43 protein-coding genes and 1 pseudogene (1 of these 44 running past the window's edge) are annotated in these 57,671 nt (G+C 71.3%); 14 read left to right on the forward strand and 30 right to left on the reverse strand.

The annotated features are described in order from the left end of the window. Positions 1 to 188: hypothetical protein (locus ACWDY5_RS17595; protein WP_449723232.1), on the forward strand; the 188-nt coding region annotated here is incomplete at its 5' end. Positions 189 to 425: 237 nt separating this feature from the next. On the opposite strand, the gene ACWDY5_RS17600 is transcribed toward ACWDY5_RS17595, so the two are convergent. Continuing rightward, positions 426 to 1,079, reverse strand: coding sequence for a fasciclin domain-containing protein (locus tag ACWDY5_RS17600; protein ID WP_449723233.1), 654 nt, complete (start codon positions 1,077 to 1,079; stop codon positions 426 to 428). A gap of 175 nt (positions 1,080 to 1,254) precedes the next feature. Then, on the reverse strand, positions 1,255 to 1,683 hold the full coding sequence (locus ACWDY5_RS17605) for an Ohr family peroxiredoxin (protein ID WP_449723234.1): 429 nt from the start codon (positions 1,681 to 1,683) through the stop codon (positions 1,255 to 1,257). Positions 1,684 to 1,783: 100 nt separating this feature from the next. Here ACWDY5_RS17605 and ACWDY5_RS17610 point away from each other — a divergent pair, with 100 nt between their 5' ends. Further along, positions 1,784 to 3,697 carry a BTAD domain-containing putative transcriptional regulator gene (locus tag ACWDY5_RS17610; protein WP_449723235.1) on the forward strand — a complete coding sequence of 638 codons (1,914 nt, stop codon included), beginning with the start codon at positions 1,784 to 1,786 and terminating at the stop codon, positions 3,695 to 3,697. Here the strand turns inward: ACWDY5_RS17610 and ACWDY5_RS17615 are convergent. Further along, on the reverse strand, positions 3,694 to 4,044 hold the full coding sequence (locus tag ACWDY5_RS17615) for a hypothetical protein (protein ID WP_449723236.1): 351 nt from the start codon (positions 4,042 to 4,044) through the stop codon (positions 3,694 to 3,696). The two genes, ACWDY5_RS17610 and ACWDY5_RS17615, sit on opposite strands and share 4 nt — an antisense overlap. A 28-nt stretch (positions 4,045 to 4,072) precedes the next feature. After that, positions 4,073 to 4,549 carry a hypothetical protein gene (locus tag ACWDY5_RS17620; RefSeq protein ID WP_449723237.1) on the reverse strand — a complete coding sequence of 159 codons (477 nt, stop codon included), beginning with the start codon at positions 4,547 to 4,549 and terminating at the stop codon, positions 4,073 to 4,075. 142 nt (positions 4,550 to 4,691) lie between these two features. On the opposite strand from ACWDY5_RS17620, the gene ACWDY5_RS17625 reads away from it, so the two are divergent. Then, complete coding sequence (locus ACWDY5_RS17625; RefSeq protein ID WP_449723238.1) at positions 4,692 to 5,720, forward strand: DUF3466 family protein; 1,029 nt, start codon at positions 4,692 to 4,694, stop codon at positions 5,718 to 5,720. A 21-nt stretch (positions 5,721 to 5,741) separates the two neighbouring features. Here the strand turns inward: ACWDY5_RS17625 and ACWDY5_RS17630 are convergent, their stop codons facing one another. From ACWDY5_RS17630 to ACWDY5_RS17670, 9 genes are all read right to left on the reverse strand, one after another. Continuing rightward, a complete protein-coding gene (locus ACWDY5_RS17630) occupies positions 5,742 to 6,839 on the reverse strand; it encodes an SGNH/GDSL hydrolase family protein (protein WP_449723239.1) in 1,098 nt (365 codons plus the stop codon). A gap of 92 nt (positions 6,840 to 6,931) precedes the next feature. Next, entirely contained in the window at positions 6,932 to 8,653 is a 1,722-nt protein-coding gene (locus ACWDY5_RS17635; RefSeq protein WP_449723240.1) for a cellulase family glycosylhydrolase, read from the reverse strand. Positions 8,654 to 8,687: 34 nt separating this feature from the next. Continuing rightward, positions 8,688 to 10,175, reverse strand: a complete 1,488-nt coding sequence (locus ACWDY5_RS17640; protein WP_449723241.1) for a glycoside hydrolase family 43 protein — start codon at positions 10,173 to 10,175, stop codon at positions 8,688 to 8,690. Beyond that, a complete protein-coding gene (locus tag ACWDY5_RS17645; protein ID WP_449723242.1) occupies positions 10,172 to 12,166 on the reverse strand; it encodes a beta-galactosidase in 1,995 nt (664 codons plus the stop codon). Before ACWDY5_RS17645 ends, ACWDY5_RS17640 begins: the two co-directional genes overlap by 4 nt. Continuing rightward, the gene (locus tag ACWDY5_RS17650; RefSeq protein WP_449723243.1) at positions 12,163 to 14,247 is read right to left on the reverse strand and encodes a glycoside hydrolase family 31 protein; all 2,085 of its coding nucleotides are present in this window, start codon (positions 14,245 to 14,247) and stop codon (positions 12,163 to 12,165) included. Before ACWDY5_RS17650 ends, ACWDY5_RS17645 begins: the two co-directional genes overlap by 4 nt. Further along, positions 14,244 to 15,281 carry a LacI family DNA-binding transcriptional regulator gene (locus ACWDY5_RS17655; protein WP_449723244.1) on the reverse strand — a complete coding sequence of 346 codons (1,038 nt, stop codon included), beginning with the start codon at positions 15,279 to 15,281 and terminating at the stop codon, positions 14,244 to 14,246. Before ACWDY5_RS17655 ends, ACWDY5_RS17650 begins: the two co-directional genes overlap by 4 nt. 25 nt (positions 15,282 to 15,306) lie before the next feature. Then, positions 15,307 to 16,281 carry a carbohydrate ABC transporter permease gene (locus tag ACWDY5_RS17660; protein ID WP_449723245.1) on the reverse strand — a complete coding sequence of 325 codons (975 nt, stop codon included), beginning with the start codon at positions 16,279 to 16,281 and terminating at the stop codon, positions 15,307 to 15,309. Further along, a complete protein-coding gene (locus ACWDY5_RS17665; RefSeq protein ID WP_449723246.1) occupies positions 16,278 to 17,138 on the reverse strand; it encodes an ABC transporter permease in 861 nt (286 codons plus the stop codon). The genes ACWDY5_RS17660 and ACWDY5_RS17665 overlap by 4 nt, the downstream gene beginning before the upstream one ends. A gap of 80 nt (positions 17,139 to 17,218) precedes the next feature. Further along, complete coding sequence (locus ACWDY5_RS17670) at positions 17,219 to 18,901, reverse strand: ABC transporter substrate-binding protein (RefSeq protein ID WP_449723247.1); 1,683 nt, start codon at positions 18,899 to 18,901, stop codon at positions 17,219 to 17,221. Positions 18,902 to 19,060: 159 nt separating this feature from the next. Between ACWDY5_RS17670 and ACWDY5_RS17675 the strand changes: the two genes are divergently transcribed. From ACWDY5_RS17675 to ACWDY5_RS17685, 3 genes are read left to right on the forward strand one after another with little or no spacing between them, the layout of a single operon-like run. Further along, positions 19,061 to 21,913, forward strand: a complete 2,853-nt coding sequence (locus tag ACWDY5_RS17675; RefSeq protein ID WP_449723248.1) for a glycoside hydrolase family 3 C-terminal domain-containing protein — start codon at positions 19,061 to 19,063, stop codon at positions 21,911 to 21,913. Positions 21,914 to 21,926: 13 nt separating this feature from the next. Beyond that, positions 21,927 to 22,910: an acetylxylan esterase gene (locus tag ACWDY5_RS17680; protein WP_449723249.1), complete on the forward strand. Its 984-nt coding sequence runs from the start codon at positions 21,927 to 21,929 to the stop codon at positions 22,908 to 22,910. A 15-nt stretch (positions 22,911 to 22,925) separates the two neighbouring features. Continuing rightward, complete coding sequence (locus ACWDY5_RS17685; RefSeq protein ID WP_449723250.1) at positions 22,926 to 25,034, forward strand: beta-galactosidase; 2,109 nt, start codon at positions 22,926 to 22,928, stop codon at positions 25,032 to 25,034. 17 nt (positions 25,035 to 25,051) lie between these two features. Here the strand turns inward: ACWDY5_RS17685 and ACWDY5_RS17690 are convergent, their stop codons facing one another. The 7 genes from ACWDY5_RS17690 to ACWDY5_RS17720 form a co-directional block, all read right to left on the reverse strand. Beyond that, a complete protein-coding gene (locus tag ACWDY5_RS17690; RefSeq protein ID WP_449723251.1) occupies positions 25,052 to 25,984 on the reverse strand; it encodes an alpha/beta hydrolase family esterase in 933 nt (310 codons plus the stop codon). 21 nt (positions 25,985 to 26,005) lie between these two features. Then, positions 26,006 to 27,856 carry a glycoside hydrolase family 95 protein gene (locus tag ACWDY5_RS17695; protein ID WP_449723252.1) on the reverse strand — a complete coding sequence of 617 codons (1,851 nt, stop codon included), beginning with the start codon at positions 27,854 to 27,856 and terminating at the stop codon, positions 26,006 to 26,008. Between the two features lie 58 nt (positions 27,857 to 27,914). Next, positions 27,915 to 28,994, reverse strand: coding sequence for a non-reducing end alpha-L-arabinofuranosidase family hydrolase (locus ACWDY5_RS17700; RefSeq protein ID WP_449723253.1), 1,080 nt, complete (start codon positions 28,992 to 28,994; stop codon positions 27,915 to 27,917). A 92-nt stretch (positions 28,995 to 29,086) separates the two neighbouring features. After that, on the reverse strand, positions 29,087 to 30,055 hold the full coding sequence (locus tag ACWDY5_RS17705) for an endo-1,4-beta-xylanase (protein ID WP_449723254.1): 969 nt from the start codon (positions 30,053 to 30,055) through the stop codon (positions 29,087 to 29,089). A gap of 79 nt (positions 30,056 to 30,134) precedes the next feature. After that, positions 30,135 to 31,442, reverse strand: a complete 1,308-nt coding sequence (locus ACWDY5_RS17710; RefSeq protein WP_449723255.1) for a glycoside hydrolase family 43 protein — start codon at positions 31,440 to 31,442, stop codon at positions 30,135 to 30,137. Between the two features lie 78 nt (positions 31,443 to 31,520). After that, a complete protein-coding gene (locus tag ACWDY5_RS17715; protein ID WP_449723256.1) occupies positions 31,521 to 33,125 on the reverse strand; it encodes a glycoside hydrolase family 43 protein in 1,605 nt (534 codons plus the stop codon). 19 nt (positions 33,126 to 33,144) lie between these two features. Further along, on the reverse strand, positions 33,145 to 35,394 hold the full coding sequence (locus tag ACWDY5_RS17720; RefSeq protein WP_449723257.1) for a ricin-type beta-trefoil lectin domain protein: 2,250 nt from the start codon (positions 35,392 to 35,394) through the stop codon (positions 33,145 to 33,147). 486 nt (positions 35,395 to 35,880) lie between these two features. Between ACWDY5_RS17720 and ACWDY5_RS17725 the strand changes: the two genes are divergently transcribed. Both ACWDY5_RS17725 and ACWDY5_RS17730 read left to right on the forward strand, forming a co-directional pair. Then, on the forward strand, positions 35,881 to 36,588 hold the full coding sequence (locus ACWDY5_RS17725; protein ID WP_449723258.1) for a FadR/GntR family transcriptional regulator: 708 nt from the start codon (positions 35,881 to 35,883) through the stop codon (positions 36,586 to 36,588). A 66-nt stretch (positions 36,589 to 36,654) separates the two neighbouring features. Next, positions 36,655 to 37,533: pseudogene (locus tag ACWDY5_RS17730) on the forward strand (alpha/beta hydrolase family esterase); the annotation flags it as partial. A gap of 72 nt (positions 37,534 to 37,605) precedes the next feature. On the opposite strand, the gene ACWDY5_RS17735 reads toward ACWDY5_RS17730, so the two are convergent. From ACWDY5_RS17735 to ACWDY5_RS17755, 5 genes are read right to left on the reverse strand one after another with little or no spacing between them, the layout of a single operon-like run. Then, positions 37,606 to 39,981 carry a ricin-type beta-trefoil lectin domain protein gene (locus ACWDY5_RS17735; protein ID WP_449723259.1) on the reverse strand — a complete coding sequence of 792 codons (2,376 nt, stop codon included), beginning with the start codon at positions 39,979 to 39,981 and terminating at the stop codon, positions 37,606 to 37,608. Between the two features lie 40 nt (positions 39,982 to 40,021). Next, positions 40,022 to 41,935, reverse strand: a complete 1,914-nt coding sequence (locus ACWDY5_RS17740) for a hypothetical protein (RefSeq protein ID WP_449723260.1) — start codon at positions 41,933 to 41,935, stop codon at positions 40,022 to 40,024. A gap of 8 nt (positions 41,936 to 41,943) precedes the next feature. Further along, positions 41,944 to 42,810 (reverse strand): carbohydrate ABC transporter permease, encoded by an 867-nt coding sequence (locus ACWDY5_RS17745; RefSeq protein ID WP_449723261.1) that lies wholly within the window; start codon positions 42,808 to 42,810, stop codon positions 41,944 to 41,946. Next, positions 42,800 to 43,669 (reverse strand): carbohydrate ABC transporter permease, encoded by an 870-nt coding sequence (locus ACWDY5_RS17750; protein ID WP_449723262.1) that lies wholly within the window; start codon positions 43,667 to 43,669, stop codon positions 42,800 to 42,802. Before ACWDY5_RS17750 ends, ACWDY5_RS17745 begins: the two co-directional genes overlap by 11 nt. Continuing rightward, positions 43,666 to 44,952, reverse strand: coding sequence for an ABC transporter substrate-binding protein (locus tag ACWDY5_RS17755; RefSeq protein ID WP_449723263.1), 1,287 nt, complete (start codon positions 44,950 to 44,952; stop codon positions 43,666 to 43,668). Before ACWDY5_RS17755 ends, ACWDY5_RS17750 begins: the two co-directional genes overlap by 4 nt. 187 nt (positions 44,953 to 45,139) lie before the next feature. Here ACWDY5_RS17755 and ACWDY5_RS17760 point away from each other — a divergent pair, with 187 nt between their 5' ends. Together ACWDY5_RS17760 and ACWDY5_RS17765 are read left to right on the forward strand one after the other, a co-directional pair. Next, complete coding sequence (locus tag ACWDY5_RS17760) at positions 45,140 to 45,883, forward strand: FadR/GntR family transcriptional regulator (RefSeq protein ID WP_449723264.1); 744 nt, start codon at positions 45,140 to 45,142, stop codon at positions 45,881 to 45,883. Between the two features lie 59 nt (positions 45,884 to 45,942). Continuing rightward, positions 45,943 to 46,947 (forward strand): LacI family DNA-binding transcriptional regulator, encoded by a 1,005-nt coding sequence (locus tag ACWDY5_RS17765; protein ID WP_449723265.1) that lies wholly within the window; start codon positions 45,943 to 45,945, stop codon positions 46,945 to 46,947. Here the strand turns inward: ACWDY5_RS17765 and ACWDY5_RS17770 are convergent. The 3 genes from ACWDY5_RS17770 to ACWDY5_RS17780 form a co-directional block, all read right to left on the reverse strand. Continuing rightward, positions 46,940 to 49,177 carry a glycoside hydrolase family 95 protein gene (locus ACWDY5_RS17770; RefSeq protein ID WP_449723266.1) on the reverse strand — a complete coding sequence of 746 codons (2,238 nt, stop codon included), beginning with the start codon at positions 49,175 to 49,177 and terminating at the stop codon, positions 46,940 to 46,942. The two genes, ACWDY5_RS17765 and ACWDY5_RS17770, sit on opposite strands and share 8 nt — an antisense overlap. Positions 49,178 to 49,272: 95 nt before the next feature. Continuing rightward, a complete protein-coding gene (locus ACWDY5_RS17775; RefSeq protein ID WP_449723267.1) occupies positions 49,273 to 50,322 on the reverse strand; it encodes a flavin-containing monooxygenase in 1,050 nt (349 codons plus the stop codon). Then, the gene (locus tag ACWDY5_RS17780; RefSeq protein ID WP_449723268.1) at positions 50,319 to 50,765 is read right to left on the reverse strand and encodes a MarR family winged helix-turn-helix transcriptional regulator; all 447 of its coding nucleotides are present in this window, start codon (positions 50,763 to 50,765) and stop codon (positions 50,319 to 50,321) included. The genes ACWDY5_RS17775 and ACWDY5_RS17780 overlap by 4 nt, the downstream gene beginning before the upstream one ends. A gap of 47 nt (positions 50,766 to 50,812) precedes the next feature. Here ACWDY5_RS17780 and ACWDY5_RS17785 point away from each other — a divergent pair, with 47 nt between their 5' ends. The 4 genes from ACWDY5_RS17785 to ACWDY5_RS17800 all read left to right on the forward strand — a co-directional run bounded on the left by ACWDY5_RS17785 (position 50,813) and on the right by ACWDY5_RS17800 (position 55,537). Next, complete coding sequence (locus ACWDY5_RS17785; RefSeq protein WP_449723269.1) at positions 50,813 to 51,430, forward strand: class I SAM-dependent methyltransferase; 618 nt, start codon at positions 50,813 to 50,815, stop codon at positions 51,428 to 51,430. Positions 51,431 to 51,604: 174 nt separating this feature from the next. Further along, positions 51,605 to 52,948, forward strand: a complete 1,344-nt coding sequence (locus ACWDY5_RS17790) for a helix-turn-helix domain-containing protein (protein ID WP_449723270.1) — start codon at positions 51,605 to 51,607, stop codon at positions 52,946 to 52,948. A 56-nt stretch (positions 52,949 to 53,004) separates the two neighbouring features. After that, complete coding sequence (locus ACWDY5_RS17795; protein ID WP_449723271.1) at positions 53,005 to 54,432, forward strand: glycoside hydrolase family 30 protein; 1,428 nt, start codon at positions 53,005 to 53,007, stop codon at positions 54,430 to 54,432. A 22-nt stretch (positions 54,433 to 54,454) separates the two neighbouring features. After that, on the forward strand, positions 54,455 to 55,537 hold the full coding sequence (locus tag ACWDY5_RS17800; RefSeq protein WP_449723272.1) for a non-reducing end alpha-L-arabinofuranosidase family hydrolase: 1,083 nt from the start codon (positions 54,455 to 54,457) through the stop codon (positions 55,535 to 55,537). Positions 55,538 to 56,574: 1,037 nt separating this feature from the next. On the opposite strand, the gene ACWDY5_RS17805 is transcribed toward ACWDY5_RS17800, so the two are convergent. After that, positions 56,575 to 57,402, reverse strand: coding sequence for a glycoside hydrolase family 16 protein (locus ACWDY5_RS17805; protein ID WP_449723273.1), 828 nt, complete (start codon positions 57,400 to 57,402; stop codon positions 56,575 to 56,577). Between the two features lie 126 nt (positions 57,403 to 57,528). Further along, positions 57,529 to 57,671, reverse strand: the end of a protein-coding gene (locus ACWDY5_RS17810; protein ID WP_449723274.1) for a LacI family DNA-binding transcriptional regulator. It continues 1,111 nt past the right edge of the window; only the last 143 of its 1,254 coding nucleotides appear in the window; the start codon falls outside the window, past its right edge; it ends in the stop codon at positions 57,529 to 57,531.

The raw sequence follows: 57,671 nt of genomic DNA on the forward strand, positions 1-57,671 counted from the left end.
CCGCACCCGACTTCACGATCACCGAGATCGGGTTGTCGTCGGGGAAGTTGTCCTCCATGACCTGGGCGATCTCGTTCGTCGCCTGGGTCCAGATCCGTCGGCGGCCAGTGTGCTTGCAACTGGCGACCGGTGTGCCAGCGACCGGCGTGCCCGTGACCGGCGTCCAGCGGCCGTGGCTGCTGGGTTAGCGACCGCGCGTTGCCGCCCCTGACGGGGTCCGCCGCCGCCACCGTTCCTCTGCGGAACGCTCGAACCCCGGTTTTGGTTGCCTTTCGTTTTGGATCACTGCGCTCGATCGGGTGAACCGGGGCGAGGTGGCGGTGGTGGGATCAGCATAACCGCTGGTCTGGGGTGGGGCGGGAGGGGGCCGCGGGGCCGGCCGCCGGAGGGTTTGGTGCGGGCTCTGGCGGCCGGGGGGCGGGGGGTTACTTGGGCATGAGGACTGAGTCGATGAGGTAGACGGTGGCGTTGGCGGTGTGCACGCCGCCGCAGATGACGTTGGCGTCGTTGGCCTTGAGGGTGTTGCCTGCGCCGGTCACCTTCACCACGCCGGTCTGCACCGTCTTCTGGTCGCCGGCGATCTTGTCGGGGGTGATCTGGCCGGGGAGCACGTGGTAGGTGAGGATCTTGGTCAGCAGGGCGTCGTCGGTCTTGAGCTTTTCGATGGTGGCCGCGTCGATCTTGGCGAAGGCCGCGTCGACGGGGGCGAAGACGGTGAACTCGCCGCCGTTGAGGGTGGAGACCAGGTTGACCTTGGGGTTGAGCTTGCCGGAGACGGCGCTGACCAAGGTCTTGAGCAGGGGGTTGTTGCTCGCGGCGACCGCGACCGGGTCGGCGGCCATGCCGGTGACCGAGCCGCCGCCGCTGGGGACCTGCTTGGCGTAGTCGGCGCAGCCGGGGCCGACCAGGTCGCGGGCGGGGTCGGCCATCGCGCTGGAGGTGGGGGCCGCCGCACTGCTGGGGGCGGCCGAGGGGGAGCTGGAGTTGCCTGCCATGTCGCCGGAACCGCAGGCCGCGGCGAGCAGGGCGATCGAGGCGACGCCGAGGGTGGCGGTGGTGCGGCGGGCGGTGTTGGTCATGACTGGCTTCTCTCTTCCGGACGGTCGGTCGAACACCTCGCATTCGGCGCCAGGGGGAGCACGGATCGGGTCCATCACCGACCGTTATTCCTTCGTTACCTTGGGTGGGAGCCGGAACCGGTCCCTGGCGCGACCGCCTCGCGCGGTGGGACCTGCGGCTGCCGGCACAGTGCGGCTAGGCGACCGTGGCATCGATGGTCACCGGGATGGACGGGCCCAATGCCTTGGAGTAGGGGCAGATCCGGTGCGCGTCCCGGCCCAGCCGCGCCGCGGTCTCCTGGTCGATCCCGCTGACCTCCAGGTGCAGTGCCGCGCTGAGGGTGAACTCGCCTGCGCCGTCGTGGTGCAGGGTGACCTCGGCGATCACCGCGAGGTCCTTGAGCGGGACCTGCGCCGCGGTGGCGGCCCGGCGGGTGGCGCCGAAGAAGCAGGAGGCCCAGCCCGCGGCGAGCAGCTGTTCGGGGTTGGTCGCGCCGCCGGCGCCGCCGAGTTCCTTGGGGATGGCGAAGCGGAGGTCGAGCCGGCCGTCCGCGGCGACAGCGCGGCCGCCGTTGCGGCCCTCGCCGGTCACGGTCACGGCGGCGGTGTACTGGGTTGCGATCATGGCGGTGACCCCATCAGTCCGATGTGGACTGAGTGCTGACGAATTGTTGACGCGCTGGTCCGGGGGCGAATCGGCGGCGGGCGCGCATAGGGTGAGGCTGGTGAGCGCGGGGTTGCGGTTCGAGCTGCTGGGTCCGGTGCGGGCATGGCTGGACGGGGCCGAGGCCGATCTCGGCGCGCCGCAGCAGCGCGCGCTGCTGGGTGTGCTGCTACTGCACAACGGCACGGTGGCCACCCAGGACGCGCTGGTGGACGCGGTGTGGGGCGCCAGCCCACCGCCGGCGGTGGGCGGCATGGTGCGCTCCTACGTCTCCAAGCTGCGCCGCGCGCTCGGTGACGGCCGCCCGGCCACCGTGATCCGCTCGGTCGCCGGTGGCTACGCGCTGCCCACCGCGCCGGGGCAGCTGGACCTGGCCGACTTCCAGGCGCACCTGTCCACCGCCCGCGAGGCCCGGCGCACCGGTGACCTGGACGCCGAGGCCGGCGCGCTGCGGGCGGCCCTGGACCTGTGGCAGGGCACGCCGCTGGCCGGGGTGCGCGGGGACTACGCCGAGCGGGAACGGGTGCGGCTGCGCGAGCTGCGGCTGACCGCGGTGGAGGAGCTGGCCGCCGCCGACCTGGAGCTGGGCAGGCACACCGAAGCCGTCGCCGCGCTCAGCTCGCTGATCATCGAGGAACCGCTGCGCGAACGCGCCCGCACGCTGATCATGCTGGGCCTCTACCGCTCCGGCAGGCAGGCCGAGGCACTGGAGCTGTACCAGGACGCGGTCCGCTTGTTCGCCGACGAGCTGGGCCTGGACCCCAGCGCGGAGCTGCGCGAGATGCAGCGGCGGATCCTGCGCGCCGACCCCGGCCTGTCCGGCCCGACCCCGGTGCGGCCGCTCAGCACCGCCGAACGCGCCCGCCTGCCCATGCAGCTGCCGCCGGACCTGCCCGAGTTCACCGGCCACCACGAGTTGCTCGCCGGGATCGCCGCGCAGCTGCGCCCGCAGGAGACGGGCGTGCCGGTGCACGCGCTCACCGGCGGGCCCGGCATCGGCAAGACCACCGCCGCGGTGCACCTGGCGCACCTGGTGGCCGAGCACTTCCCGGACGGGCAGTTCTACGTCTACCTGCGCGGCGCCGCCACTCCCGATCCGCTGCCGGTGCTGCTGCGCGCGCTCGGCGTCACCGAGGTCCCCGACTCCGGCGCCGAGCGGATCACGTTGTGGCGCACCCTCACCTGCGGGCGGCGCATCCTGCTGCTCGCCGACGACGCGGTGGACGAGGGCCGGGTGCGCGCGGTGCTGCCCGGCACCAATGGCCCCGCCGTGCTGCTCACCGCGCGGCAGCGGCTGCACGGGCTGGCGCACGCCCGCTGGCACACCCTGCCCGCGCTGACCCCCGGGGAGTCGCGGGAACTGTTGGCGCGCACCATCGGTGGCGACCGCCTGGCCACCGACCCCAGCGCCGCCGCGGCCCTGCTCGCGCACGCCGACGGCCTGCCCCAGGTGCTGCACAACGTGGCCGCCCGCCTGGCCGCCCGCCCCGACTGGACCCTGGCCACCGCGGTCCGCCGCCTCACCACCCCGGTCACCCCGGCCGCCGAGGACCCCTACACCGCCACCCTGCGCGCCCTGCCCGCGGAACCGGCCCGCGCGCTGCGCCTGCTCGCCGTCCCCGACGGTGACACCCTCACCCTGCCCGCCGCCACCGCCGTCCTGGACCGCGACCCGGCCGCCACCGAGGACCTCCTGGACGCCCTGATCGAGGCGCACCTGCTCGAACCGGTCACCGAGGGCCGCTACCGGTTGCGCGCCCCGTTGCGCCGCACCGCCCGCGCGCACGCCCTCACCGAGGACGGCGAACCCGCCTGCCACGCCGCGCTGTCCCGGCTGGTCCGGCACCACCTGGACACCGCCGCGCACTGGTCACCTGCCGAGGACGGCGACCGGTGGGCGCTGGTGGCCCAGACCGAGCGGGTGCCGGAGGCGCCCTCGGCGGAGCTGGCCCGGCTACTGGCCGCCGAGGTCTAGTCCCCCTGCGCCCAAGCCGCCACCGGCAGCGACAGGTACACGCCGAAGTCCGCCAGCCCGGTGGCCGCCGCGATGTCGGCGTGCAGCCGGTCCGCCCGTTCCTGCCGGTTGGCCGCCCGGCTCTCGAACCACTTCGACTGGATCTCGATCACCACGGCCAGGCCGCAGCGGTCCAGTGGCCCCAGCTGCCGGAACCGGATCTCCACATCCCCCGGTTGCAGGTCGCCGTCGTACGGTTCCTCCGGGCACTCCACGGCCACCGACACCAGGTGCGGCAACACCGAGCCGAGCTCACGGAGGACGGACTCGGCGACTTCCGGGGCATGGGTGATCTCCACTAGCGGCACCAGCCCACTCTAGATCGCAGCGGGCGGTTCACCAGCGACGAAGCCGGTGGCTGGGGTCGCGCCAGAACGACGGGAGCCGCACGCCGTCCTCGGTGCACAGGTACAGGCCGCCCGTGACCACCGCGCCGAGGCCGATGGCGTTGGTGAGCAGCCACAGCAGCATCGGCGCCACGCTCAGGTCGTCCGCCTGGTCCAGGGCGACGAGGGCGGACGTGCCCACGACGGCGATCACCGCGCCCACCAGCAGAACCGCGAGCCAGCGCAGCTTCGCCCGCAGCCGTTCGGCCGGACTGAACACCCGCACTTCCAGGTGCGCGTCGCAGGAGCCGCACGCCACCGTGTCCACCACCACGCCGGTGGCCGGCCTTGGCACCGGGATCTGGTGCAAGGAGTACCGGATCTTGTGCGTGGCGATGACGATGTACTCGCGCTCCTCTTCGCTGTGCACGTGCGTCAGGCGAACCCGTGGGTACTCCCCGACCTTCGCCATCGCCTTGTCTCCCATGCTCCGCGTCTTCCGGTCTCGTGGTCCACGCTAGGGCGGTGCGGCGGCGGGATCACTCCGGCGGCCTGTTCCTGTCACGGGGCCGGACCACCGGCGATATACGCTCCTCGGGAAGCTCAACCCACTGGGGAAGGACATCTTCGTGCGTATTCGACGTGCGTCCGTCGCGGGCACGCTCGCGCTGACCGCGCTGCTGGTCCTCGGCGCCGCCGCACCGGCCATGGCCGCGGCCGCGCCCACCGATCTGGGGGTGCTGCCCGGCACCGGCAGCTCGCACGCCACCGCGATCAACGACCACGGGGTCATCGTCGGCGAGTCCAGGAACAGCGACTACCGGCGGGCCGTGCGCTGGGCGCGGGACGGCTCGATGACCGAGCTCGCCCGGCCCGAGGGGCGCAAGACCACGCAGGCCTGGGCGATCAACGAGAGCGGGGTCGTGGTGGGCGACGCCCAGGACCCGGAGCTGGAGCGGCCGGTGCGCTGGGATGCCCAGGGCCGGGTCGAGGTGCTCACCCTGCCGGCCAACGAGCAGGGGAACAGCAGCGGTTACGCCGTCGGGATCAACGACGACGGTGTGGTGGTCGGCCAGTCCGTCTACTACACCGAGGACCGGTGGTTCGAGCGCGGCCTGCGCTGGAGTCCCGACGGCGCGATGTCCATTTTGGACCCGCTGCCGGGGCACGAGCGGTCCCTGGCCCGCGCGGTCGGTGCGGACGGCACCGCGGTGGGTTCCTCCAGCCTGGGCAACAACCAGGTCGCGGTCCGGTGGCTGCCGGAGGGCACCGTCACGCCGCTGCCCGCGCTGCCGGGCCAGACCTCCAGCCGCGCTGAGGCAATCAACCGGCACGGCGTGATCGTCGGTCTCTCCGGCAGCAGGCCGGTGCGCTGGAACCTCGACGGCACCGTCACCGACCTCGGCCTGGTCCCCGGTGGCCGCGCGGGGATCGCCAACGACATCAACGACGACGGGCTGATCACCATCGAGTCGCGCTTCCACGAGCTCGGGGACAGCAGGGCCGTGCTGCGCGAGCTGGACGGCACCCTCACCGTGCTGCCTGTGCTGCACGGTGAGGAGGCCGGGCTCACCGCCGGGGTGAACAACTCGGGCACGGTTGTCGGCCTCAGCGGCGACCCGCGCACCTTCAGCCGCGCGACCCGCTGGGACCGCTGAGCACGCGGCGCTGGATCGCCGTCACCACCCCAGGGGCAGTGTGGCCAGGTAGTTGGTGAGCAAGCCGGAGATCAGCCGGTGGTCGTGCTGGGAGAAGTGCCAGTCGCAGCCGAGGCGGTCCAGCGCCGGGTCGTTGTAGAACCAGTGGCGGATTCTGTTGTCCCCCTTGCGGTTGCGCTCCTGCACGACCTGCTGGGTGGCATCGGCGAAGGTGGTGGTGCTGGACACCGCGGTAGCGCTGACCACGATCGTCGTGCCGGGGCCGTAGCGGGCCCGCAGCTTGTCCAGGAAACCGTGGTACGCGGACTTGTACGCCGCGACCAGGCGCTCCGGGGTCCACTGCTCGCCGGGGTTGATCGCGGTGGAGAAGTCGTTGGCGCCCAGGCCGACCACGACCAGCTGCGGTCGCCAGGCCGGGTTCTGCCACACGTCGCCGGGCACGTGCTGCAGCCCGCGGTCGTAGAAGGTGCGGTAGGTGAGGTCGGGGGAACCGCCGTTGTAGTTGCGCACCATGCCCAGGCCGGACTGCGCGTTGATCTGGTAGTCGGCGTTGAGCGCGCGTGCGGTGAGCGCGCCGAAGCTCTGGTCGGTGTTGGTGTTGCGGCTGACCCCGCCGGTGGCCGAGCAGTCGCGCGAGGTGGACATGTTGCCGTAGCCCGCGGTCATCGAGTCGCCGATGAACTCGATCTGCCTGGCGCGCGCGGGCGGCTTGGCCAGCACCGCGCCGCCGGGCGCGGCCACGAACCCGCCGAACTCCCCCGCGGCCCAGGTGCTCTCGGTCCGCTTGACCAGCCGGACGCGGTGCGTGCCGTTGCTCAGGCCGCGCACCCAGTGCGTGGTCCGGCCCGGTGTCACCAGGGTGGCAACGGTCTTGCCGTCGATCTGCACGTCGTAGTCGTTCACCGCGTCGTTGAGCACGATCCCGACGCCGGTGCCGCGGAAGCGGCCTTCGAAGTAGACGCCGGGCCAGGTGTACTGAGCGGCCTTGGTGACCCGGCCCGCGGTGTGCGCCTGGTCCAGTGGCGCGGCTACGGCGGCCTCGGCGGCCGGGACGCTGCTGAGGGTCGCGGCCAGCACGGCGGTGAAGGCCGCGGCTGCCGCTAATCGGGACCGGTACATGCTGAGTTCCTCCGTGGCTGTGAGGGGTGTCGACGGGTCCGCGGGGAGCCGGAGTGCCGGCTCCCCCGCGGACCACCGCGGCCTGGGTGGGGTCAGGCCGTCGTGCCGGTGACCGTGCTGCCCGACTTGGTGACGTGGTAGGTCAGCTTGACGCCGCTCCAGTAGTGGAAGGTCAGCGTCACCCTGGTGTTGTCCTTGACGGCGGCGAAGAAGTCCGGCGTCAGGGTGGTGACGTTGGTGGCGTAGCCGGGCGCGAACGCGCGGTCGTACTCCTTGAACGGGGTCCAGTCGTGCGGGCCCGCGTTGCTGCCGTCGTCGTACTTGGCCTCCATGGTGGCCAGCAGGTCACCGCGGAAGGTGGTCGGGATGGCGAAGGCGGCTGTCGTCCCGTTGACGTTGCCCAGGATCGGCTGGTCGTGGGTGATGAGGTTGATCCGCCACGGCAGGCCGTTGGCGAAGCGGGCCGAGAGCACCGCGTTGACGCCGTACTCCCGTGATCCGCTCAGCCTGGTGATCGCCGAGGCGGTCAGGGTGAGCTGGTCCCCGGAGACGGTGTAGTCCCGGCCGCGCGCCAGCTCGGTGTTGCCGTGGCGCAGCCCGGTGAACGAGGTTCCGTTGAGGTTCAACGTGATCGTCTTGGCGGTGATGGCGCCGGCGCGGGCGCTGAACACCTGGTCGGTGGACGCGGTGGCCGAGCGGGTCCGCCAGCTCGACTTGATCTGCGACCACAGCTCGGGATCGCTCCACTGGAAGGAGTTGCGGCCCAGGTGCTGGCCGTTGTCCCACAGCATCGTGGTGATCTTGCGCTGGCGCGCGTGGTAGCCGAGGTACTCGAAGAACTTCAGCTTCTCGCCCTGCTGGATGGTCCCGGTGTGCCGGTCGAAGCCGAGCAGGCCGTACTCGCCGAGGATCACCGGCACGCCGCGCGCGATGAAGGTGTTGTGCACGCGGTCGAAGGAGTCGGTGACGTCCTTCTGCGCGGTGGCGTCGAAGTGCGTGCCGCCCGCGACGTTCACGCTGAACGGCCAGTAGCCGTAGTAGTGCACGGTGGCGATCAGGTTGGGGTCGTTGAACCCGCGGATCGAGGTCGCCAGCTCGTCCAGCCGCGCCTGCTCGGAGGAGGTGTGCAGGGTCGGCAGCACGAGCAGCCTGCTGGCGTTGTTGCCGCCGGAGCGGCGCACGATGTCCCGGAAGGAGGCGTTGAGCTCGTGCAGCAGCTCGGCGTTCTGCGCGGCCCCCGAGCTGCCGGTGAACTGCGGCTCGTTGACGCTTTCCAGGGTCAGCCTGGTCGGGGAGAAGTCCTTGAACGCGGTGGCCAGCTGGATCCACAGCTTGTTGTAGCGGGCGAGCACGCCGGCGCGGTCGGCCGGCATGTTCGAGATCCACTGCCAGGAGTCGTGGTGCAGGTTGGCCATGACGTAGAGGCCCTCGGCCAGCGCCCAGCCGACGACCTCCTTGACGCGGTTGAGGTAGGCCGGCTTGATCGTGTGCTCCGGCGCGGGCCCGGTGTGCTGGGTCCAGGTGACCGGGATGCGGATGCTCTTGAAGCCCTGGGCCTTCACGTTGCGCAGCAACGCTTGGGTGATCCGCGGGTTGCCCCAGGAGGTCTCGTCGTCGCCGGTGGAGTCCAGGGTGTTGCCCAGGTTCCAGCCGGGCTGCATCGCCGCGACGTGGGCCATCGCGTTGGCCGGCGCCCGTTCTTCGGCGGTGGCCTCGTTCGCCGTCAGCAGGGTGAAGCTCGCGGCCAGGGTCGTGAACCCGGCCACCAGTGCGCCGATCCGGTGGCGGATCGAACGGTTTCTGAGTAATCGCAACATGGAACCCTCACAATCTTCGTCGATTGGATGGTCAGAGGTGGTCACCCGCGTAGTCGAACCAGTCGAAGTGCACGGTTCCGGCCGAGGCGTACATGCCGATGACCCGGCCGGTGAAGCCGCCCGCCACCTCGGTGGAGAGGTAGCGGCCGTCGAGCGTGCCCAGCACGGTGAAGCCGCCATCCGGCCGCACCAGGCCGAAGGAGAGGACGTCCGGCCCGGAACGGGCGTCCGCGAGCTCCCGCGTCGCGTCCACCTCGATGCCCAGGACCAGGGGTCCGGCGGGCACCGGCCGGGCGGCCACCACCGTGCGCAGTGGGCCGATCCGGGCCAGCACCCGCACTTCTGCTGAGCCCGCCTCGATCTCGTAGTGGTGCCGCTCGTCGAAGCGGACCGCGAGGCCGCCGCTGCCGTCGGCGGGATCGATGAGCGCGCGCACCCGGCAGGAGCGGTGTTGCTGGCGGCGGCCGAGGAACACCGCGTCGGGCTCGTCCAGGGAACCGCCGCGGGCGCGCAGGGTCAGCCAGCCGGACCGTTCCGTTGTGGTGCACTGTGATTCGAGGCGCTCACGCGGGGACACCCAGTGCGGCCGCAGCTCGCCGGGGTCGAACTCGTCCAGGCCCGGCTCCGTGGGGAAGGGGTGCAGCGGCCACGGCGGCGCGGGCAGGACCGGTGCCAGGTCGCCGACCACGGGCCAGTCCTCGGTCCAGGTCACCGGAGCCAGGAAGGTCTCCCGGCCGAGCACGTGCCAGCCGGGGGTGCCGCCGCCGGGCCGCACGCCCAGCAGCACCATCCACCACGAGCCGTCGGGACCCTGCACCAGGTCGGCGTGACCGGTGTTCTGGATGGGCTCGTCGGTGCCGCGGTGGGTCAGGATCGGGTTGGCCGGGCACGGCTCGAACGGGCCGTTGGGCGATGAGCTCCTGGCGATGGAGACCCCGTGGCCCCGTTCGGTGCCGCCCTCGGCGATGAGCAGGTACCAGTAGTCGCCGATCCGGTACAGGTGCGGCGCTTCCGGGGCCTTCGCGCCCGGGGTGCCGGACCACAGTTCCCTGGCCGGGCCGAAGGTCTGCCCGGTGTGCGGGTCGATGCGGTACTGGCTCACCCCGGCGACCGTGCACCAGCAGTTGCCGTCGGCGTCCCAGGCCAGGTCCGGGTCGATGCCCGCGATGTCGGGCAGCCACACCGGATCCGACCACGGACCGGCCGGATCCGTTGCGGTGCACAGCAGGTTGCCGCCGCCCTCGCTCACGTTCGTCACGATCAGCCAGAACCGGCCGTCGTGGTGGCGCAGCGTGGGCGCGTAGATCCCGCCGGAGGACCACGCGGTGGCCAGGCGCAGCTGGCTGGGCCGGTCCAGCGCGTTGCCGATCTGCCGCCAGTGCACCAGGTCCCGGCTGTGGAAGACGGGCACGCCGGGGAAGTACTCGAAGCTGGAGCACACCAGGTAGTAGTCCTCGCCAACGCGGCAGACGCTGGGATCGGGGTGCATGCCCGGGATCACCGGGTTGGTCGGGCTCACCCGTCAGCTCCTCGCCTGAGCACCGCGCAGCCACCGGGCGGCAGCTCCCGCACTGCTGTCCCGGTGAGCAGGTCGTGCGCGGCCGCGGGCAGCGGCACCGGCTCGGCGCGGTGGTTGAGCAGGAAGTGCCAGCGGCGGCCGTCCGGGGCGTGCCGGGTGACCGCCTCCACGCCCGGCGGCAGGTCCGGCAGGTCGGGACCCACACCGGTCTCGGTCAGCAGCCGGGTGATCAGCGCGGCGTAGCCGGCCTCGTCCAGGCGGGTGGACAGGTACCAGCCCTGGCCGAACTCGAAGCGGTGCCGGGTCAGCGCCGGGGCCCCGGCCAGCATGCCGTGGGTGTAGGCCAGCACCGGCTCCGCGCGCTCGGCACACAGCAGCTCACTCCACGCGGTGGCCGTCAACCCGTCGGAGAGCACGATCCGCTCGTCCCGGCCCAGCGGCCGGTGTTCCTCCACCCGGATGCCCAGCGTCTCGCGCAGCGGAGCGGCCGGGTAGCCGCCGAGCTGGGCGTGCATCCGCTCGTCGACCACACCGCTGAAGTGCTGGACCAGCAGCGTGCCGCCGTCGGCGACGTAACGGCGCAGGTTCACCGCCCCGGCCTCGGAGAGCAGGGCCAGCGCCGGGGCCAGCACCAGCCGGTAGCGGCTGAGGTCGGCTTCCGGGTGCGCGAAGTCGGCGGTGACGCCCGCGTCCCACAGCGCGCGGTGCGCCCGGCGCAGCGCCGCGTGGTAGTCCAGCTCGGGCGAGGGCAGACCGTCGGACTCCAGCGCCCACCAGGCGTCGGAGTCGTGCAGCACGGCCACCTCGGCGGTGACCGTCGACCCGGCCAGCTCGGCCAGCCGGGCCACCGCTGCCCCGGTCTCGGTCACCTCGCGGAAGATCCGGCTGTCCGGACCCGCGTGCGGGACCATCGCCGAGTGCCACTGCTCAGCGCCGGCCTTGGACTGCCGCCACTGGAAGAACAGCGCCCCCTCCGAACCGCGCGCGATGTGCCCGAGGGAGTGCCGCAGGACCTCCCCCGGTTCCTTGTGCAGCGTCCGATCGCCCGCGTAGACGGTGTTGGTGCCCTGTTCCATCAGCAGCCAGGGCCGTCCGCCGGCGAAGGAGCGGGCGCGGTCCGCGCCGAAGGCGGTGTCGGCGGCCGCGTCCAGGCCGGGCGCGGCCGGGTAGTGGTCGATGGCGACCAGGTCGACCTCCCGGCCCAGCGCCCACAGGTCCACGTTCTGGTAGCCGGGCAGCATGAGGTTGGTCGTCACCGGCCGGTCGCTGTGCGCGCGGATCGCCTCGCGCTGCTCGCGGTAGGCGGCGACCACCTCGTCGGAGAAGAACCGGCGGAAGTCCAGTGCCTGCCCTGGGTTGTGGTGCCACTGGGTGGCGCGCGGCGGCAGGATCTGTTCCCAGCTGGTGTAGTGCTGACTCCAGAACGCGGTGCCCCACGCCTCGTTGAGCGCATCCAGTGAGCCGTGCCGGGCCACCAGCCACGCGCGGAAGGCGGCGGCGGTGTGCTCGCACCAGCACAGCGTCACGTACTCGTTGTGCACGTGCCACAGCGCCACCGCCGGATGGTCGCCATAGCGTTGCGCGAGGGCGGCGGCGATCCGGCGGGCCGCCTCGCGGTAGGCCGGGGCGGCCAGGCAGTAGGTGTCCCGGCTGCCGTGCACCAGCCTGGTGCCGTCGGCGGAGACCGGCAGCGCGTCCGGGTGGGCCAGGGTGAACCACGGCGGCGGGGAGGCCGTCGGGGTGGCCAGGTCGACCGCGATCCCGTTGGCGTGCAAGCGGTCCAGGTGGGCGTCCAGCCAGCCGAAGTCGTAGCGGCCCTCCTCCGGCTCCAGCAGGGCCCAGGAGAACACGCCGACCGTGGCCAGGTTGACCCCGGCCCGGCGCATCAGCTCGTCGTCCTCCTTCCACACCGGCTCGTCCCACTGCTCGGGGTTGTAGTCCCCGCCGAAGGCGAGCCCGCCGAGCCGGTCGAGGAGGCGACGGGTGCTCACGACTCCGCCAGCACCGGCAGCCGCGCGCCGTCGCGCAGGAACAGCGGGATGCGCTCGATCGGGGCCGCCGCGGTCACCGTCTGCCCGCCCTCGTGCTCCTGCCCGGTCCACGCGTCGGTCCACCGCGCGCCGGCGGGCAGGTGCACGGCGCGCTCGCGGGCGCCCGCCTCGGTCACGGGTGCGACGAGCAGGTCGGGGCCGAGCAGGAACTCGTCCTCGACCAGCCAGGACCGCGGGTCCTCCGGGAACTCCAGGAACAGCGGCCGCATCGGCGGCAGACCGGTCTCCGCGGCGGTGCGCATCTGCCGCATCACGTACGGGCGCAGGCGTTCCCGCAGCCGCAGGTGCTCGGCCAGGATCGGGTAGGCCTCCTCGCCGTAGGACCAGATCTCGTTGGCCAGCCCGGTCATCGCGGGTTCCAGGACCTGTTCGGAGCCGCGGAAGCCGTGCAGCCGGAACAGCGGGCAGAAGGTCCCGTACTGGAACCAGCGCACCAGCACCTCGCGGTAGGCGGGATCATCGGGGTCGCCGCCGTGGAAGCCACCGATGTCCGTTGTCCACCAAGGGATTCCGGACATCATCACGTTCAGTCCTGCCTTGATCTGGGTGCGCAGCGAGGCGAAGTCGGTGCCGATGTCACCGGACCACAGCGCGGCGCCGTAGCGCTGTGCGCCCGCCCAGGAGGAGCGGTTGAGCGAGATGATCTCGTTCTCCCCCACCGCGCGCAGGCCGTCGTGCACCATGCGGGCGTTCTCGCGGGGGTAGAGGTTGCCGACCTCCAGACCGGGTCCGGCGTGGTAGCGCAGGCCGTACTGGTGACCGGGCTTGAGCTCCGGTTCGCACCCGTCCAGCCAGAAGACCGTGATGCCGAGCTCCTCGTAGCCGCGCCGGATCCGCTCCCAGACGAACTCGCGGGCCTCCGGGTTGGTGGCGTCGTAGAAGGCGACCTGGGCCGAGTAGGCGCCCAGGCCCTTGTCCGGCCAGTCGGCGTGCGCCATCGGCCCGTACTCGGTGCCGATGAAGAAACCCTTGTCCAGCATGGCGTGGTAGTTCTCGCTGGCCGGGCTGACCGAGGGCCAGACCGAGACCATCAGCTTGACGCCCATCTCATCCAGCTCGCGGACCATGCCTGCCGGGTCCGGCCACTCGGCCGGGTCGAACCGCCACTCGCCGAGGTGGGTCCAGTGGAAGAAGTCGCAGACGATCACCGACAGCGGCAGCCCGCGCCGCCGGTACTCGCGGGCGACCTCCAGCAGCTCCTCCTGGGTGCGGTAGCGCAGCTTGCACTGCCAGAAACCCGAGGCCCACTCGGGCAGTTCGGGGGCGTGGCCGGTCGCGTCGGCGTAGCGGCGCAGCACCTCGGCGGGCTGGCCGGCGGTGATCCAGTAGTCGATCTGGCGGGCGCTGTCGGCCACCCAGCGGGTGCCGGTCTCGGCCAGTTCCACCCGGCCGATGGCCGGTGAGTTCCACAGCAGGCCGTAGCCCCGGTTGGAGACCAGCACCGGGATGGTGACCTCGGCGTTGCGCTGGACCAGGTCGATGACCGCGCCCTTCTGGCTGAGCAGGCCGTGGGTGTGCTGGCCGAGGCCGTACAGCCGTTCCCCCGGGTAGGCGCGGAAACGCTGCTCCAGCCGGTGGTAGCCGTTGCCGGTCGCGGTGGCCAGCCTTGGCCCCGGCCACCAGAAGTGGGCGGGCTGCTCGGCGAGCAGCTCGGCGCCGTCGGCGGTGCGCAGGAAGGTCAGCCTGCCCGCGGTCGGGGACAGCTCAGGGGTGAGCAGGCCTTCGCTGTCGGCGTCGATCCGGACCGTGATCTCGCCGTTGACCAGGACCGCGTGGTGCTCGGCGAGGGTGATCTCCGGCTTGCCGCCCTCCGGCGGCGCGTCCAGCAGCGCGCCGGGCAGGTCCTCCAGCAGCGGTCCGCCGGGGGTGGCCCTGACCCGGACGGCGTCCGGGCCCCACGCCTGCACGCGCAGGGTCTCGCCTTTGGCGCGCCATTCCAGGGCGTCACCGAGGTCTCGGAAGTGCGGGGACATGCGGCGCTCCTCGCGCTCGGGGATGGTGGGGTTCAGCGGTGGCGTCACGGATGTGCGACCAGTCGTGGTGCGGGACCGGTGCTCTCCCGGACGGTCAGGACCGGGTCCAGCAGCACCAGCTCGTCCTGCGGGCGTGTCTCGCGGGTGGCCGTGGCGAGCCTGCTCATCAGCTGCTCGACGGCCACCCGGCCGAGCTCCTTGGCCGGGCCGGTCACCGCGGTGAGCCGGGGCGCGTACTGCTCGACGAGCTGTTCGGGGCAGAGCGCGATGACCGAGGCGTCCTCGGGCACCGTGCGCCCGCTGGAGCGCAGCAGGCTCAGCAGCGGGCCGATCGCGCCCTCGTTCTGCACCACGAAGCCGGTGGTGCCCGGCCGGTCGGCCAGCACGCGGGTGAGCGCGCCCGCGGTGCTCTCGTAGGTGCCTTCGCAGGAACGGTGCACGAACCGCAGCCCGCGCAGTTCCGCGCGTTCGCGGAAGCCGGTGAGCGTGCGCTCGGCGTACCCGGCGTGCCGGTGGTAGACGCCGGAGCCGTAGCCGATGAAGGCGACCTCCCGGTGGCCCAGCTCGGCCAGGTGGTCGGCGCACAGCGCGCCTGCCGAGGCGAAGTCGTGGTCCACACAGGACAGTCCGCGTGGATCGTCCGGCAGCCCGATGAGCGCGGCCTGGGTGCCCAGCTCGCGCAGCGCGGGCACCCGCTCGTCGGCCAGCTCGACGTCCATCAGGATCACGCCGTCGGCCAGTCCGCTGCCCACGATCCGGCGCACCCCGTCGGGCCCCTCGTCGTTGGTCACCAGCAGCACGTCGTACCCGTGCTGCCGGGCCGACATGGTGACCGAGACGGCGATCTCCATCATGATCGGCACGTAGACGTCCGTGCGCAGCGGCACCGCCAGGGCGATGATGTGCGAGCGGCGACCGGCCAGTGCCCGCGCTCCCGCGTTGGGGTGGTAGCCCAGCACGGTCACCGAGTGCTCGACGCGGCGCCTGGTCTCCGCGGAGACCGAGCGCTTGCCGCTGAGCACGTAGCTGACCGTGCTGGCCGACACGCCCGCGTGCCTGGCCACATCGGCGATTGTCGCCATGGTCGGGTGTTCCTGCTTCCTGGGCTCAGCCCTTGATCGCGCCGGTGAGCACACCGGTGCGGAAGTGCTTCTGCACGAACGGATAGACGATCAGCAGCGGCACCAGGGTCAGCACCACCACCGCCATCTGCAGCGACAGCGGCGCGGTCTGGGCGAACTGGGTGCCGAAGCCCGCGTTGACCGAGCCGGGTAGTCCGTTGCCCCGGTTGACGTAGGTGAACAGCACGTACTGCAGCGGCCACTTCTCCGCGTCGGTGGGCATGTACAACATCACGTTGAAGAAGGAGTTCCAGTAGCCGACGCCGTAGAACAGCGCCATCACCGCGGTCACCGCGCGCGAGGTGGGCAGCACGATGGACCACAGGATCCGCCACTCCCCCGCGCCGTCGATCCGGGCCGCCTCGATCAGGTCGGCGGAGGTCGAGGAGTAGAAGGAGCGCAGGATGAGGATGTTGAACACCGACACCGCACTGGGCAGGATCAGCGCCCACCACTCGCCGTAGCCACCGAGCCCGGTGACGACCAGGAAGGTCGGGATCAGGCCGCCGCTGACGAACATGGTGATGATCAGCAGGATCAACACGAAGCGGTGCCCGAACGAACCGGACCTGGACAGGCCGTAGGCGCACAGGATCGACACCACCAGCGAGACCACCGTGCCGATCGCGGTGATGCCGAGGCTCACCACCAGCGCTGAGCGCACGGTCGGGTCTTCCAGCATCACCCGGTAGGCCTCGAAGGTCAGGCCGTCCGGCCAGAGCACCAGCCCGCCCGCGCGGTTGACCGCGGCCTGGGTGGACAGGCTGGTCACCACGATGATCCACAGCGGCACCAGCATGACCAGCATCAGCCCGCCGAGGGTGATCCCCTTGGCGGTCTGGCCGACGGCCGTCGGCGGCTCCTCCCACCGCGGGCGGGTGGACCGCTTCTTCCGGCGCGGCGCCGATCCGGTCGCGCCCGCGTCCCCACGCGTGCGTTCGATCGTGAGTGTGTTGGTCATTTCCGGTACAACCCGTCTTCACCGAAGGCGTGCGCCAGCTTGTTCGCGCCCCAGATCAGCAGCAGCGAGATGACGCTCTTGAACAGGCCTGCGGCCGCGCCGTAGCTGTAGTTGCCGGTGGCGATGCCGTAGTAGAAGGCGAAGGTGTCCAGCACGTCCGCCGCGTCGTGGCCGACCGCGTCCCGTTGCACCAGGAACTGCTCGAACCCGACGGTCAGCGCGTTTCCCAGGCGCAGCACCAGCATCAGCACGATGACGCCGCGCAGGCCGGGCAGGGTGATGTGCCACATCCGGCGCCAGCGACTGGCGCCGTCGGCCGCGGCCGCCTCGTACAGGTCGGTGTTGATGGCGGCGAGCGCGGCCAGGAAGACGATGATCCCCCAGCCCGCCTCCTTCCAGATCGCCTGCGAGGTGACCAGGAGCGCGAAGGTGTCCGGGTTGGTCATGATGTCCCAGGTGCCGATGTCGTTGCCGCGCAGGAACTGGTTGAGCGCGCCGGCACCGCCGAGCATCTGCTGGAAGATCGTGATGGCCAGCACCCAGGAGAAGAAGTGCGGCAGGTAGACCACGGACTGGATGAAGTTGCGCAGCCGTTGGGACAGCAGCGAGTTGAGCAACATCGCCAGCGCGATCGGCACCGGGAAGAACAGCACCAGCTGGACGAAGCTGAGGTAGAGCGTGTTCTGCAGCGCCCCCCAGAACAGCGGGTCGCCGAAGAGTCGCTGGAACTGGTCGAAGCCGACCCATTCACTGGCCCAGACCCCGGCCAGCGGGTCGTACTCCTGGAACGCGGTGACGATCCCGAACAGCGGCACGTAGTTGAAGACCAGCAGCAGGAGCACGGCGGGGACCGTCATCAGCAGCAGCGACCGGTCCCGCCGCAGCCTGACCCGCCAGCTCAGCCTCGGTCGTGCCGTGGGGGGCGCTGGTGGCGTGCTCACTGCCCGGTGCCGTACTTCTGCAGCACGTTCTCGGTCATCCACTGGGTCAGCCGGTCCCCGCCGCCGGTGGACTTCCAGCTGGCGATGGCGGCCTGCACGTCGGCGACCTTCTTCTTGCCGTGGTAGCAGTCCTTGACGGTGTCCTCGACGGACTGCGCGGCGAATGCCGAGGCCTGCGCCTGCGGCATGCTGAAGTTCATGTTCCAGAAGACCGGCTTGGCCAGCGCCTTCATGTTGGCGGCCTGCCAGCTGGTGTAGTCCCTGGTGACGACCTCCCCGCCGGGGTTGCTGATCACCGAGGCCGGGCTGGCCAGGAACGGGTAGGTCTGCGCCTGGACCATCTTCTTGCCCTCGTCGGTGAAGGTCGGCACCCCGTTGACCATCGTGTGGTGCGTGCCCTCGGCGCCGTAGTTGACCATCGTGTACTCGGCCGACCCGTACGGCGCGGCCAGGTAGTTCGCCACCGCCAGCAGCTCTTCGATCTGCTCGGGCTTGAGGTTGATGTTGAGGTAGCTGACCTGGTTGGTGGAGGGGCCCTGGTAGATCACCGGCTTGCTCTTGCCGTCGGCGGCGAAGATGTCGAACGCGCCGCGCCGGTAGTCCCGGTTCGCGGCGCCGCCCGCCTGGTGGTCGGTGAGGTTCCACGCCCCCTGGCCGCCGCCCTGGATCAGCGTCTTCCCGCTGTAGAAGCGGGTGACGGCGTTGACGTTGTCGCCGGCCAGCGCGTCGGGGTGCAGGTAGCCGGAGGTGGCCAGCCGGTAGTTCCAGTTGAGCGCCTCCAGGTACTCCGGCGTCTCGTAGGCGTGCACCAGCTTTCCGTTGTCCACCCGCCACTTCAGCGGTGCGCCGAAGGCGGTGTAGATGTAGGTCCACACGTCGTCGAAGGCCCACACGCCGCGCTTGGCGTCGGTCAGCTCCTTGCCGAGGTTCATCAGGTCCTCGGCGGAGGTCACCTCATCGGCGCGGATACCCCTGGCCTCGAACACGTCGCGCCGGTAGTAGATCAGGCCCGCGACCTGGAAGCCGGTGGAGAAGGAGGGGATCCCGTACAGCTTGTCGCCCCAGACGCCGGTCCGCCAGGCGCCTGGGGACAGGGCCGCGAGGTTGGGGTACTTCTTGACGTTGTCGCCGGAGAGGTAGGGCGTCAGGTCCGCCAGCTGCGTGCCGGCCAGCCCGCCGACGTTGAAGTTGGGGTTCCACCAGGCGGGCAGCTGGATCCAGTCGGGCAGCTTCTTGGCCGCGGTCATGGTCGGGACCATGGTGGCGTAGTTGTTGCCGTCCGCGGGCCGCATGGTCAGCTCGACGCCCAGCGCCTTGTGCATGGCCTGGTAGAAGGAGTTCCCGGCCGGCGGCACGGTGCCCCACAGCGGCGTGACCGCGGAGTACTTGCCGCCCTTGCCCGGCACCCCGTTCACGGTGGTGACCCGGTTGGCCGGGTAGCTGAGGAAGCCGGGGTCGGTGAAGGTGTCCGGGCCGCCGATCACGGAAGGGATGTCCGGCTTGATCGCGGTGTTGGGCACGTGCGCGGGCAGCGCGGCCTTGAGACCGGCGTCGGTGTTCGTGCCGGCCCGCTGCTGCGGGCCGCCGCCGCAGGCCGACAGCAGCGGGCCGGCCGCGATGGCTCCCGCGACCGAGGCGGCGGCGGTTAAGAAGTTCCTGCGGTTGATCTCGATACCCATGGCGGAACCGATCCTTCGTCATTGAAGTGTCGAAGCGCTTAAACGGATTGGGGGGAGAGTAATGACTTGACACCGTCGTAACAAGACGTTGACAGGTAAAACCCCTGCATGCCAATGTCGAAGCGCTTCAACACAGCATCCGACCTGAGGGGTTGCTCCGTGAGTTCTGAGTCCGACTCCGCCATTGAGCGGCTGCCGTTCCGCGACCCCGCGCGCCCCACGCGCGAGCGCGTCGACGACCTGCTCGGCAGGCTCACCCTCGATGAGCGGATCGCGATGCTGCACCAGTACGCGCCCGCCGTGCCCCGCCTGGGTCTCGGCCCGTTCCGGACCGGGTCCGAGGCCCTGCACGGGGTCGCCTGGATCGGCCAGGCCACCGTCTTCCCGCAGGCGGTGGGGCTGGGCGCGAGCTGGGACGAGGAACTGGTGCGCCGGGTGGCCGAGGCCACCTCGGTCGAGCTGCGGGCCTTCCACCACCACCGCCGGCCCGCGATCGGCGCCGGCCCGCACAGCCTGCAGGCGTGGGCGCCGGTGCTGAACCTGCTGCGCGACCCGCGCTGGGGACGCAACGAGGAGGGCTACTCCGAGGACCCGGTGCACACCGCCCGGGTCGGACTGGCCTTCTGCCAGGGCCTGGCCGGGGGCCACCCGCGCTTCCTGCGCACGGCGCCGGTGCTCAAGCACTTCCTGGCCTACAACAACGAGGACGACCGCTGCGTCACCTCCTCCGGCCTGCGCCCCCGGGTGCTGCACGAGTACGACCTGGCCGCCTTCCGCCCCGTGGTGGCGGCGGGCGCGGCCACCGGCGCGATGGCCGGCTACAACCTGGTCAACGGCCGCCCCTGCCACGTCAGCCCGCTGATCAACGAGGAGCTGCGCCGCTGGGCCGAGCCGACCGGGCACGAGCTGTTCGTGGTCAGTGACGCCGAGGCGCCGTCGAACCTGGTCGACCCCGAGCACTACTTCGCCGACCACGCCGAGTCGCACGCCGCCGCGCTCAAGGCAGGCATCGACAGCTTCACCGACCACGGCGAGGACAGCGCCACCCCGGTCGGGCGGCTGCGCGCGGCACTGGAGCGCGGCCTGCTCGAGGAGGCCGACGTGGACCGCGCGGTCCGGCGGCAGCTGGAGATCCGCTTCCGGCTCGGCGAGTTCGACCCCGAGCTGGACCCCTACGCCGCCATCGGCCCCGAGGTCATCAACTGCCCCGCGCACCAGGCGCTCGCGCTGCGGGCGGCCACCGAGTCGGTGGTGCTGTTGCGCAACAACGGGTTGCTGCCGCTGGACGCGGCCAAGACCCGGCGGATCGCGGTGCTCGGCCCGCTGGCCGACATGCTGTGCGAGGACTGGTACAGCGGCACCCTGCCCTACGCGGTCACCGTCGCCGACGGCCTGCGGGCGGCGCTGGCCGGGCACGGCGGCGAGGTGGTCGTGGCCGACGGAGCGGACCGGATCGCGTTGCGCGCCAATACCACCGGCGAGCTGCTGGGCAAGACCGCCTTCGACGTGCTGGACTGGGGCGACGGGGTGCTGACCCTGCGCTCCGCCGACACCGGCCGCTACCTGAGCCTCAAGGACGGCGACGCGCTGGCCGCCGACCAGGACCTGATCAAGACCTGGGAGGTCCGCGAGACCTTCCGCCTGGAACCCGATCCGGCCGGCGCGGACACCGTGCTGCTGCGCAATGTGCTCACCGGCCGCTACGCCGTGGTCGATCCCGTCGACGGCCGGGTAAGCGTCACCGCCGAGACCCCGGCGGAGGCCGAGCACTGGCAGCGGGAGCTGCTGCGCGACGGCGCGGCCGAGGCCCTGGCCGCCGCCGAGGCGGCCGACGCCGCGGTGGTCGTGCTCGGCAACCACCCGCTCATCCACGGCCGGGAAACCGAGGACCGCAAGGGAATCGCGCTGCCCGAGGCCCAGGAGTCGTTGCTGCGCAAGGTCGCGGCGGCCCGGCCGGAGACCGCGCTGGTCGTGATGAGCAGCTACCCCTACGCCCTGGACTGGGCCGATGAGCACCTGCCCGCCGTGGTGTGGACCTCCCACGGCGGGCAGGAGTCAGGCCACGCGCTGGCCGCGGTGCTGCTCGGCGCGGCCGAGCCCAGCGGACGGCTGCCGCAAACCTGGTACCGCGGCGGGGACGAGCTGCCGCACCCGCTGGACTACGACATCATCAAGGCGGGCTGGACCTACCAGTACCACCGGGCCGCGCCGCTGTACCCCTTCGGCCACGGCCTGTCCTACACCGAGTTCACCTACGGGGACCTGAAGCTGTCCTCGGACACCGTGGCCCAGGACGGTTCGGTCGAGGTCTCGGTGACGCTGACCAACACCGGCGCCCGGACGGGTTGCGAGGTGGTCCAGCTCTACGTGCAGGCGCTGAACGCCCGGTACCAGGCGCCCCGGCTGCGGCTGGCCGACTTCGCCAAGGTCTGGCTCGTGCCCGGTGAGAGCGAGGAGCTGACCTTCTGGCTGCCCGCCGAGGCGCTGGCGCACTGGGACGTCACCACCGGCGCCTTCACCGTCGACCCCGGCGGGTACCGGGTCCTGATCGGCCGCTCCGCCGAGCACGTGGTGCTCCTCGCCCCGCTCACGGTCACTGGCACGGCCCCGGCCTGCCGGGCAGGCGTGGACCGGCGCATCGCGGCCGTCGACTTCGACGACTACGCCGGCATCAGCCTCGTCGACGCCACCCGCACCACCGGCGACGCGGTCACCCCGGCGGACCCGGCGGAGCCCGCGACGCTGTGGTTCCGCTCCGTCGACCTCTCCGGCGCCTGCCGGGTGGAGGCCGAGGTCTCGCGGACGGAGGACGATCCGGACGAGGCCCGGCTGGAGTTCCGGGCCTCCGACCGGCTGCTGGCCTGGATCACGGTGCCGGTCACCGGCGACCGCTACGCCTGGACGAACACCGCGGCCGAGCTCCCGGCGGCGCTGGAGGGTGTGCACGACCTGCAAGTGTTGCTGCACGGCGATTTCCGGCTCACGGCCTTCCGCTTCAGCCCGCAGGCCTGAGACCGGAGGAACCATGCCCTTGACCGACCTCGCGCTCGACGAGCTCACCCGCTACCGCCCGGACTCCCCGCCACCACCGGACTTCGACGCCTTCTGGGACCGCACCCTGGCCGAGGCGCGCGCCCGCGGCGGGGCGGTGCGGGCCGACCGGGTCACCGAGGCGCACCTGCTGCGCACCGTCGAGGTGGACGACGTGCGCTTCCCCGGCTGGCAGGGCGAACCGGTGGCCGCCTGGCTACTGCGGCCGCGGGACGCCGAAGGGCCGCTGCCGGTCGTGGTCACCTTCATCGGCTACACCGGCGGCCGCGGGCTGCCCACCGACCACCTGCTGTTCTCCGCCGCCGGGTACGCCCAGCTCGTCGTGGACAGCCGCGGCCAGGGACACGACACCCCGGACCGCGATCCCGGCGGCGGCACCCAGTGGGCCAAAGGTTTCCTGACCCGCGGCATCGACTCCCCCGAGCACTACTACTACCGGCGGCTGATCACCGACTGCGTCCGCGCGGTGGACGCGGTGGGTGAGCTGCCCGGCCTGGACCCGGAGCGTGTGGTCGTCGCCGGCGGCAGCCAGGGCGGCGGCCTCGCCCTGGCCGTCGCGGGCCTGGCGCGGGACCGGGTGGCGGCCGTGCTGCCGGATGTGCCGTTCCTGTGCCATTTCCGCCGCGCGGCCGAATGCAGCGGCGAGGGCCCGTACCAGGAGCTCGCGGAGTACCTGCGCTGGCACAGCAGGCACAATGTCGAGCCCGCTTTCACCACCCTGTCCTACTTCGACGGCGTGCACTTCGCCCAGCGGGCCGCCGCGCCGGCGCTGTTCAGCGTCGGGCTGATGGACCCGATCTGCCCGCCATCCACCGTCTACGCCGCTTTCAACCACTACGCGGGCGCGGACCGCGGCATGACCGTGTGGCCCTTCGCCGACCACGGCGGCGGCTACGGCTCCAACCCGGCCGTGCAGCTGGCCTGGCTGCGCCAACGCGGCCTGGTCCCGCCCCGCTGACTGGAGGTTCCACTCATGGCGGTCCTGCCGGCCCGCGTCCTCTTCGGCGCGGCCTACTACCACGAGTACCAGCCCCACGACCGGCTCAAGACCGACCTGGACCTGATGGCCGAGGCGGGTTTCACCGTCATCCGGGTCGGCGAGTCGGTGTGGTCGACCTGGGAGCCGGAGAACGGGAAGTTCGACCTGGACTGGCTCCAGCCGGTGCTCGACGGCGCGCAGGAACGCGGCATCGCCGTCATCCTGGGCACCCCGACCTACGCGGTGCCGCCGTGGCTGGCCCGGCAGTACCCGGAGATCGCCGGGGAACACGCCACCGGGCAGCGGGTCGGCTGGGGCGCGCGGCAGGAGGTCGACTTCACCCATCCCGCCTTCCGGCACCACGCCGAGCGGGTCGTCCGCAAGATCGTCACCCGGTACGCCGAGCATCCCGCCGTCATCGGGTTCCAGGTGGACAACGAGCCAGGGGTGCACCTGCTGCACAACCACGGTGTCTTCCAGCGTTTCCTGGACCACCTGCGTACCACCTACGGCGATGTGGAGACGCTCAACCGCGAGTGGGGCCTGGTGTACTGGTCGCACCGGCTGACCACCTGGGCCGACCTGTGGACCCCCGACGGCAACGCGCAGCCGCAGTACGACCTGGCCTGGCGGGACTTCCAGGGCCGCCAGACCACCGAGTTCATCGCCTGGCAGGCCGGGATCGTCCGCGAGCACGCCCGCGCGGAGCAGTTCGTCACCACCTGCCTGCACTACCCCCGTCCCGCGCTGGAGGACCACGAGGTGAACCGCGAGCTGGACGTCACCGCGGGCAACCCGTACTACGAGATGCAGGACGCGCTCGCCCTGCCGGACCCCGCGCCGGAGCGCGAGCAGGGCTGGCAGGCCGTCGGCGTGTGGGCGCTGTTCCAGGCCGCGGACCGGATGTTCTCCTCCCGCCAGGAACCGTTCCTGGTCACCGAGACCAACGCCGGCAACATCGGCCCGGCGTGGGACAACCGGCCCGCCTACGACGGCCAGTGGCGGCAGGCCGCCTGGGCCATGGTCGCCCGCGGCGCGCGGATGATCGAGTACTGGCACTGGCACACGCTGCACTTCGGCGCGGAGACCTACTGGGGCGGCGTGCTGCCGCACAGTGGCAGGCCCGGCCGCGTCTACGCCGAGGTGGCCAGGCTGGGCACCGAGCTGGGCATCGCCGGGACGACCGTGGCCGGCATCGAACCGGACGCCGACCTCACCATGGTCTACTCGAACCAGAGCAAGTGGCACCTGCGGAAGTACCCTCCACTGTCCACATCGGACGGAGAGCCGGACGCGGGCGCCTACGACCGGATCTTCGACAGCTTCTACCGGGGCGCCTTCGACGCCCGCCGCCAGGTGCGCATCACGCACATCCGGCAACTGCTGGAGTCGGCCTCGCCGGAGGAGGCGGCCGGGCGGCACCCCGTGCTGGTCGTCCCCGCGCTGCACATCGCCGGGGACGCGACCCTCGACTGGCTGGCCGCCTATGCCGCGGCGGGGGGGCACCTGGTCCTCGGCCCGCGCACCGGCTACGCCGACCACGAGGCCAGGGCCCGGCCCGAGCCCGCGCCCGGCCGTCTGGTCGAGGCCGCCGGTGTCCGGTACGAGGAGTACAGCAACCTGGCGCGGGACCTCCCGGTGCGCACCGCCCCGGGCGCACCGTTCGAGCTGCCCGCGCAGGCCACCGCCACCCGCTGGCTGGAGGGGCTCACCGTGCTGGACGCCGAGGTGCTGGTCGGCTACGACCACCCGCACTTCGGGCGCTGGGCCGCGGTCACCACCCGCCACCACGGCCAGGGGCGGGTCACCTGCGTCGGCACAGTGCCCGGACGAGACCTCGCCCGGGCACTGGCCGAGTGGCTGGCGCCCACACCACGCGGCGGGTGGACGGACCTGCCCCCGTCGGTCACCACGACCACCGGCACCTCAGCCGAGGGCGACCGCGTGCACGTGGTGCACAACTGGAGCTGGGAGCAGGTTCAGGTCACCGCTCCGGTCGAGCTGACCGACCTCCTGGGTGGCGGGTCCAGCCCGGCCGGTACCCCGGTTCACCTTGGCAGCTGGGACGTGCGGGTGTTCACCGGACCGGCGACAGGTCGTTGACGACCGGGTTCAGCGGGTCACGGCCTGCCCGTGGTGAAGAACCGCCACACCTCGTTCTTGACCCAGCTCCTGGCGCCACTCTCGCACCCGGCGCACCCGTCGACGGGTCCCTGCTGGTGCCCGCCGTCGAAGGCGGCCCACACCACCGGGAACCCGGCCCGGCAACCCGAGTAGGTGGTGGTGATGTGGGTTCGGCTGCCCCGCGCGGGCTCACGCGGGTTCTGCGCGGTGCAGCCGTTGTTGCGGACGAACCGGTCCCGCAGTCCCCGGCCCGCGCCGATGTTGTCGGAGATGCCGTGGATGCCCATGTAGGCGAAGGGCTGGTTGCCCCCGGCGCACCCGCTGATCTGCCCGGGAGTGGCGATGGCCGCGACCGCGCGGAAGACGTTCGGCCGGGAGCAGGCCAGGGAGTAGCTCATCGCGCCGCCCCAGCTGAAGCCCAGGGCGAAGCGCTGGCCCGGATCGACGCAGAGGCCGTCCTCGATCCGCTTGATCATGTTGTCGACGAAGGTCACGTCCTCGCCGCCGGCGTTGCCCCAGCCGCCGCCCAGGCCCTGCGGCGCGACGAAGATCGCGCTGTTGTCGGCCAGCCGCCGGAGCCCGTAGTGGGCGTAGACGTCACCGTCGCTGCCGCCGCCGGCGACCTGCTGGGCGGTGCCGCCCCGCCAGTGGAAGCCGAAGACCAACCGGTAGCGGCGGTTCGGGTCGTAGTTGCCGGGGACGCTCAGGATGAAGCTGCGGTTCTTGCCGCCGCTCTGGATCGTGTGCGTCCCGTTCTGGAGTGTCGGCGGCCTGCCACAGGCCGCGGGGGCCGCCTGACCCTCCGCCGCCGCCACGCCGGTGTCGGCGGTGACACCGGCTCCGGCGAAGGCCAGTGCGGCGGCGGCGAGCAGGGCCCACCGTCGCCGGCCCGGTAGGCGCCGGGGCCGTTGCTCTGCTGAGTTGGACATCGTTGTCTCCTCTGCTTGGTGTCAACGCGCGGATGCGCGGTAGGTGTGGCCTGCCTGGGCGGTGAACTCGACCAGGTCCGGCTCCGGCCGCCGGGGCTGGACCTGGACACCGCCGGTCTCGTCGCGGAGCTCGAAGCCGCCGGTGAACATCCGGCTGCGGACCCGCACCGCTCCGTCGCGGTCGGGGGTGACGGAGAGCTGCTCGATTCGGCCGCCGCGCCAGCCGGCGCCGACGGTGTGCCCGCCACGCCCGCGCAGCCCCTGGACACTGCCGGCCGGCCAGGCCGGTGGCAGCGCGGGCAGCAGGTGCAGCTCGCCGTTGTGGCTGTGCAGCCACATCTCCGCGATGCCCGCGGTCGCGCAGAAGTTGCCGTCGATCTGGAACGGCGGGCGCAGGAACTTCAGGTCGCCGGTGAACCGGTAGTGCTCCCAGATCAGCGTGGCCAGCCAGGCGCCGCCGGTCTGCCACATGCCGGCCAGCGCGAAGTCCACCACCGAGGCGCCCCGCCAGCCGTCGGTGTTGTGGTGGGTGACCCAGCCGCGCGCCCCGTACTGGAGCTGTGCCGTGCGCGCGCCGGTGACGGTGAGGTCCTTGATCAGGTCGAACACCGGCTGGTGGCACTCGGCGAGGTTGGTCGGGTGGGCGGGCCAGTAGTTCATCGGCAGGTTGGCGTTGATGGTGTACTTCGACTCCCACGGCGGGTTCAGCTGCTCGTTCCAGATGCCCTGCAGGTTGGCCGGCTGGGTGCCCGGCCGGGAGGAGGAGATCAGCAGGTACCGGCCGTACTGGAAGAGCAGGGCGGCGAACTGCGGATCGGCGACCGCGTTGTGCCGCACGATCCGGACGTCGGTCGGCTGGTCGGCCGCCGCGGTCCGGCCGAGGTCGATCGTGGTGCGCCCGAACAGCTTCCGGTAGTCGGCGACGTGCCGCGCCCGGAGGCTGTCATAGGCGATGCCGTGCGCGGCGACAAGATGCCGCCGGGCGATGCCCTGGTAGTCGCCGTTGACCGTGCGGTAGTTGACGTAGCTGGTGCCGATCGAGATCAGCAGCGTCACACTGGCAGCGCCGGAGACCCGGAGCGTGCCACCGGAGCTGCTGGTGCTGCCGCCCTCCACGACGGCCTTGGCCAGTGCGCGGAACCGGACCGCACCGGCGATGCCCCGGTGGTCGCCGGAGCGGCCGTCCAGGGCGATCGTCGTGCTGTCCGGACTGGACGCGCTCGCCCGCTGCGGGGTGGTGAAGGCTGCCGAGAACGAGATCGAGCCGGGGGTCTCGGCGGTCAGGCGCACCGCGACCACCTCATCCGGCGCGCTGGCGAGCACCTCCCGCCGGTGCCGCACGTTGTTCGCCAGGTAGGTCACCACGGTGGTGGCGGTGGTCAGGTCCAGCCACCGCTGGTAGCCGGAAACCCCGCTCCCACCGGGAAAACTGAGCCGGAGGTCGCCGACCGGCTGGTAGGCCAGCTGACCAGCCGGGTTGCCGAGCATGGTCCGGTTGATCAGGTCCTGGGCCCGCGCCCACTGGTCCTGGAACACCAGCCGCCGGATCTCCGGCAGGGCCGCCGCGCCCTGCGGGTTGCTGTAGTCGTGCGGGCCGCCTGCCCACAGCGTGTCCTCGTTGAGCTGCAACCGCTCGGTGTCGGTGTTGCCGAAGACCATCGCGCCGAGACGGCCGTTGCCGACCGGCAGCGCCCGCAGCCAGTCCGCGCCGGCCGGTTTGTCGTACCACAGCGCCACATCGTTGACCGCGCGCACTTCCGCGGGCGCGACCGACCCGGCACGGGCCTGCGCGGTCCACGCGGCGGAGGCCAGCGTGGCTCCCACACCCGCCGCGCCGAGCTTGAGCGCTTGCCGCCGCGTCACATCCGACATCTCGATCCTCCTGGGTGGCCGCCGCCCCGCACGCCGCACGGGGCGGCGGCCGGCTCGGTCAGCAGGTTGAGTTGGTCTGGGTGAGCAGACCCATCCGCCAGGGCAGCCGGATGTACTCACCACCTGCCCTGGGATCCATGCCCTGGTACACGTACTGCAGCCGGCACGGGTTGATCGTCAGCGTCTGGTCGTTGTTCGCCCGCACCAGCTCGCCGTGACTGATGTCCTGGGTCCAGGCGCCGCCGGGGAAGCTGACGTTGTTCCGCCCGGCGAAGGGCTGGTTCTCCGTCGCGGCCAACGGTGTCCACCTGCCGGTGAGGCTGGGCGAGGTGAAGGACCGGAGGTAGCGCCGCCCGGTGGAGCCGATCGCCTCCTGGATCAACAGGTACTGGTCCCGGCCTGCGACCTTGTACACGTTGGTCGCCTCGAACAGCGCGAACTTCGAGTCCGACAGCACGATCTGGGTGTTGCCGAACCCGTTGGGGAAGTTCGCCAGCGAGGTCTGGGACCGGTAGATGTGGCCGTTGTTGTCGCTGAAGAACAGGTAGCAGTTCGCCGAGTCGCAGATGACCCAGAAGTCGATCCACTGGCCGTCGCCCTTGTTCTGCTGGACGATCGGCGGTTCCTGGGCGATGAAGGTGCGCGGCGCCGACCAGGACCGGGGGTCGGCGGGGTTGGTGCTGGTCGAGTAGGTGGGCGGGGCGGTCTGGTAGACCAGGTACCACAGGTTCTTCGGTGCGAAGTGGAACAGCTGCGGCGCGGCCCGGTACCCGCGGCCGATCGCCGAGGAGGTGTCCAGGTAGGTGTGCCGCGCCGAGGCGGCCTGGGACCAGTCGTTGAACGCGTACTGCACCAGTCCCCAGCCGGACGGGCTGGCCGTGGTCGCGTAGACCAGCCACTGGTTGTTGTGCCGCACCACGGAGAAGTCCTTGACCGCCAGCGCGCCGGCGTGCTGGGCGTCCGGCTTCGGGCCCGCCAGCACACCGCTGGAGGACCACCGGAAGTTCGACGGCAGGTTCGCCGCGGACTTGTCACCGTCGGGGCTGGTCACCTGCTGTTCTCCCTGGGGTTGCGGGCCGGCCGCCCGCGCCTCGGTCGGACTCGCTCCGGCCAGCAGACCGGCCAGCAGGGCAGCCACCGCGGCCACCGCCGTGGGCAGCCTGTTCCGTCTCCGGGTTCTCGCCATGCCAAGCATGTGCGTCTCCTTCCTGAAGGTTCACGCGTGTTGGGTCACCGTCGGTTGTTCAGGGCCGCGAGCGTCGCCTCGTAGGCCGGCTTCTTGTTGCCGCCCCGGTCGAACAGCAGCGGGTTCTCGTTCGCGCGCCAGGAGTCGCTGTCCCTGACGCCCCAGACGGTGATGCCGGTGCACCTCGGCACGCTCAGGCAGGCCCGGACCGTGTTGCCATAGGCATTCGGCGGGGCCTGCGCGATGTCCAGCTCGGTGAGCTGCACGTCGACACCGAGGGCGGCGAAGCTGGCCAGTGTGGTGCGGAAGCTGCCGGGCGCGCCGCCGCTGCCGAAGTGCGCCTGCAGGCCCACGCAGTCGATCGGCACGCCACGGGCCTTGAAGTCGCGGACCAGCCGGTAGACACCCTGGGTCTTGGCCGCGTTCCAGTCCTCGATGTTGTAGTCGTTGTAGCAAAGCTTCGCGCTGGGATCAGCGGCGCGGGCGGTGCGGAAGGCCTGCTCGATGAACCCGTTGCCGAGCACGTCGCGGAACACCGAGGGCCGGAGCTGGCCGCTGCCGCCGTCGGCGAAGGCCTCGTTGACCACGTCCCAGGAGTGGATCTGACCGCGGTACCGCCCGGCGACGGCGTTGATGTGGTTGTTCATCACACCGCGCAAGGTGTTCGCGTCCCGGATGCCGTTGACCCAGCCGGGCAGCTGCGAGTGCCAGACCAGGGTGTGGCCGCGCAGCCGCTGGCCGCGGCTGCGCGCGTGGCCGGCGATCCGGTCGGCGGCGCCGAAGGTGAAGTTGCCGCGGGAGGGTTCGGTGGCGTCCCACTTCATCTCGTTCTCGGCGGTGACCGAGTTGAACTCCCGGTTGAGGATGTTCGTGTACTGGCCGTCACCCAGCCTGCCCGCGGCCACCGCGGCGCCGAAGTACCGGCCGCTCTGGGCCGCCGAGGCGCCCAGAGTGCTTGCCGCGTGGGCCATCCCGGGTAGCACGGCCACGGTGGCGGCCGCGGCGAGCGTCACCGCCGCCGCGCGGGCAAGCGTTTGCCTCCACCGGCTGGGGGAATGCGCTGACTTGGGCATGGTTGTCCTTTCTCGTGGGTCACCTGGTGAACTGCCACCAGTTCAGGTTGAACAGGTAGCCGCTGCCGCCGGTGAACCGCAGGTGCAGGTCCTGCGTCCCGGTCGCGCCACTCACCGGGCAGGACACCGTGGCCCAGTTCTGCCAGCCGCCGGTGCCGGCGACCGCGCACCGGCCGACAAGCGTGCCGTTCGGCCCGCCGAGCCGGAGCTCGATGGCGCCACCGGCCGCGCCCGAGGCCACCCGCGCGGTGAAGGACCGCACGCCGCCGCCGAAGGCGACGCTCTTGACCTTGATCCAGTCGCCGTTCTCGATCCAGCCGACGTTCATCCCGCCCTCGCTCGCGCGTTCGGTCTCGATGCCCGAACCCCACGCGATCGTCTCGGCTTCCTGGCGTGCAAAGGGGTTCAGCACATCAGCGGGCGGCGGGCCGGCCGTGGTCATGGTCATCGTCGGGATCGAGCCGTCGAGGTTGTAGCTGAACTTCTCCACCGCGACCGAGCGGGTGTAGCCGCTGCCGCCGGGCAGCGCGCCGTTGTGGTAGAAGAAATAGCTGCCGCCCTTGAAGTCGATCAGGCCGGGGTGGTTGGTGAAGCTGCGGCCCTGGGTCGGCATGACCGTGCCCCGGTAGGTCCACGGCCCGGTCGGCCCCGGCGCGGTGGAGTAGGCGATGTGCTCAGAGCAGCACTTCGCGGCGTAGACGTTGTAGTACAGGCCGTTGCGCTTGAACACCCACGGCCCCTCCTCGTACAGGGTCGGCCGGTTCGGGTCCCCGGTGCGCGCGCCGAAACCCGCTGGGGTCAGGGGAATCCGGGTGGGACCGCTGCCCGAGTAGGACACCATGTCGGCGTTGAGCTTGACGTACCACAGGTTCGGGTTGCCCCAGTACAGGTACGCCTGGCCGTCGTCGTCGATGAACACGCTCGGGTCGATCTCACCGTTCTCCACCAGCGGCCGCCCGATGGCGTCCCGGAACGGCCCGGTGGGGCTGTCGGAGACCGCCACCCCGATGGCGTACCGGCCGGTCGCGCGGCTGGTCACCGGGACGTACCAGTAGAACTTGCCGTTGCGGTACACGGCCTGCCCCGCCCAGGCGTCGGAGCGGGCCCAGCTGAACGTGGCCAGGCTCAACGGCGAACCGTGGTCGGTCCAGTTCACCATGTCCGCCGAGGACCAGACCCGCCAGTCCTTCATGGTGAAGGTGGTGGAGCCGTCCTCGTCGTGTCCGGTGTAGAGGTAGACGCGGCCGTCGTGCACCAGCGGCGAGGGATCGGCGGTGTAGACGTGCTGGACGATGGGGTTGTCCGCGCTGGCGACGGCGGGTGACATCGCCAGCAGGCAAACGACAGCGAGGAGTGCGAAGCGTTTCACGATGACGCCTTCCTTCGACGGTCGAGCGGGAAGGGGTTACGGGGTGGTCAGCTCGAAGCGCTGGAGGGTGACCGCGCCGCCGAGTGACTGGGTGGCGTGGTTGAAGATGGCGAACCGGTAGCCCATGAAGAAGGTCCAGTTGTGGTTCAGGGTGAACCCGGGTCCGAGCGGGGTGAAGTTCACCCCGTCGGCGCTGTAGGAGAAGCGGGCCTGCCTGCCCGCGCCGGGCCGGACGTCGGCGTTGGCGCGCAACCAGATCCGGCTGCCACCGAAGCCCGCGCCTGCGGCCTCGCGGCCGGTGCCGGTGGTGTTCCAGCTGCCGTCCATGGTGAGGCCGTTGACCATCACCACGCGGTTGCGGCCGCCCTCCCGCTTGACCCCGATCCAGGCCGAGGAGTCGCGCAGCATGGCCAGCCCGGTGCGGTCGCCGTCGCGCATGCCGGCGAGGTCCAGTGCGATCGTCGCGGTCGAGCTCGGGCCGGTGATGCGGTGGGTCAGGGTGTTCCGCGCGGAGTACAGGTCGTTGGTGACCGTCGCCGTCCGCAGCCGCAACCCGTTGCTGGCCGACCACTTCGTGTCGTCGGGGTTGTGGTTCCACTCCCACTCGGGGCCGAGTCCGGGGCCGGGGAAGGTGTCCACGCCGAGCATCGGTTTCAGCGGACGCGACGGTAGCTTCGGGAACGGGTAGTTCTTGCCCCACGCGCCGTTGACCGTCTGGATCCTCGGCCAGCCGTCGGCGGTCCAGGTCACCGGTGCGAGCACCGGCACCCGGCCACCGGGATAGGCGTCGACGAAGGCCAGGTAGTGCCAGTCGCCGTGCTGGGTCCGCACCAGGCCGCCCTGGTGCGGGACGCCGCCGCCCTGGATCGGGCCCGGCATGTCCAGCAGCAGCTGCTGGATCGCGTACGGCCCGAAGGGCCCGTTGGTCGACTTCAGGATGTACTGCCCGTTCGCCGGGCGGGTGAGGAAGATGTAGTAGTCGTTGCCGCGCTTGTAAAACCGGGCGCCTTCGAGGGTGCCGATGTTCGGCGGGGTGCTGAACACCTGCTGCGAGCGCACCTCGGTCCGGCCGTCCGGCGACAGCTGCGCGACGCTGATGTTCTTGTTGCCGTAGGCCACGTACATCGTGTCGTTGTCGTCGATCAGCAGACCGGCGTCGTAGTAGCACTTGTTGATGGTGGTGTGCCGCTGCCACGGCCCCTCGACTGCGGCGGCGGTGTAGATGTGCGTCTTGTCGAAGTCGATACAGCCACCCCAGTAGAACGTGTTGTTGCTCTTGCGGTGGTTGAGGAAGGAGGCCCAGACGCCCCGGACGTAGCCCCGGCCGCCGTTGAGGTCGTACTTGGCGCCGAAGTCCAGCTTCGGCACCGAGTGGCCGGCCACCTCCCAGTGCACCAGGTCGTAGGAGCGCAGGATCGGCGCGCCCGGCGAGTAGTGCATGGTGGAGGCCGAGTAGTAGTAGGTGTCGCCGACGCGGATGATGTCCGGGTCCGCGAAGTCCTGCCACAGCACGGGGTTGTCGTAGGTGGCGCTGGGCTGGGGCACGGGGTTGGCCGGGGCCGCGCCGGTCATGCTGACCAGCAGGCCGAGGGTCGCCGCGATCGCTGGAACCGCGCTGCGCAGTCGTCGTTGACGTGACATCACACTGGCCCTTCCCGGTTTACGCGCGAGCCCACTTCTGGTCGGGTTGGTTGTTGCAGCTCCACAGGACCAGCCGCGACCCGTTGGCGGTGGCGGCCTGGTTGACGGCCAGGCAGAGTCCGGAGTGGACGTTGGTGACCGACCCGTTGGCGTTGAGGGTCCACTTCTGGTTGTCCTGACCGTTGCAGGGCCAGGTGAGCACCCGGGTTCCGTTGGCGGTGCCCCGGTTCTCCGCGTCCAGGCACTTGTCGCCGAAGACCCGCACCTCGCCGCCCGCCCACGTCGTCCACAGCTGGTTCGCCGCGGTGTGGCAGTCCCAGATCACCGCGACCGCACCGGATGCGGTCGATCCGTTGTCGACGTCCAGGCAACGGCCCGATCCGCCGCCACGCAGCCGGGAGGTCGTGCTGGCCAACGGCGTTCCGCCGGAGACCCGGTACACCGCGACGCCGTGCGCGGGCACGTTCGCGCTGATCTCTCCGCTGCTGCCGGAGGTGGCCCCGGTCCACAGGTCGGTCAGCGTGAACGATCCGCCGGTGAGACCGATCTGCGCGGCCGTGGTGCTGATCGTGGCCGCCCCGCCGCCGCGGTTGAACAGGCCGACCGCCACCGAGCCGTCGGCCAGCGGCTTGGCGAAGACCTCGGTGCCGCCGTCGTCGCGGACCCGCCTGCCACCGGCGCCGAGGCGGTCCTGGTTCACCGCGAGCAGCCGGGAGTTCCGCAGGATCGCGCTGACGTCGGCGGACATGGTGCGGATGTCGTTGCCCGCCATCAGCGGCGCGGCCATCAGCGCCCACAGCGCGAAGTGCGCGCGGGACTCGGTCAGTGACAGCCCCGGCCTGCCGACCACCAGCATGTCGGGGTCGTTGAAGTGGCCTGGCCGGTTCTGCGCGGCCAGCGGGGCGTTGATGTCGACCACGTTGCCGACACCCATCGGGTAGCTGTTGACGTTGCCGTTCTGCCAGATGTCGAGCAGGTCCTCGGTGGTGCGCCACAGGTCGGCGACCTGGCCCCAGTCGTACTCGTCCCCGGTGATGGCGTGGAAGCTGTTCGGGTTGATGCTGTAGACGATCGGCCGCCCGGTGGCGCGCAGCGCGTCCCGCATCAGCCGGAACCGGGCGACCTGCTCGTCCCTGCTGCCCTCAGGCGAGCACCAGTCGTACTTGAGGTAGTCCACCCCCCAGGAGGCGAAGGTGCGGGCGTCCTGGGCCTCGTGCCCCTTGCTGCCGGTCTGCCCCGGGTAGTTGCCCACGCGCTGGGCGCAGGTGCGCTCGGTGGGCACCTGGTAGATGCCGAACTTCAGACCCCGGCTGTGGATGTAGTCCCCCAGCGCCTTCATCCCGCTCGGGAACTTGGTCGGGTTGGCCCGCAGGTTGCCCTGGGCGTCACGCTGCGGGTCGAACCAGCAGTCGTCGACCACCACGTACTGGTAGCCCGCCGTCCGCATGCCCGAGCTGACCATCGCGTCGGCCGCCTGGCGGACGGTGGTCTCGTTGACGTTGCAGCCGAAGCTGTTCCAGCTGTTCCATCCCAGCGGCGGGGTGGCCGCCGGGTTGTCCGCCACCGGCGCGCTGGACTCACCGGCGCTCTCCGGTGCCGCCCGCAGCGCGCTGAACCAGGCCGCGGCCATCTTGTCGTGGCCCGCCGCGCTCGGGTGGATGCCGTCGTAGAGGTCAGCGGGGCGCAGCGCGGCGTGCATGTCGACCATGCGCACCCGCTTGCCCGCGTTCACCTTGCTCCGCACGATGCCGGGGATCCTGGCGTTGAACGCGCGCACGTTCGCCTCCTGGCCGGGGTTGGCCAGCGGGATGATCGTGGCGACGAGCACCTCGGCGGCCGGTGCGGCCGCGGTGATGCGATCGAGCAAAGTGGACAGTCGGGACGGCGCGTTCGGCAGGTCGCGGTTCTGCAGCACGTCGTTGGTGCCGATGTGCAGCAACACCGTGCGCGGGGTATGCCTGCGCAGCCAGCCGGTGACGTTGGCCTCGATCTGGTCGATGCGCCAGCCGGGATGCCCCTCGTGGTCGCGGTCCCCCAGACTCGACGGCCCGTTGGCCAGCGACCCCACGAAGTCCACCCGGTGACCGGCCCCGGTCAGCCGCCGCCAGAGCCCGGTCCGGTACGCGCCGGGCACGGCGACGCCCTCGGTGATCGAGTCACCCAACGGCATCACCCGCAGGTCGGCAGCGGGCGCGGCGGGCGCGGCGCTTGCCGGGACACCGGCGACCACCCCCGCGGCCAGCAGGGCTGGGACCAGGACGCCCAGCACCCGCGCAACGCGTCCGCGAACAAACGATTTACCGCGCATGAGAACCCCAATAGGTTCGTACCAGCCGTAATACAACGTTAATGTGAACGCTAACATGACGCTACTCGACTGAACAATGCGTCCATTCCGGGGACCTCATTCGACACCGTGGTCGAATTCATCGAACAGGCTTGTCAGACGGCCTATTCACGGCGCCGGAACGGAATTCTCGGCATTTCGAAACGACTGCGTCCCGAGCATTCAACGCTAATCGGGAACAGGGCAATGCCGCGGCAACTCCGACCGCTGGGCCAGTGCCGCGTTCCCGGTGAATCGGTGGGCCACCCGGCTGGTCACGCCGGTGGCCGCTGCTCGGTCGTGGACTCCTTCGTCGTCGGCGGTGCGGACCGCAGACAACATATGTATGTATAGAAGAAGCGGGCCAGATCGTCCAGTCACTACTTCAGTCGGTAGCAGACATCATATGTCTGGACCTACGGTTGAGGCGTGTCCCTCACCGACGAGGCGATCGCCCGTATCCGCGCGCTGATCCAGTCCGGGAAGCTGCCACCCGGCGCGAAACTGCCACCCGAACAGCAGTTGGCCACCGAACTGGGCATCTCCCGCAGCCCCATGCGCGAGGCGGTCAAGGCATTGGCCGTCACCCGGGTACTCGACGTGCGCCGCGGCGACGGCACCTACGTCACCAGCCTCGCTCCGGCCGTCCTGCTCGAAGGCCTCGGACTGGCGGTGGAGCTCATGCAGGACAACACTTTGCTCGAACTCACCGAGGCACGGCGACTGTTCGAGCCAATTGCCACCGGACTCGCCGCCACCAGGGCCACCCCCGCCCACCTCGCCGAGATCCGCGGCCACCTCGACGCGATGCACGCGGCCAGGGAGGACGTCGAGCTGCTGAACAAGCACGACGCCGCCTTCCACCGCGCGGTCGTCGCGGCCACCGGCAACGAGACCCTGACCACGATCATCGACGGCATCTCCAGCAGCACCCTGCGCGCCCGGGTGTGGCGCGGCCTGGTCGAGGCCGGCGCCGCCGACCGCACCCTGGCCGAGCACGACGCCATCTACGCCGCACTCGTCGAAGGCGATGCCGGCCTCGCGCAGGCGGCGGCCCTCATGCACGTCAGCACCACCGAGCGGTGGCTGCGCCAGGCGCACGAAGCGGGCCAGGCCGCCATCTCCGCCGACGAGTAGCACCGCACGAGGGCGTCGCCCGCGCACCGGACCCTGCACCGCACACCGGAGAACAGGAGCACACCCATGCGACCGGGCAACTCTCGTCCACGGCGGTGGAAGTTGATCGCCGCCACCGCCACGCTCACCCTGGCCGGGGCCCTACCGGCCGCCGCGGCCGAGGCCACGCCCGCCGGCTGTGGCACCGCGCCAACCCTGACCAGCGGCACGCACACGATCCGCAGCGGCAACAAGAACCGCTCGTTCATCCTGCGGCTGCCCGACAACTACGACCAGAACCGCCGCTACCGGTTGATCTTCGGGTTCCACTGGCGGGGCGGCACCGCCAACGACGTCGACTCCGGCGGGTCCGATGGCTACAACTGGTCCTACTACGGGCTCCGGCGGCTGGCGAACAACAGCGCGATCTTCGTTGCGCCGCAGGGTATCGGCAACGGCTGGCCCAACTCCGGCGGCGAGGACGTCACCTTCGTCGACGACATGGTCCGGCGGATCGACGGCGGCCTGTGCGTCGACCAGGGACAGCGCTTCGCCCTGGGCTTCAGCTACGGCGGCGGCATGAGCTTCTCGCTCGCCTGCTCCCGGCCGAACGTCTTCCGCGCGGTCGCGGTCTACTCCGGCGCGCAGCTGAGCGGCTGCGCCGGCGGCAACCAGCCCGTGGCGTACATGGGGATCCACGGTATCTCCGACTCGGTGCTCAACATCGGCGCGGGCCGCGGGTTGCGGGACCGGTTCGTCCGCAACAACGGCTGCACCGCACAGAACCCGCGCGAGCCAGGACCGGGCAGCCGGACCCACATCACCACCACCTACTCCGGCTGCCGAGCCGGGTACCCCGTGGTCTGGGCCGCATTCGACGGCGGCCACACCCCCGGTCCCATCGACGGGTCCACCGGCCAGGGCTGGCGGACCTGGACCTCCGGCGAGGTGTGGCGGTTCTTCACCGGTGGCGCGCTCCAGCGCTGAAACCTGTGCGGCAGAACGGGGTGCGGACAGTCCGCACCCCGTTCGCCGTGGCTAGGACAGGGTCCACTGCTGGTTGCCGCCGCCGTTGCAGGTCCACAGCGTGACCTTGGTGCCGTTCGCGGTGCCGCCGCCGCTGACGTCCAGGCACAGTCCGGACTGCACGCCGGTGACCGAGCCGTTGGCGTTGAACCGCCACTGCTTGCCCGCTGCCCCGTCGCAGGGCGCGATCACCACCGGGGTGCCGGCGGCGGTCTGGTTGTCCCGGGCCGCCATGCACCTGGTGCCGCCGTGCACGGTCAGCTGACCGGACGCGGTCCGCGTCCAGACCTGGCCCGTCGCGCCCGCACAGCCCCGGATCTGCAGCTGGGTGCCCGGCGTGGTGCTGTTGCCCTCGACCTCGAGGCACTTGCCCGCGGCCAGCGCGAGCACGTTGCCGGTGCTGGGCCGCAGGGCGGGTTCGATGCCGGCCTGGGCCATCACCCGCTGCGCCTCCACCGGCCAGCTGCCGGTCACCTGGACGTTGCCGCGCAGCACGTTGTGGTGCGGCGCGCCAGTGGCCACCCTGGTGGTGCCGGTGTTGTACCAGTTCCCGGCGAAGACGTTGTCGCTGGTGTTGTTGGTGGCGCTGGCGTTGGTGAAGGCCCAGACCCCGCTGTCGATGATCACGTTCTGCGCCACCGACACCGAGCGCGAGCCCTCGTCCAGGTACAGCCCGACGGTGCTCCGGTTGTCGTAGACGAGGTTGTGGTCGATCGAGCCCCCGGGGTTGGCGGAGAGGTTGTAGAGGGCCCCGCCGTCGTGCAGGGACTTCTTGGTGCCGTGCACGACGTTGTACCGGACGACGGTCTCGCGCAGCGTGGTCGGCGTGGTGTAGACCGGCTGGTAGTCGTACAGGCCGCGGTTGCGGTAGTCCTGGCTGCCGCCGGGATCGTTGGCGCCCCAGCCCCAGCCGATGTCGATGCCGTCGTAGGCGAGGTTGGACACCTCGTTGTGCTCGATGACCGCGCGGGTGACGTAGGTGGACAGGATGCCCGCCATGTCCTTGTAGTCCTTGGCCACATCGGTCACCAGGTTGTTCCTGATGGTGATGTCCTTGTTGACCATCGCCGGGTTGGCGGGGTGGTGCGCGTCGGGCCGGACCCCGCCCACCACGATGCCGCCGCCGGAGAGGTTGGTGAAGGTGTTGCGCGAGACGGTGATGCCGGAGGCGCCCAGGCCGACTCCGGTCTGGTGGGCGTTCGCGTCGTTGCCGATGCCCAGCCCGACCTGGCCGAGGTGCCGGAAGGTGTTGCCGGTGAAGGTGATGCCGGTGGCGGCCGAGACCTGCACGGCGGCGGGCACCTGGCCCCAGCCGTTGCGCGTGGCCTCGAACTGCCGGCAGCCCGACTGGCAGGAGGTCAGGAAGTCGGCGGGCATCTGGTGGGTGGTGGTGATGAACGTGCCGCTCTGCTGGTTGGCGTAGCCGACGGAGGTGCCCGGCTGGAGCCAGGTGGTGTGCTCGAAGACCAGGTCCCGCACGGTGATGTCGCGGACCGGGTCGGCGTGGCTGCCGCTCATCCGCACCAGTGAGGTCAGCCGGGGCAGCACGATGTCGCGTCCTGCCGGCGACTGGCCGGCGGCCGCCTTGTAGTAGAGCCGTCCGGCGGCCGGGTCCAGGTACCACTGGCCCGCGGTGCGCAGGAACGAGTAGGCGTTGTGCAGCGTCAGGCCGCCACCGGCGAAGGGCTTGGCGAGCGTGTCATAGCCCCAGTTGTTGTTGCGCCAGGCGGGTTGCTGCATGGTGATGGTGCTGCCGCTGATGCTCTGCACCGGCGAGAAGCGGTCGGTGAAGGAGTTCAGGCTCTCCAGCTCGATCCGGTTCTGCTGCGGCAGGGTGGCCAGGTAGTTGAGCGCGGGGTTGGTGATCGTCATGCCGCTGGTGGTGATCTGCACGTCGTTGCGGGAGATGCCGATCGAGGCGCGGGGGGCCAGCGTTCCGTCCACGTAGAGCTGCCGGGAGTCCACGCCCCTGGGCACCGATGCGACCCAGATGTTCGCGCCAGGGTCGTGCGCCGTCCAGCCGGTCACCGGCTCGCCGCCGGAGACCCGCGGGGTGGCGCCGGGCGTGGCCTGCCAGGTGACGGTGTGGCCGTTGCGGCCGGAGTCCGCGCTGGTGAAGGTCAGCGGGGCGGAGAGCCGGTGCACACCGTCGGCCAGCTCCACCACCACGTCGGTCCGGCCGGAGTGGGCGCGGGCCAGTTCCTGGGCCTTGGCGAGGGTGGCGACCGGCCGGCCGCGCTCGCCCGAGTTGCGGTCGTCACCGCCGGGGGCGACGAGGATCCGGGTGACCGCGGCCTCGGCCGCCTGTGCGGGAGCGGCGAGCAGCGTCGCCCCGGTGAGGGTCGCCGCGAGCAGCGCGGCGACCACGGGTCTGGTGCGGACAGGCATGGTCTTTCCACCTTTCCGGAGAACGGGGTTGGGAAAGCGGTCAGGAGGCCGGGGGCGGCGCGTCGAACGGGGTCCGGTAGGACGGTGGCCGGTCGCGCAGGTCCAGGCGCAGGGTCAGCCGGACCCGGGTGGAGCGGGGCAGCTCCACCCCCAGCCACGGACCGTTGACCTCCACGGCCACTGAGGTCACGGCCGGCTCGCGGTGTCCGTGGTCGTAGAGGTCGCCGATCCAGGACGGGTCCGCGCAGATGGTGTGGCGCACCGAGCGGATGGTGTGCTCGGCGAAGGCCCCGGCCTGCACCACAACGGATCGGGTCACCGCCGGGTCAAGGTTGACCAGCTCGACCGTGGTGGCCGCCGGGTCGATGCTGGACACCAGCGCCGCGACCGAGGGCGGCAGGCCGGGCCGCAGCGCCTCGGCGTCGTAGTAGCGCACCCGCGCCTGCGGCAGGCCGCCGTTGTAGATGACCTGGGGAGCGCCCCAGGTGAGCTGCACCAGTGCCTCGGTGACCACCGGGTTCGCCTGCTGCCACAGGTGGATGTCCGCTTCGGCGACCTCGGCGTCGCGGTAGCGCTCCATCCTGGCCAGCCGGTGCCGCACTTGGGCCTGTGCCGCGGCCAGGATCCGCTCCGGGTAGGCGGGGTTGTCCCCGGCGAGGTAGGCCAGCCAGGGCTCCTCGTGCCCGGACTCCTCCTTGTTGCGGAACGGTCGCACGGTGCGCCAGTCGTGCCCGGCGGCCGCGCGCAGCCGCTGGAGGCGGGCCAGGTCGGCCGGTGCGGCGGAGTGGTGCCACAGCGCCGTGGGCACTGCCATCAGCACCGGGTTGTAGTCGAACCAGCCACCGTCGGCGTAGCGCAGCGGCACGTGCAGGGTGGGCGTGTGCACGTCCTCGCCCAGCTGCGCGACCCACCTGGCGGTCAGGCTGGAGTCCGCCTCGGTGCAGGCCATGGTCTTGCCCTGGTTGATGCCCTCGTCCAGGGCGGGCCGCACCAGGTCCAGGAAGGACTCGTCGCCGGTGGCCGCGACCGCGGCCAGCGCCCCGACCATGGCGGCCTGTCCCACGCTGTACCAGCCGTGCGGCCAGGACCAGCCGTAGTGCCCGCCGTACCAGCGGCCGTCCAGCAGCCCGCCGACGCTGCCGTCGGGAGCGACGTTGTCGGGGATGATGCCGTCGTTGGCCTCGGCCCGCTCCCGCCAGGCCCCGACGTACTCGGCGATCCAGTCCCGGTAACGCTGTTTCCCGGTCAGCAGCAACGCGTTGAGCACCAGCCCGGCCGCCGCCAGGTTGACCGCGGTATCCCCGACGGCCATCCGCAGGCGCATCTGCTCGCCCAGCCGCGGGTCAGGCTTTCCGTTGCCAGGGGCGGGAATCCAGTCCAGTGGGAAGCCGTACCGCCGGGCCTCCTCGGGCAGCCAGGGATATGCCTCGCCGTCGAACAGCCCGGTCCGCTGTGGGTCGCTTCCGTTGTGCGGACTGCGGATGATGCGGTGCTCGGGGTCGTAGTTGCCGTGCGCCGGATCGAGGTAGAGCTCGGCGAAGCGCAGCGCCCGCCCGGCCCAGCGGCCGGGCGCGGCCATGCACAGGAAGTAGAACAGCAGCAGGCTTTCGCCTTGGTGGAACCAGTCGTAGCCGCGCTCGTACTCGTCCTGGAGCATGCCCAGCTCGGTCAGCTGCCGGGTGAGGCCCTCCCAGTGCCACTCGGCCGCGTCCAGCAGGTCGAGCGACCCGCCGAGCAGGTAGAGCTGGGGCCAGTTGAAGAACGTCTCGTAGAAGTCGTCCACACCGTCGCGCGAGCTGAGCCGGTCCGGGTAGACCAGCTCCCCGTCCAGGCCGGTGAAGTCGGCCTCGAACCGCCGCCAGGCGTGTTCGAGCAGGGCGAAGAGCTCGCGCTGGGCGATGGCCCAGGTCGGCGGTTCGAGCAGGGGGACCGAGGCGGTGATCACGGGGTACATCCGGGAGCTCACTCCTTGGTCGCGCCGGCGAGCATCCCGGCGACGAGAAATCGTTGGGAGAACAGGAAGACGAGCAGCACCGGGGTGATGGCCACCAGGGTCGCCAGCGCCAGTTGCGGGCGCTGGACCGCCAGCTCGCCGACAGTCGGGTTGAACTGGGGGACGTTGTTCAGCAGCTCGCCGAGACCGACCTGGACCGGGAACTGGTCGCTGGCGGGCAGCAGGACGTAGGGCAGGAAGTAGTTGGTCCAGTTGGCCACGAAGCTGAAGAACCCGACCAGTGCGACCACCGGCGCGGCCAGCGGCAGCGCGACCCGGCCGAACACCCCGAGCTCCGAGCAGCCGTCCAGCCTGGCGGCGTCCAGCAGCTCCCTCGGCAGGGCGGTGCTGAAGAAGATGTAGGCCAGGTACACCCCGAAGGGATAGAACGAGTACGGCAGCACGATCGACCACATCGAGCCGATCAGGCCGACCGCGTTCAGTTCCAGGAACAGCGGCACCACCAGCGTCGCGCTGGGCATGAGCATCACGACCAGGGTGACCGCCAGCAGGGTGCGCCTGCCGCGGAACTCGGTCAGCGCGAGCGCGTACCCGGCGGGCACCGCCACGCACAGGGTGATGGCCAGGGCGAGGAAGGAGTACAGCGCGGAGTTGCCCAGCCACCGGAAGATCACGTTGTCCTGGAAGGCGGTCAGCGCCTCCCAGTTGGCCAGCAGTGCCTGCCAGGAGCCGATGGACAGCGGGTGGTCGCGCACGAGCTGCTCGTCGGTCTTGGTGGCGGCCAGCACCAGCCAGAGCACCGGGAGGGCGAAGAAGAGCAGGAAGAGCGCGAGGACCAGCGAGGGCAGCGGGTTGCGCCGCAGGTCAGTCGGCATCGAAGAACCTCGATCTGGCGACGAACACACCGGCGGCGACGAGCCCGGTCAGCAGCAGCCCGACCGAGATCGCCGCGGCGGTGCCGATGTTGTTGTGCTGGAAGGCGAACTCGTAGGAGAGCTGGTTGAGCGAGTAGTCCCGGCCCGCGACCCCGACGCTCGCCTGGGACAGTAGCTGCGGTTCCACGAACAGCTGGGTGCCGCCGGCGAAGGCGAGGATCACCATGTAGACGATCCACTTGCGCAGCAACGGGAGCTGGATGTGCCGCGCGGTCTGCCAGGCGCCCGCGCCGTCGATCCGCGCCGCCTCCAGCAGGTCGGCGGAGATGGTGTTCAACGCCCCGTACATCACCACGATCCACCCGCCCGCGCCGGTCCAGAACGCGATGAGGGTGAACAGGATCGGCAGGTGATCCGGCGCGACCACCTGCCCGAAGGTGTCAAAACCGAAGGCGCGCAACAGGAAGCCGACCGGGCTGACCGCGGGGTCGAGCAGGAACAGCCAGACCAGGACGCTGGCCGAGCCGGCCAGCGCGCCGGGGAGGTAGTACAGGAAGCGCAAGGACCTGCTCAGGCCGCGCGAGCTCACCCGGTGCAGCAGCAGCGCGAGCACCACCACGAACACCACCAGCGAGACCAGCCAGAAGACCAGGTACAGCGCGACGTGCCCGACCGCGGCGGCGAACCGGAAGTCACTCGCGGCGGCGGCGAAGTTCGCCAGGCCGACGAACGCGCCACCGGCGTCGGTGAAGGCGAAGTAGATCGCGTAACCCGTTGGCAGGACACCAAAAGCGAGCAGCAGCACCACGTATGGGGCGACAAAACCGTGGCCCGCGCGCCAGCGCACCCCGGCGGTCATGAGCTGACGTGGTAGCCGTCGGAGCGCGCGTGGTCGGCGATCGCCTTCTGCCAGTCCGGCAGCATCGAGACGATGGTCTTGCCCGCGTGCAGGCCCGGCGTCACCGTGGCCGCCCAGATCGCCTCCTGGCTGAACTGCCCGTAGCCCCACCCCGGCCACACCTGACCGGCCGCGGCTTGCAGGGGCGCGGCGATGTCGTTGGCGTAGTACCCGGATGCGGCCTGCTTGGCCAGCCAGGCGTCGGCCGCGGGCCGGTACGCGGGATAGCCGGGGCCGAGCTGGCCCTGGTAGTCCGCCGAGGTGGTCACCCAGGTCAGGAAGTCGGTGGCGGCCTTCACCTTGGTGCTGTGCGCGGACAGCAGCCAGGTCCCGCCACCGACGTTGCCCGCCGAGGGGCTGGGGTCGCCGGCCCACTGCGGCATCGGGGCGACCGCGGTCTGGCCGGGCGGCACCTTGAACGTGCCCTGGAACAGCGAGCCGCCGTACCACGCGGGGCCGGGCATCATGAGGATCTTGTCGGCGTGGTTCTTGCCGAAGTCGGAGCTGAACACACTGCTGGTGGACAGGGTGCCGTTCTTGATCAGCGTGTCCAGCAGCGCGGCCATCCGGGTGCACTGCGGACCGGTGGTGTTCACGGTGACCTGCTTGGGCCCGGTGATCTGGTTGGCGCCGCACTTGCCCGCCCACAGGTAGATCTCCGGGGTGAACGTGTCACCGGCGGAACCGACCAGGTAGCCGGGATGTTCGGCGGCGACCCTGCGGCCGAGCTCCTCGTACTGCTCCCACGTGGCGGGGACCTGGTAGCCCCACTGCTTCATCAGCGACGCGTTGTACCAGAGCACCGTCTGGGACAGGTCGTTGCGCAGGCAGTACAGCGTGCCCTCGACCACGCACGGGTCGTTCGCGCCGGGCGCCCAGCCCTCCAGCAGCGACCGCGGGATCACTCCCTTGTCCAGCGGCGCGGCGAACTTCGCCGGCACGGCCCAGGTGGTCTCGTTGTTCTGCGAGCTGAAGACCACGTCCGGCCAGCCGCTGCGGGTCCGGTTGAACAGGCTCACCTTGGTCTGCAGGTAGTTCGAGCCGTTCGCGCCGCCGTCGTAGGTGACGATGTCCATCGGCACCGAAGGGTTCTGCTTCTGGTACAGCTGCGCGGCGGCCAGTCGCGTGGAGTCCACCCACACCGTCAACGCCTGCGAAGCAGCCGTCCCACCGCCGTTGCCGCAGGCGGTGGCGGCCAGGACGACCGCGGCCCAGCCGGCCAGCCAGGCGAGCTTCGCTGTCATGAGCTACTCCCCAGAATGTGTCTGACTCATTGCGGAAATTCCGACCGGCTTGTGCGGCACACGCGCCGCTTGTGTCATACATAGGAGTCGCAGTGTGACCATCAGGTCAAGATATGAGTCTGATTTATACCCCGGGCACCTCAACCTCGGGCAGACTCTTTCCTGGTGGTCCCACGGGGTAGGAGGCATGCGGGTGGACAGCGAGGCACGTCCGGAGACCGGTTCGTACAAGCCCGGTTACGAGCTGGTGGCCGAGCGGATCCTGGAGCTCATCGCCGAGCTGGAACTACGGCCGGGCGACCGCATGCCCACCGAGAACGAGCTGGCCACCCGGCTGGGCTCCAGCCGGACCGTGGTGCGGGAAGCGGTCAAGATCCTTTCCGCGATCGGCCGGGTCAGGGCGCAGAAGGGCAGGGGGCTCTACGTCGCCGACGACGACGGGATGCTGGGCTCGGCGCGCTGGGGCGGGTTCTTCCTGCCCACCGACCTCGACCACGTCTACATGCTCTTCGAGTTCCGCCGCATCCAGGAGACCGCGGCCAGCAGGCTCGCCGCCACCCACGCGACCCCGGCCGAGCTGCGCGCCCTCAAAGCCGCTGCCGAGCTCTGCCGGCAGGGCCACCTGACCGGGCAGCCCGAACTGTTCGACCGCGGTGACGAGGACTTCCACCTGGGCATCGCCGCCGCCGCGCACAACCACTTCCTGGTCGCCTCGGTACGCGAGGCCCGCCGCCTGCAACGCCAGTCCCACGTGATCGGCCTGCACGGCTCCATCGGCGGGCACGCGGCCGAAGCCGTCGAGGAGCACGCCGCGATCTACCAGGCGATCCGGGACGGCGATCCGGAGGCCGCGGCGCAGGCGACCGGGGTGCACCTGGACAACACGCTCGCCGACTACCGCCGCGAGATCCAGCGCCGAGTCTTCGGCTGACCTCGCCGCGGTGGCACTACGATGCCGGGCAGGCAACCGGCGTGGCGCGAAGGGCGGGCATGATCACCATCAAAGAGGTCGCCCGCCACGCCGGGGTCTCCACCAGCACCGTCTCCTACGTGCTCAGCGGGAAGCGGGCCATCTCCGAGGCGACCAGGCGCCGCGTGCAGCGCAGCATCGCCGCGCTCGGCTACCACCCCAATGCCGGGGCCCGCGCGCTCGCCTCGAACCGGTCCCAGGTCCTCGGCCTGGTGGTGCCGTTGCGTGCCGGGCTGAACATGCCGGTGATCATGCAGTTCGTCTCCTCGATCGCCTCGGCCGCGCGCGCCCACGACTACGACGTGCTGCTGCTGACCAACGAGGCAGGCCCCGGTGAGGCGCACCGGGTCACCGCGCGGGCGATGGCGGACGCGATCATCGTGATGGACGTGGAGAGCGCGGATCCGCGGGTGCCCGAGCTGCGCGCGGTGGACGCGCCGGTGGTGCTGATCGGCATGCCCGACGACCACGACGGGCTCAGCTGCGCCGACCTGGACTTCGCCGCCGCGGGCAGGCAGCTGGCCGCCCACCTCGGCGAGCGCGGCCACCGCTCGATCGCGCTGATCGGCTCGCCGCCCGCGGTGTACGAACGGGGCACCAGCTACGCCGCGCGGCTGCTGGCCGGGTTCGAGGGTGAGGCAGGGAAGCGGGGCCTGACCGCCTCCGCGCACCCCTGCTCCCCCGCCTACGACGCGGTGGTGCGGTGCCTGGACGAGGTGCTGGCTCCCGGACGCGCGGTCACCGGCCTGGTGGTGCACAACGAGGCGGTGCTGGGTTCGTTGCTGCTGGAGCTGCGACGCCGGTCGCTGCGGGTGCCCGAGGACCTGTCGGTGATCACGCTGTGCCCGGACGAGGTCGCGGAGAACCAGTCCGTCCCGCTCACCTCGGTCGCCATTCCGGTGGACGAGCTGGGTGCGATGGCGGTCGAGATGGTGATGTCCCGGCTCGGCCAGGAGCACCCGCCGGAGGTGCGGCTGCTCCAGCCCCGGCTCACCGATCGCGGCAGCACCGCCACCCTCAGCTGAGCGCGGTCAGCCTGCCGTCGAGCACCTGATGGCCGCCGGGCCCCAGGCGCGCCAGGTGGTCCCGGTAGCGCACCGCGACCGGCGACCGGACACCGTGCACCACCACCGTGGTCAGCTCGCCGTCCTCCCAGGCCAGGTCCACGGTGATGCCGCCAGGTGCGCGCAGCCCCAGCACCGAACCGCGAGGCCAGGCCCTCGGCAGCGCGGGCAGCAGCCGCAGCTCGCCGGGGTGGCTCTGCACCAGCATCTCGGCGATGGCCGCGGTGATGCCGAAGTTGCCGTCGATCTGGAACGGCGGGTGCGCGCAGAACAGGTTGCGGTAGACGCCGCCCTGCCCGCTGGCCACGGTGGCGTCGGCCAGGAACAGGGCGAGCAGCTCCGCGGCGCGGTCCCGATCACCGAGCCGGGCCCACAGCGCGGTCTTCCAGGCCAGCGACCAGCCGGTGCCCGCGTCGCCCCGCTCCAGCAGCGCCAGCCGGGCCGCCGCCGCCAGCGCCGGGGTGCGCACCGGGTCGATCCGCCGCCCGGGGTACAGGCCGACCAGGTGGGAGACGTGCCGGTGGCCCGGTTCGGCGTCGGGCAGCTCGGCCGCCCACTCCAGCAGCTGACCGCGACTGCCGATCGGCGGCGCGGGCAGCCTGCACCGCAACGCCTCCGCGCGCGCCACCACCTCGTCCCCGGTCAGGCCGAGTGCCGCCGCGGCCGCGGCGAGGCAGCCGAACAGCTCCCAGGCCAGGGTCAGGTCCATGGTGGCGCCGACACCCACCGCGGCAGGGTTGCCCGCCGCGTCGAGGTAGTGGTTCTCCGGCGAGGTCGACGGCGCGGTGGTCAGCCTGCCCTCGTGCTCGATCAGCCAGGCCGCGCAGAACTCCGCCGCGCCGCGGAGCACCGGCCAGGCCCGCTCGCGCAGCCAGTCCAGGTCGCCGCCGAACCCGAAGTGCTGCCACAGGTGCAGGCTGAGCCAGGCGCCGGCCAGCGGCCAGTTCGCCCACGCCGGATCGCCGGTGCCCTCGCCCACCGGGGTGGCCAGGCACCACGGGTCGCTGTTGTGGTGGGCCGTCCAGCCGGGCGCGGCGTAGAGCGCCTTGGCCACCTGCTCGCCGTGGGCGGCCAGTCCTTCGACGAACTCCAGCAGCGGCTGGTGGCATTCGGGCAGCCCGGTGACCTCGGCTGGCCAGTAGTTCATCGGCAGGTTGATGTTGAGCGTGTAGCTGCCCCGCCACGGCGGCTCCACGTGCGGGTTCCAGATGCCCTGCAGGTTGGCCGGCAGCGTGCCCGGCCGTGAGCTGGTGATCAGCAGGTAGCGGCCGAAGTGGAACAGCAGCGCGGCCAGCGCCGGGTCCCTGCGCGCGATCCGCTGGTCGGTCGGCAGGTCGGGGGCCTGCCCGAGGTCCAGCCGCACCCGGTCGAACAGTTCTCGGTGCGCGGCAACGGCCTCCGCCCGCAACCGCGACCAGCCCAGCCGCCGGGCCTGTTCGGCGCGCGCGGTGGCCAGCCGGGCGCACTCGGCCGGATCCCGTTCCGGTTCGCTGTCCGGGCCCCGGTATCCCGCCTCGGTCGCCACGTAGACGGTCACCGCGTCCGGCCCGTCCCGCTCCACCACGGTGGCCACCGCGTAGGCCATCCCGGCCACCCCGGACAGCCCGGCGACCTCCCCGCCGCCAAAACCGTTGCCACCAAGGGCGTTCTCCAGCCGCACCGCCACCTCGACCGCGCTACCGCCCTCGGCCTGCACTCGCCAGGCCAGCACGTGCTGCCCGGGATGGCATACAGCTTCCCGTTGCACCCCAACGTCGCCGACCCGGTAACTGACCGTCTGCACCCCGGTGCCCAGGTCCAGCCGCCGCCGGTAGGCCGCGGTCGGCCCGTCCCGCCCGACGAGGCGCACGTCCAGCCACAGGTCGGCGAGCGGGAGGTAGCGGGCGGTGTCCGGGCCCTGGACGGTCCGCAGCAGGGCCTCCGCCCCCACCGCGTCACCGGCCAGCGCGAGCCGCCTGGCGCGTTCCACCACGGCCGGATCGCCCTGCGGCGGGCGCATCGGCCCTCCGGTCCACAGCCGGTCGTCGTTGAGCTGGAGCAGCTCCCCGTCCACCCCGCCGAAGGCCATCGCCCCCAGCCGCCCGGTACCCAGCGGCAGCGCCTCCTCCCACACCTGGGCGGGCGTGCGGAACCACAGCACGGTGTCCGCGCCGTGCCGAGCCGCGTCAGCGCTGATGACCACCCAAGCCACCCGCCTTCCTGTCGAAGCGCTTCGATCCTCGCGAGATGGAGCGACGCTGGCATAACGTCAGATCGCAGTCAAGACGCCATGCCACGAGCCAGCCGCTATCGATGCGTTTCGACTGCGATGTGCCCCGCGAGGCGGGCGGCGTCACGCCCGACGAAACCGAGCAGCGCCGACCCGGCCGAGTGCTGCCAGGGCAGGCCGAGCACGTACAGGCCCGGCACGGGCGTCACACCCCGGTCCTGGCGGAGGTGGCCGTGTTCGTCCAGGGCGCTGGGGATCTGGATCCAGGAGTGGTCGCGACGGTAGCCGGTCGCCCAGACCACCGTGCCCACCGGCGCACCGCTGCCATCGGCGAACACGGCGCGTTCTCCTTGTGCCGCAACCACTCTCGGCCTGATGGTGACGCCTGCCCGGCGGAGGTCCCGGACGGAGACCCCGATGACCGTGCCCTCGCCGCGCCGCATCCACCGCCCGCGGCGAGAGGTCGCGGGCGCGTTGATCAGCCCGGTGACCGTCTGCCACCAGAAGATGTCGCGGCCGAGCGGGCGTTGCGGGATGGTGGCGTTGCGGGTGCCGATGGCCAGGTGCACCCGGTGGGTGGCGGCGAGCTCCTCTGCGATCTGGAAGCCGGAGTTCCCGCCACCCACCACCAGGACCGGACCGGCGGCCAGCTGCCCTGGGTTGCGGTACTGGGAGCTGTGCAGCTGCCCGACCTCCGCGGCGAACCCCGCTGATGTGCTTGGCACGAAAGGCGTCTGGAAGGGACCGGTGGCCACCACGACGGCGCGGGCGCGGACCGGGCCGGCACCGGTGGTCAGCAGGTAGCCCTCGGGTCCTCTGGCGAGTGCGGTGACCCTGGTGTTGAGCCGCACCGGGAGCTCGAAGGCCGCGGCGTAGTCGCGGAGGTAGCCGGCCACCTGGTCCTTGCCGGGGTAAATCTCGCCGGGTGCGGGGAAGGGCAGGCCGGGCAGGGCGGCGTACCGCGCCGGGGTGAACAGGCGCAGGGAGTCCCAGCGTGACCGCCAGACCTGACCGAGGCTGTCGCCGGCGTCCAGGATGGCGAAGTCCGCGCCACGGCGGCGCAGGTGGTGTCCCATGGCGAGCCCGGCCTGCCCGCCGCCGATGACGACGACCTCGTACCCGGTCACGCCGAGCCCCGGGGTTCGGGCTGGCCGAGGCGCTCGACGATGCGGTCGACCACCGCGACGAAGGCCGTCAGCCGCGCCGCGCTCTGGTCGCCGAGCACGGCCTCCGCGGCCTGGCGCCGGGAGCTCAGGATCCAGTCGGCGGTCTCCTGGCCGCGGTCGGTGAGCGCGACCAGGCTGGCCCGCCGGTCGGTGGGATGCGGCTGTCTGCGGACGAACCCGCCCGCGCTGAGTCCGTCCACCAGCCCGGTCACATGCCGCGGGCTGCAACGCAGCTCCTGGCTCAGCTCCCGCTGCACCAGCGGCCCCCGGTTGCGCAGCACGAACAGGACCTCGGCGCGCGCCGGGGTGAGCCCGCGCCCGGCGAGGGCCTGCTGCATCAGCTCGGCGAGCCGGGCAGCCAGCAGGAACGCCCGGTCGAAGGCCTCGGCCGCATTTGATGTCATCTGCACACCATACATAGTGAAGTGTGTTCATCATGTAGGGTGTGCAGATGACCGGTCACCCGCTCTTCGCGGCCGTCTACGACCGCATGAGCCGCTCGCTGGAAGACCACGTGCTCGCCGGCCGCCGGAACCGGCTGCTGGCCGAGCTGACCGGCGTGGTGCTGGACGTCGGCGCCGGCACCGGGGTGAACCTGCCGTACTTCCGCCGCGCGGAGCGGGTGGTCGCCACCGAGCCGGACCCGCACATGCGGAAACGGCTGCTGCCGCGCCGAACCAGCTGCCCGGCCCCGGTGGACGTGCTCGACTCACCGGCCGAGCGGTTGCCCCTGCCGGATCAGAGCGTGCACGCGGTGGTGTTCACCCTGGTGCTGTGCACGGTCGCCGATCCGGCCCGCGCGCTGGCGGAGGCGGCCAGGGTGCTCGTGCCGGGCGGGAGTCTGGTGGTGCTGGAGCACGTTCGCGGCGACGGGAGCCTGGCCTGGTGGCAGGACCGCCTGGCACCGTTGTGGCGGCGGATGGGCGCGGGCTGCCATCCCAACCGGGACACCGAGGCCGCGGTCCGCGACGCCGGGTTCGTCATCGGGCACCGCCAGGCCTTCACCGAGCTGCCGCCGTTCGTGCCGGTGCGCACCATGATCGAGCTCGTCGCCCAGCCTCCGGGGTAGCGCTTCTGCCCGCAGGAACCACTGGCGGACAAGGGAATTCGAATCGAATCGAATCGAATTCCCTTGCCAGCAACGAATTTCCGCCACACTTCCACTGCACGGACTACTGACACCGGCCAACCCCGCGACGTAACCTCGGCCCGGGTTCTTCTCCCCGGCTGAAGGGAAGACGTCGTGCAGGATCGGCAGGCGGCGACCAACCGGGACCGGTTCGGCCGGGAGTTGCGGCGGTTGCGCGAGCGAGCGGGACTCACCCAGGCCCAGCTGGCCGCCCGGCTCGGTTACGACCACACCTATCTGTCCAAACTGGAGAGTGGCGCCCGCGCGCCCCGGATCTCCTTCGCCGGTGCGGCCGACGACCTGCTCAAGGCCGGCGGCGCGCTGCTCGCGCTGGCCACCCACCTACGTTCCGGTGGCGGGGCCGCCGCGGTGACCGCGCCGCTGCCCTGTCCCCCGCCTGCCGAGAGCCCTGCCCAGCCGCGCCGCTCCCGGCAGGTCGAGCTGCCCGCCTACGGCGTGATGTGCCCGCTGCACTCCTCGGCCGGCTGCACGGTGACGGTGCCTGCCGCCGGACTGGCGGAGGTGCTCCAGGAGGGGACCGGCACGGTGGGCGCGGCGACGGTGCACGGCTTCGCCGCCTTGCTGACCAGCTACATCGAGGCTGATCTGGACTCGCTTTCCGCGGGCGGCCTGGCCTCGGACGCAGAGCACGCGCTGCGCGCCCTGATCGGTCTGGTGCCCAGGGCGCGGGGCGCGGTCGCGGTCGGCGTGCTGAAGCTGGCCGCCCAGTACGCCAACCTGGCGGGCTGGCTCAGGATCGAGCGCGGCCAGCACGGGATCGGCATGGCCTGGCTGCACCGCAGCCTGGAGTGGGCCTCGGCCTCTGGCCAGCACGGCACCGCCTGCGAGGCGCTGACCAACATGAGCATGCTCGCCCTGATCGAAGGCGATGCCGCCACGGCACTGGAGTACGGCAACGCCGCGGCGGCGCTGGGCGGCGACCGCCGGTGGATCGCGGTGGAGGCCAAGCTGCACCTGGCACGCGGGCACGCCCTGCTCGGCGACCAGGGCGAGTTCGCCCGGCAGTCCGACCAGGCGCGGCGCGCGGTGGCGCGGCTGGACGAGCGGGACCGGGTCGAGGCGCCCTGGTTCCGCGACGCCGAGGGCGAGGCCTGGATCGCCTCGCACCTGGCAGGCGGCCTGCGGGACCTGGCCCAGACCACCGGCGACCGGGCGGTCGCGGGCCGGGCGGTGCGGTTCGCGGAGACCTCGCTGGCGAACGTGCCCGCCCGGAGGCAGGGCAGCAAGCTGCTGCTGACGCTGCGCCTTGCCGACAGCCACGCCTGTGGCGGCGACCTGGACTCCGCCGTCGCCGTGGCGCGGCCGGTCATCCCCTCGGTGCTGACGGCCAGGACCACCCGCATCGACCACGAGCTGGACCGGCTCTGCGGCAGGCTCGGCGAACGCTCCGGCGAGTTGTTCGACGACTGTTCGTCCGGCCGGACATGCCGCCACTGACAGATCCCGGTCGCGCAGCCGCGACGGCTCCTCGCCTATCCGTGGAAGGTTCCGCCATGTCCGAGATCCACACCCGCCGTCGCGTTCCGGGACGACTGGCCGCGCTAACCACGACGACCCTGCTGGGCCTTGGCTCCCTGCTGCTCGGCCCGTCCGCGGCGCACGCGGCCACCGCAGCCACCATCGACGGCGGGCGGACCCACCAGCCGATCGACGGTTTTGGCTTCTCCGAGGCCTTCGGCCGGGCCGCGATCATGCGCGGCTCGGCCGGACTGCCGGCCCAGCGGCAGAAGGAGGTGCTGGACCTGCTGTTCTCCGGCAGCACGGGCGCCGGCATGTCCATCCTGCGGCTGCACATCGGGTCGACCCCCGGCAGCTCGATCCAGCCCAAGAACCCCGGCGGGCCGAACGCGACCCCGCAGTATGTCTGGGACGGCAAGGACACCGAACAGGTGTGGCTGGCCAAGCAGGCCAAGGCCTACGGCGTGAACCGCTTCTACGCCAACGCCTGGAGCGCGCCGGGCTACATGAAGACCAACGGCGACGAGGCCAACGGCGGGACGCTGTGCGGCCTGGCCGGGGCCTCCTGTGCGGGCGGGGACTGGCGGCGCGCGTACGCCGGCTACCTGGTGCAGTACGCCAAGTTCTACGCCCAGGAAGGCATCAAGATCAACGATCTCGGGTTCACCAACGAACCCGACTACACCACCGACTACTCCTCCATGCGGTTCACCCCGGCCCAGGCCGCCGAGTTCGCCAAGGTGCTCGGCCCCATCGCGGCGAACGCGGGCCTGCAGGTCACCTGCTGCGACTCCTTCGGCTGGAACCAGCAACGCGCCTACACCAACGCGATCGAGGCCGACCCGGCCGCGCGGGCCGCCGTGTCCGTCCACACCGGACACACCTACGCCAGCCAGATCACCGGCCCGCTGCCGACCTCCCGCCGCACCTGGATGTCGGAGTGGAACCCCAAGGGCGATGCCTGGAAGGAGAGCTGGGACGACGGCAGCGGCTACGACGGCTTCGCCATCGCCCAGGCCGTGCACACCGCGCTCACCACCGGCAACGTCAACGGCTACGTGTACTGGTACGGCGCCTCCACCGGCGCCACCCGCGGCCTCATCCAGCTCGACGGCGAGAACTACCGGGTGTCCAAACGGCTGTGGGCGCTGGCGAACTACAGCCGGTTCATCCGGCCGAATGCCACCAGGATCGGCGCGAGCACCGCCGACGGCGCGCTGCGGCTGTCCGCCTACCGCAACAGCGACAGCTCCCTGGCCGTGGTCGCGCTCAACACCGCGACCAGCGCGGCGCCGATGAGCTTCTCGTTGCCGCGCACCGGCATCACCACCGGCACCGCCACCCCGTACCTGACCAACAACGCCAACAGCACCAAGGCCCAGTCCGCGATCCGGGTCACCGGCGGCGCGTTCACCGCCACCGTGCCCGGCCGCTCACTGGTCACCTACCGGATCACCGGCTAGTACCCGTGATGGAGACACGACCATGCGCATCAGATCCCTGCTCGCCTGCCTGAGCCTGGCGGCGGCCTCGCTCGCCTCGCTCTCCGGCGCCACCACGACCACCGCGAACGCCGCGGTCGCCGCCGACGCCTCCCCCGCCGCCCTGCCGACCAGCTTCAAGTGGCGCTCCAGCAACGCCGTCATCGGGCCGAAGTCCGATGCCACGCACAAGATCCGCGCGGTCAAGGACCCGACCGTGGTCCACCACAACGGCCGCTACCACGTCTTCGCCAGCACCACGAACGACCAAGGCCACTACAGCATGGTGTACCTGAACTTCACCGACTGGTCGCAGGCGAACTCCGCGCAGCACCACTACCTGGACACGACCGCGATCGGCACCGGCTACAAGACCGCGCCGCACGTGTTCTACTTCGCCCCGCAGCGGCTGTGGTACCTGGTCTTCCAGACCGGCGACAACGCCGCCTACTCCACCACCCGCGACATCGGCGACCCCCGGTCCTGGAGCGCGCCGAAGAAGTTCTACGCCAACGGGATGCCGCAGATCATCAAGGACAACATCGGCAACGGCCACTGGGTCGACTTCTGGGTGGTCTGCGACAACGCCAGGTGCCACCTGTTCTCCAGCGACGACAACGGGCAGCTCTACCGCTCGGAGACCAGCATGGCCAACTTCCCCAACGGCATGGGCAACACCGTGATCGCGATGCGAGACCCGAACAAGTTCAAGCTGTTCGAGGCGCCCAACGTGTACAAGATCTCCGGCCGCAACGAGTACCTGCTGATCGTCGAGGCGATCGGCACGGACGGCAGGCGCTACTTCCGGTCCTGGACCGGACCGGCCATCACCGGCCCGTGGAAGGCCCTCGCCGACACCGAGGCCAACCCGTTCGCCCGCGCCAACAACGTCACCTTCACCGGCACGCCGTGGACCGCGGACATCAGCCACGGCGAGCTGATCCGCAACGGCATCGACCAGAACATGACCATCAGCGAGTGCAATCTGCGCTACGTCTACCAGGGCAAGGACCCCGCCGCGAACGACCCCTACAACCTGCTGCCCTGGCGGCTGGGCCTGCTCACCCAGACCAACTCCACCTGCTGACCCGCTTGGCCGCACCCAGCCGGATGTTCGCGGCTGGGTGCGGCCCGCGTGGCCGGGTACGCTCACCCACCCGAGTGGTTCACGGCGGGCGTCCCCGGCGCCAGCAGAGCGAGAACCGTGCAGTCCGACCGTTTCCGCCCTCCCTGCGAACGCGTTGCCCTTGACGTGCTCGAGGCGCTGCGCTCGCCGGACCGCCCGCCGCTGACCGTCCTGAGTGGACCCGGGTGCCGTCGGAGGGGCTTGGCGCGCTGGCGACGCTGGTCCGCAGGCTCGCCGGCACCCGCTCGGCGGCCGTGTGCACCGTCGCGCTGCCCTGTCGGGGCCAGGCCGCCAGGCGTTGCTGGCCGGGGCCGGGGCCGGGGCCGGGAAGAGCGTGTCCGTGCCGTGGTGCTCTCCGATCAGACCATCGCCACCGGCAAGAAGGATGATGCCTGGGCGCGCAACGTCACCGAGGGCGTGGAGAAGCTTACCGGCTCGCTGACCGTCCACACACCCGGGAGCAACGGACCGTCCGGCCGCGGCCGCCGACGGCTTCCCGAACGCGTGAGCAGCGGAACCGATGCCGAACCCGCGTCTCACGATCATCACCGCGGCAACGGGTGTGGCCGCCCTGGCCCCCGTGCCCCGCCACCGCCGCACCGAGGGCGCTGCCCCCGCAGTGCTCGGGAACCGCGCCGATCACCTGTCATTTCCCGGTCGCACCCTGTTTCCGAGGATGAAGCCGCTGCCCCGGAGAACCGCATCAGCTGCCTTCCGGCGTCAGGGAATCCGGCTCCCGTCGGATGGGCTGCGGGGCGACCGCCGGGTCGAGGGTCCCGGCGGCCGCCCCTGGAGCCGGTGCCTCTCAGGCCATCCGGTGCGCGGTACTGGGCTGGGAGCAGTCCAGCGCACCGGGCGCCCGCGCCGGCTCCGTTCCGGGCTCCGTCAGTAGAACTCGGCCCGCCCGGGCCTGTCTGCCGGATCCGGCCAGTACACCCGCACCGTCCCGTTCGGCGGCGCGGGCGCTACCCGTGGAGGGCTTCTGTGCTCGGGCAGGCTCAGGAAGCCTTGCGGTAGGCGCGGAAGTAGTCCACGACGAACTCCTTCGGCCGGGGGTCCGAGGGGTTCACCGAGCCGGTCCAGCCCGCGTTCTCGTAGATGCCCAGCAGGAATCCGGAGGCGTAGTCGGGAGACTGGTTGAGCGTCCTGGTCAGCTTGTTGTCGACGTAGAGCTTGATCTGGGTCGGCGTCCACTCCAGGGCGTAGATGTGCATCTCGGTGGTGAGGTCGAAGGACACCGGGACCGACTGGGTGACCTGCTGGATCTTCGGGTCCGACCACTTGAACAGGTTGAAGTTGAAGGCCCTGCCGTGGATTCCCGCGTGTTCCAGGATGTCGATCTCGGCGCTCTGCGCCCGGGTGTCCTGCTTGCCCACCGTCCAGAACGCGGCGTGCACACCGCTCCTGGCCGAGGTCTTCGCGCGGATCTCGAAGTAGCCGTACTTGGGCGCGTACTTCCAGATGGTGGGGATCGTGTGGTCCTGGGGCGAGCCCTTGTGCAGACCGGTCCGCTGCCCGGTCTGGATGCTGGAGACCTTCATCGGCTCGTTGGCGTAGTAGGTGGGCTGGTCGTTGTCGATCCGCAGCACGAGGGCGTTGTTGCGGAACCCGTACCGCGCCCTGGACCGCCATTCGGGGGTGCGCGACTCGAGGTAGTTGGTGATCCACAGGTTCTTGTCCAGGCTGCCGTTGAACTCGTCCTGGCGGTCGAGGACCCAGCCCGGTTTCTGCACCGGGTTCGGTGGCATCTCGGCCGCCTGGGCGGGCTGGGCGGACATGACCGCGGTCATGGCCAGGAGCGGGACTATCACGGCTGTGCTGGACAACCGCTGGATCGTGCGCCGTGTCTTCATCGCGGTCATGGGTGGCCTCCCGGGCTGTTGTCAGGCGGATCGCAGCCTAAGAGCGACAACAGCCCGGAAAGCCGGTCCCGGTGTTTCTGTCAACAACCGTCAAGCGTTGTTGTGCACGGACAACACGAACCTGGCCAGCTCCACCCGGTCGATGTTGGGTCCGGGGCCGGACGCGTTGCCGAGCACCAGCGCGCCACCGGGTGTGCTCAGGCGCAGCGGGGTGGGGTGGGACCAGAAGTTGT

The organism is Crossiella sp. NPDC003009, from assembly GCF_053591555.1.

Coding starts and splice junctions, on each gene's coding strand:
- ACWDY5_RS17735 (WP_449723259.1), bottom strand. CDS start 39,981: ATGCCTGTCCGCACCAGACCCGTGGTCGCCGCGCTGCTCGCGGCGACC.
- ACWDY5_RS17605 (WP_449723234.1), bottom strand. CDS start 1,683: ATGATCGCAACCCAGTACACCGCCGCCGTGACCGTGACCGGCGAGGGC.
- ACWDY5_RS17695 (WP_449723252.1), bottom strand. CDS start 27,856: ATGTCGGATGTGACGCGGCGGCAAGCGCTCAAGCTCGGCGCGGCGGGT.
- ACWDY5_RS17620 (WP_449723237.1), bottom strand. CDS start 4,549: ATGGGAGACAAGGCGATGGCGAAGGTCGGGGAGTACCCACGGGTTCGC.
- ACWDY5_RS17715 (WP_449723256.1), bottom strand. CDS start 33,125: ATGTCACGTCAACGACGACTGCGCAGCGCGGTTCCAGCGATCGCGGCG.
- ACWDY5_RS17665 (WP_449723246.1), bottom strand. CDS start 17,138: ATGACGGTCCCCGCCGTGCTCCTGCTGCTGGTCTTCAACTACGTGCCG.
- ACWDY5_RS17655 (WP_449723244.1), bottom strand. CDS start 15,281: ATGGCGACAATCGCCGATGTGGCCAGGCACGCGGGCGTGTCGGCCAGC.
- ACWDY5_RS17780 (WP_449723268.1), bottom strand. CDS start 50,765: ATGACATCAAATGCGGCCGAGGCCTTCGACCGGGCGTTCCTGCTGGCT.
- ACWDY5_RS17755 (WP_449723263.1), bottom strand. CDS start 44,952: ATGACAGCGAAGCTCGCCTGGCTGGCCGGCTGGGCCGCGGTCGTCCTG.
- ACWDY5_RS17630 (WP_449723239.1), bottom strand. CDS start 6,839: ATGTACCGGTCCCGATTAGCGGCAGCCGCGGCCTTCACCGCCGTGCTG.
- ACWDY5_RS17745 (WP_449723261.1), bottom strand. CDS start 42,810: ATGCCGACTGACCTGCGGCGCAACCCGCTGCCCTCGCTGGTCCTCGCG.
- ACWDY5_RS17800 (WP_449723272.1), top strand. CDS start 54,455: ATGCGCATCAGATCCCTGCTCGCCTGCCTGAGCCTGGCGGCGGCCTCG.
- ACWDY5_RS17600 (WP_449723233.1), bottom strand. CDS start 1,079: ATGACCAACACCGCCCGCCGCACCACCGCCACCCTCGGCGTCGCCTCG.
- ACWDY5_RS17680 (WP_449723249.1), top strand. CDS start 21,927: ATGCCCTTGACCGACCTCGCGCTCGACGAGCTCACCCGCTACCGCCCG.
- ACWDY5_RS17670 (WP_449723247.1), bottom strand. CDS start 18,901: ATGGGTATCGAGATCAACCGCAGGAACTTCTTAACCGCCGCCGCCTCG.
- ACWDY5_RS17690 (WP_449723251.1), bottom strand. CDS start 25,984: ATGTCCAACTCAGCAGAGCAACGGCCCCGGCGCCTACCGGGCCGGCGA.
- ACWDY5_RS17795 (WP_449723271.1), top strand. CDS start 53,005: ATGTCCGAGATCCACACCCGCCGTCGCGTTCCGGGACGACTGGCCGCG.
- ACWDY5_RS17740 (WP_449723260.1), bottom strand. CDS start 41,935: ATGTACCCCGTGATCACCGCCTCGGTCCCCCTGCTCGAACCGCCGACC.
- ACWDY5_RS17760 (WP_449723264.1), top strand. CDS start 45,140: ATGCGGGTGGACAGCGAGGCACGTCCGGAGACCGGTTCGTACAAGCCC.
- ACWDY5_RS17750 (WP_449723262.1), bottom strand. CDS start 43,669: ATGACCGCCGGGGTGCGCTGGCGCGCGGGCCACGGTTTTGTCGCCCCA.
- ACWDY5_RS17660 (WP_449723245.1), bottom strand. CDS start 16,281: ATGACCAACACACTCACGATCGAACGCACGCGTGGGGACGCGGGCGCG.
- ACWDY5_RS17785 (WP_449723269.1), top strand. CDS start 50,813: ATGACCGGTCACCCGCTCTTCGCGGCCGTCTACGACCGCATGAGCCGC.
- ACWDY5_RS17765 (WP_449723265.1), top strand. CDS start 45,943: ATGATCACCATCAAAGAGGTCGCCCGCCACGCCGGGGTCTCCACCAGC.
- ACWDY5_RS17710 (WP_449723255.1), bottom strand. CDS start 31,442: ATGTCACCCGCCGTCGCCAGCGCGGACAACCCCATCGTCCAGCACGTC.
- ACWDY5_RS17685 (WP_449723250.1), top strand. CDS start 22,926: ATGGCGGTCCTGCCGGCCCGCGTCCTCTTCGGCGCGGCCTACTACCAC.